Raw genomic sequence first — 57,671 nt, forward strand, 5'->3', positions numbered from 1 at the left:
TCCAAAAAGGACGGGCGGGACGCCCATCCCACAATAACAATTAAAATTGTAAGTTATTTAATTCGCGATCCTAAGTAGTTGAGCATTAATGCAGGGGCGGGCTAGAAGCCCAACCCCTACTCCCCACAAGAAAGTGTAAGTGTAGGTGTTCTTGTGGAACGGGCTTCTAGCCCGTTGCTCATCTTGGTCGAGAAGATTCATCTACTAGCTTAGCAAATTTTAGCAAAGTTGCAGCATAGCGATCGTCCGCCACATCCATCAAATCATTATGACCGGCCCCATCAACCCAAAAATTCAATTTCGGCTGCTTCGCCGCTGCAAACAACTGCTCTCCATGCCAAAAATGCACCACCTCATCAGCCTTACCATGAATCACCAAAACAGGCGATCGAACTTTGCCAATCTTATCAATATTCACAAACTTATCAAAGGGTAAAAGCGGAATCCGCGTCAACACCCGAAAAGCCGAAACAAAGGAACTTTCAACCACCAAACCGCCGACTTTTTGCCGCGAAGCCAAATCAATAGTCGGCCCACCGCCCACAGAACGCCCGTAAAGAATAACTTGCTTTGCAGGTACTCCCAACTGTTGGGTTAAATAATTGTAAGCAGCATCAATATCACGATAAGTATTATATTCAGAAGGATTTCCCTGACTCCTGCCGTAACCTTGATAATCATAGGCAAACACAGCAAACCCACTATCTCGAATCTCTCTGAGTACCCACAAAATCCCGGCCAAGTCTTCCGCATTCCCGTGACTGTAAAGTATGGTATATTTAGCTTGCGGGTTAGGAAAATGAACAGCAGAAATTTTCACGCCATTAGCTGAGCTAACTTTGATAACTTCCCTGCTATCACTTTGACTAGATGGGGGAGGTTGAAAAATTAGCCGTTCTGAAACAAAGAAACCGTAAAAACATAGAAATGCGTAAATAAAAATTATAGAGCGCATCAGTCGTTTGACAGAAAATTCTCCAAAAAGCAAGCGTTTAATATTTTTTCTGTTCCATTTAGTCATTACTAAAGGCTCATAGTTGAATAAGATTTAACTAATACTTTTTTATTGCGAGAAAAGACATGGCACTAACATACCCCGATGACCTGAAATACCTAGACACCCACGAATACATCCGATTAGAAGGCGAAATTGCCACCATCGGCATCAGTGCCTTTGCAGTTGACCAACTCGGCGATATCGTGTTTCTAGATTTGCCCGAAGTCGGTGCAGGGTTGGAAAAGGGCGAAGCTTTCGGTACAGTCGAGTCAGTGAAAGCAGTTGAAGACTTGAAAGCACCAGTTACGGGTACAGTCGTAGAACGCAATGATGACATTATAGAGGCTCCCGAAAATTTGGCCGACGACCCCTATGGCGCTGGATGGCTGCTGAAAGTGCGCGTTGACAATCCCAGCGAAGCAGACGAGGCTTTCTCGGCCCCGGAGTATCGCAAAATGGTCGAAGGGGAATAGGGCATAGGGCATGGGGCATGGGGCATAGGGCATAGGGCATAGGGCTCGTTGATAATTCCACAATCCGCCAGGGGTTGAAACCCCTGGCTAATAGCACAAGTCGTCTAAAGACGACTGAAATACCAAGCTGTTGCGGGGGGAGTTGCGATAAGTGCAGCTTAATCTACAGTCGTCTTCAGACGACTTTAGCTATGAGACAGGGGTTTCAACCCCTGTCGGACTGTCGGACTTTGATACACGCAAAAAATCTTCCTTAGTCGTCTTCAGACGACTTTAGCTATGAGACAGGGGTTTCAACCCCTGTCGGACTGTCGGACTGTCGGACTGTCGGACTGTCGGACTATCGGACTGTCGGACTATCGGACTGTCGGACTTTGATACACGCAAAAAATCTTCCTTAGTCGTCTTCAGACGACTTTAGCTATGAGACAGGGGTTTCAACCCCTGTCGGACTGTCGGACTGTCGGACTATCGGACTCTCGGACTTTGATAGACGCAGAAAATCTTCCTGGTTTTCTTAGCAAAATGTTACAAACAAAGAAGCAAAAGTCTATTCAGGAGAATCCGCCTTGGTACTCTACAGCCCTCAACTTGAACCCAACCAGCAGCAAAACCTTTCCTCCATCAATGGTTTTGCGGGCCGGCACATTGGCCCGACACCCAGCGAAATCCAGCAAATGCTCAATGTTTTGGGCATTTCCAGCCTCGATGTGTTGATTGACAAAACGGTTCCTGCGGCGATTCGTATTTCTCAACCCTTACAACTTCCCGAAGCGCGAAGCGAGTACAGCGCTTTGGCAGAATTGAAAGAAATTGCTGCAAAAAATCAGGTATTTCGATCGTACATCGGCACAGGATATCACGACTGCATAACTCCCCCGGTCATCCAGCGGAATATCCTAGAAAACCCCGGCTGGTATACAGCTTACACTCCCTACCAAGCCGAAATTGCTCAAGGGCGATTGGAAGCTTTGCTGAACTTCCAAACCATGATAATTGACCTTACGGGTTTGGAAATTGCCAACGCTTCCTTGCTGGATGAAGGGACTGCGGCGGCGGAAGCGATGGCGGTGAGTTACGGCGCCAGCAAAAATAAGGCAAAAGCGTTTTTTGTTTCCCAAGATTGCCACCCTCAAACTATTGAAGTGGTGCAAACTCGCGCTAAGCCGTTGGGAATTGAGGTAATTGTCGGCGACCATCAAAGCTTTGAGTTCGATCGTATAATCTTCGGCGCTCTCCTGCAATACCCCGCCACAGACGGCGCAATTTACGACTATACCGATTTTATTCGATCGGCACACGAAGTCGGCGCATTAGTCACAGTAGCCGCCGACATATTGAGCCTTTGCTTGCTCACACCCCCCGGCGAATTCGGCGCGGATATAGCCGTAGGAAGCACTCAGCGCTTCGGAGTGCCGATGGGATTCGGAGGGCCCCACGCAGCCTATTTCGCCACGCGAGAAGAGTTTAAACGGCAAGTTCCGGGGAGAATTGTCGGCGTTTCTAAAGATGCCAACGGCAAATCTGCTTTACGTTTAGCCTTGCAAACTCGCGAACAACACATCCGCCGCGAAAAAGCAACCAGCAATATTTGTACGGCTCAAGTTTTGCTGGCAGTGATGGCGAGTATGTATGCTGTTTATCACGGCCCTTCTGGACTGAAAGACATTGCTGAGAAAGTACGGACTTTAACAGCACTTTTGGCATCCGGTTTAAGAAGTTTCGGATACAAAATTGGTTCTCAACCTTTCTTCGATACTTTGCGGGTAGAATTGGGAGACAAACCGCTGTCAGAACTTCTAGAAGCTGCTAAAGTTCGCAAAATTAATCTCCGAGTTTTCGATGATTCGACAGTGGGAATCACTTTAGATGAAACTGTCACGGTTGAAGATGTGCAAGAGTTGTGGGAAATTTTTGCACAGGATAAAGATTATATCAGGGGTGACGGGCAGAATGCTCTCAACATTCCGCTGGATGCAGACGCATTGAATTCCTATTTGACCTTACCAGATTTTTGCGATCGCACCAGCAGCTATCTCGGTCATCCAGTTTTCAACAGCTACCATTCAGAAACTGAACTTTTGCGCTATTTGCACCGTTTAGAAGCCAAGGATTTATCGCTAAATACATCGATGATTCCGTTGGGTTCTTGCACAATGAAATTGAATGCAACAGCAGAGATGATGCCGGTGACTTGGGCGGAATTTGGCAAGATACATCCCTTTGCACCCCGCGATCAAAGTCGCGGCTATCAAATGATGTTCGTGCAACTAGAACAGTGGCTGGCAGAAATCACCGGTTTCGCGGGAATTTCTTTGCAGCCAAACGCCGGTTCCCAAGGCGAATACGCGGGTTTGTTAGTTATTCGCCAATACCACGAACACCGAGGCGAATCTCACCGAAATATCTGTTTGATTCCCCAGTCAGCCCACGGTACAAATCCGGCTAGCGCGGTGATGGCGGGGATGAAAGTAGTGGCTGTCGAGTGCGATTCTCAGGGCAATATTGATGTTGCGGATTTACATAAAAAAGCCGAGAAGCACAAAAATGAACTGGCGGCTTTGATGGTGACATATCCATCAACCCACGGCGTTTTTGAGGAAGAAATTAAAGAAATTTGCGAGATTGTCCACAACTGTGGCGGACAAGTTTATATGGACGGCGCAAATATGAATGCTCAAGTTGGTTTGTGCCGCCCCGGTGATTTTGGTGCTGATGTTTGTCACTTAAATTTGCACAAAACTTTCTGTATTCCCCACGGCGGCGGCGGGCCGGGAATGGGACCGATTGGGGTAATGTCTCATTTAGTAGAATTTTTGCCCACTACTTCTATTCTTAACAGTCAACAGTCAACAGTCAACAGTCAACAGTCAACAGTCAACAGTCAACAAAAATCAGTTGGTGCTGTTTCCGCAGCGCCTTGGGGAAGTGCTAGCATTTTGACTATTTCTTGGATGTACATTCGGATGATGGGAGGATTCGGTTTAACTGAGGCGACAAAAGTAGCAATTCTTAATGCTAATTACATGGCAAAACGGTTAGAATCTTATTATCCGGTTTTGTACAAAGGGAAAGCTGGTTTGGTGGCGCATGAGTGTATTCTAGATTTGCGACTTCTCAAAAAATCTGCGGCTATTGAAGTCGAAGATATCGCCAAACGCCTGATGGATTACGGCTATCACGCGCCGACGGTTTCTTGGCCGGTTGCTGGTACGGTAATGGTGGAACCGACGGAAAGCGAATCGAAGCAGGAATTAGACCGTTTTTGCGATGCCATGATTGCGATTCGAGGCGAAATTGCGGAGATTGAAAAAGGTAATGTTGACGCGCAAAATAATGTGTTAAAAAATGCGCCACACACCGCAGAATCTCTGATGGTTGATGAGTGGAATCGTCCTTATACTCGCGCGCAAGCGGCTTATCCGACATCTTGGACTCGCGAACATAAGTTTTGGCCGGCGGTGGGCCGGATAGATAATGCGTTTGGCGATCGTAATTTTGTCTGTTCTTGTTTGCCAATGGAGGCTTACAATTAACATTGTAATCCATGTAAATCTCGTTTATATCTGAGTCTAGATCCCCCTAAATCCCCCTTAAGAAGGGGAGTAGGGGTTGACTTTGAGAACGCTTCCAGTCCCCCCTTGTAGGGGCGGTGCCCCGTGCCCGCCCTCTTGGCTAGGGGGGATCTCCGGGTTTGATAGATGCCGAATATCTAGGTAAAAAAACCCGGTTTCTCAACCTCACCTCTCTCTTCTCTTCCTCTGTGCCCTCTGTGGCCTCTGCGGTTAAATCATTCCGAAACAACCGTAAACGAGATCATCCAAAGCCTCAACAAAAATTCCCCCATCTCAGCTACAATCAAAACCATCATCCCCACATCCTCACCACCCACCATGAGGCACTGGCCCCCCGGACAACAACTCCAAAACGGCAAATACATCATCGAAGAAATCCTGGGCTGCGGCGGATTCGGTGTCACCTACCGCGCCCAAAACCTCAAAGAAGGTAAAGCCGTCGCCATCAAAACCCTAAACGCCAACGTTCAAAGTAAACCAAACTTTCAGGAATTACAAACCAAATTTCTCAACGAAGCATTATCTTTAGCCCGATGCAGTCATCCCCACGTCGTCCAAGTTTACGAAGTGTTTCCCGAAATGGTAGGAAATATAGAATTGTGGTGCATGGTGATGGAATTAATCGATGGAATTGACTTAGCTAGCCATCTCGAAGATAACGGCATTTTGTCGGAAGAAAAAGCTTTGGCAATTATTAAGCAATTGGGAAGGGCCCTGAGTTTTGTTCACAAGCAAGGATTTACTCACCTGGATGTTAAACCCCAAAATACTATGCTCAGAAAGCAGGGTTTGAAAGCCGTTTTGATTGATTTTGGCTTAGCACGACAGATGACAGCACCGGGAAAATTGAGAACTAATAGCAATTCCGGGACTGAGTGTTACGCACCCATTGAATTATTAGAAAAACGTGCCGAACTAGGCGCTTATACAGATGTTTATTCCCTAGCAGCAACGCTTTATGTAATGTTGACGGGTGAGTTGCCGTTTTCGTCGCAAGTCAGAAAGCAAAATATTGCTTTAACTCCGCCAAAGCAATTCAATTCAGAGATTAGCGACAGAGTGAATGCCGCGATTGTGAAAGGGATGGAATTGGAACCGCAAAATCGCCCACAGTCGGTGCAGGAATGGTTGAATTTAGTGATGCCTAAAAAAGCTGAGGATGAGGTAGAGTTAATTTCAGCCGTGGGGATGGATTATATAAACTTGCGAAATTTATTAGCAGTAGGAAAGTGGCAAGAGGCGGATCGGGAAACGACGAGAGTGATGCTGAAGGTGGCGAGTACAGGTAGGGACGAACAAAGATCGCTGGATGTAGGAAGTATTAATTTTCCCTGCGAGGACTTGCGTACCATTGACCAACTTTGGGTGAAATACAGTAATGGGCGCTTCGGCTTTTCGGTGCAGAAGCGTATCTATCAAAGTCTGGGTGGAACCAGGGAATACGATCATAAAATATGGGAAGCGTTTGGCGATCGGGTAGGTTGGCGCGTGAATAGTGAATGGACGGAAAACTGGCAATATAACACCAAAGCACCAGAAGGAAACCTCCCGACACCTCCCGGCTGGGGTTGGTTGAGTTGGGCGGGCAGTTTTGATTGGTGTGGGGAGCTAATTCTAGTGGCGCTCTTCTCTCTTGTCGAGACTTGTAGACTCTAACATCTAAGCGTTACAGGATTTCAAAAAGATTTATAATAAAGGCTATGCCCAAGCTAGACATAATTCACTACGCTGTCAAAAACGCACTAATCAAAGACGGCTGGATAATTACTGACGATCCCTATGTAATTCAGTATCGTACAACAACGCTGTACGCCGATCTCGGTGCCCAACAACCTATTGCTGCTGAACGGTCGGGACAGAAACTTGTAGTTGAAGTGAAAAGCTTTATCGGTGCCTCAAAAATCCAAGATTTAAAAGAAGCTCTCGGTCAGTATGACATTTATCGTTACCTTTTAGAAGAAACAGCGCCCGATCGCAAACTTTACGTGGCTATTAGTACCATAGCATATAGAACCTTCTTCACTCAAGATGCGATTCAATTAATTGTAAACAGACATCAACTTCCCCTAATAGTCGTCAATACAGAAGTAGAGGAAATAGTACAATGGATAAACTAACCGAGTATCCCAAATTAATCGAGCGGATTTTAACCGAGTATATAGAATTGTGCCGCCGTCCTCAACCAGACATCGAAACCTTCTTAATTACCGATGCACAAAACGGTCATTATATGTGGATGAATCTGGGCTGGCAAAAGGGAGAACGCATTACCGGGATGACTGTCTACGTTAGGATTCGGGATGGCAAATTCTGGATTGAGGAAGACTGGACAGAAGATGGAATTGCAACAGATTTAGTGCGTGCAGGGGTTCCAAAGGAAGATATTGTATTAGCATTTCACGAGCCAGGAATGCGGCAGTACACGGATTTTGCAGTAGCTTCCTAGCGCTATCAAATATATTTTATAGGAGGAGACATGAATCCCCATAACTTAGAAGCACAATTTGTAGTTTGCATCAACAATCAAGACCATCCAGCGTCATTGGAAGTACGAAAAATCTATCAAATAATCCCGGATAATCGCGCTGAGGAACATCAATTGATCCGAGTTATTGATGAATCTGGCGAAGATTATTTGTATCCAGTTGCATATTTTGTACCCATCGCATTGCCGCAAGCTGTAGCCGCCGTATTTGCCTAGCATAACTTCATAATTATAACAGAAGTAGAGGAAATAGAAATTTTACCAACTATAATTGAATTAATCTAAAATCCAAAATCTAAGATCCAAAATCGATAGATGGCTTACAGTAACTTTTCCCTCAGTGACTTAATCAAACAATTCGGCTTCACTCTCACAGACAAAAACAACTTATTTGTCAATATCCCCGAAGTCGGATACAGCGAATATCTAGATTTCACCCTCAATTACAACCTCCGAATAGCCAGCGAAATCAACACAGAAAAAGCTCGTTCTGAAATGATTATCACCCCAATCTTACTAGAATTGAGGAGAATGCTAGACGATAAAATTAGCTTGTTTTCCGGTAAAGAATTTAACGTTGACATAGAAAAAGGGCTGAATGGTGCTTGTGATTTTTTAATCAGCCTGTCTGAGTCTCAAATTGTAATTATGGCACCAGTCATTGCGATTGTTGAAGCTAAGAAAGAAGACTTAATCGGCGGTTTGGGACAGTGTGCAGCCCAGATGTATGCAGCGCAATTGTTTAATCAACAAGAAGGCAATCAAATTCCCATAATTTATGGTGTGATGACATCGGGCACTGTGTGGAGATTTCTTAAGTTAGAAGGTAATGCTTTAGATGTTGATGTTGCTGAGTATTACATTAAAGATGTAGGAAAAATTTTAGGGATTTTATCAAGTTTGCTGAAAGGAATTGCTTGATTGATAATGAGAACCAGACTTACGCACTCCGACCAAAGAAACCGGGTTTTTATTGAATCTTTCGGCTGGAACCAAATATTGCCGTAAAAAACCCGGTTTCTGAACCCCCCTGCGTCCTGGACTATAGCTGTTTGTGTTATGATATATTGAAAAAGCATATTTTTACTGAGAGGTGAATCGATGCCAACATTAACATTCACATTAACCGATGATTGAGTAATTGAATTAGCTCAAGAATTACCCGATCGCAAAAAACATCAATTATTGAAAATATTGCTGATGCAGCCTTGGGAATCTTGGGCAAACTTAACCCATGATGGCCCAGAAAAAGCGCGACAGGCTGCTGCACAAAGGGGAAAAGACTGGGATGCAATGACAGAGGATGAACGGGAAGAATTCATCAATGAATTATTGCATGAAGACTAATTTAAGCAAGGAGACTTAGTAAATGGTATGCGATATTTGCGGAACAGAAGGTGTGCGAGTTCGCCGAATTCCCAGAACCTATGGTAAAGGCAAAGATTTGCTAGTTATAGAAAACATTCCCCTCATAAGCTGTCCTCACTGTGGTAGCAGTTACCTAACAGCCGAAACACTCCATGAAATCGACAGAATTAAACGCAAGCGTAAAAGTGTAGCGGTAGAACGTTCTGTAGAAGTAGCTAGTTTTGCTTAGCCAATTATCACCTTCACAATCATATATTGAAATGAGTTCAAAAGTCACTCTCACTTTTGTATGTGACGAGGGCGGGATTTTCCCCGCGCAATTTTGTGGGAGTAGACCCGTTTTGTGGGATTTTGAATAATGATGGGGGATGGGGTTCCTATTCGCGATCGCACTTCCTCGATTCCTCAACCGCTAGCCGCAGTTATCGATCGCGCTTTAATCGACAATCCTGAAATTTATTACAAAAGTGCAGTAGATTATAAACAAGCCCTATTAAATACTCTACCATAAATTAATGAATGCACGATTTTTGTGGCAGTTTCCCGAAAATAAACCTCGTTGGCTTGTCCTATTTTTGTTAGCTTTAATCGCCGCTTTGGCAATTGCCTCCACAACAGTTTACTTCAAAAACGGCATAGCCCAAACAGTCAATCCCACCTTATCTGTTGATGTGACAGCCGATCGACATTCCATCAGTCCTGACATCTATGGTATGAATGATTATGCCCTAGATCCCACAATCGCCAAAGAGTTACGAATTCCAGTAGAACGCTGGGGGGCCAATCACACCAGCCGCTACAACTGGTTAGTCGATTCTTCCAACAGCGGCGATGACTTCTTTTTCGTGGGTGGCGGCGACAAGAAAAATCCTGTTCCCGGTGATTCTATAGATAAAATTGTCAAAATCAACCGCCAAAACGGCAGCAAAAGCATCGTTACAATTCCGATGATTGGCTATGTAAATAAATTTAGCACTTGGAACTGCGGGTTTAGAGTATCCAAATACGGGCCACAAGAAAAAACAAATCCCTACATTTTTCCAGAAGGTGATAAATGCGGCAACGGTAAGCGTCCCGACGGCACTTTGATAACTGATAATAATCGCCTTGATGTCAGTATTATTAGCGACCCAGCATTTCAAAAAGCTTGGGTTCAACACTTAATTAAAACCCACGGTACTGCTGCTAAGGGCGGCGTGCAAATTTATCAAATGGACAATGAACCAAGCGGTTGGGGAAACACTCACCGCGATGTTCATCCAGAAGCGACGAGTTACGAGGAATTGCGCGATCGCACTTACCAATATGCCTCAATGGTAAAAGCTACAGATCCAACTGCTAAGGTACTCGGCCCGTCGGATTTTGGCTGGCCTGTCTATGTGGATTCGGGGGTTAAGGGCGATCGCGAAAAGCACGGCGGTGTCTGGTTTGCGCGGTGGTACTTGCAACAAATGCGCGCTTATGAAAAGCAAAAAGGTGTTCGGATTCTCGACTATTTCGACGAACACTACTATCCTTCGGCGGACGATACCTGTTTGGCCAATTGTCCCGCCGGCGATGCCAACACCCAAGCGCTGCGACTGCGATCGACTCGTTCTCTATGGGATGCTACCTATACTGATGAAAGTTGGATTGGTAAATACAATCCACCCCTAACAATTATCCCCCGGTTTCGAGAGTGGGTAAATCAAGATTATCCAGGTACAAAAGTCGCGATTACTGAATACAATTGGGGCGGTTTAGAGTCGATTAACGGCGCCTTAGCCCAAGCCGACGTACTGGGGATTTTTGGGCGGGAACAAGTGGATTTAGCGACGCTGTGGGGGCCTCCTAAGTCTTCGGAACCGGGGGCCTATGCTTTCCGAATGTACATGAATTATGACGGAAAAGGCGGTAAGTATGGCGATACTTGGGTGCGATCGGGTAGCACAGATCAAGGACTTTTGTCAATTTACGGAGCCGATCGCAGCAGTGATGGTACTCTGACGCTGGTAATTATTAATAAAACCAACAAAAATTTGACTAGCAACTTGAGTTTGAAAGGATTTAAATCGGCGGGTAAAGCTGAATTTTACACTTACAGCGAGGCCAATTTGCAGGCGATCGTCCGTCAGAGCGATTTAAATGTCAGTGATACTGGATTCCAGGCAACTTATCCCGCTAATTCTATGACTTTGGTGGCTATTCCCAAGGCTAATTCTTAGCGGACTTAACTTAAGCCACGGAATTCGCCCGCCAGAACCGGAATGATTAAACCGCAGAGGGCGCAGAGGACACTGAGGAAGAGAAGAGAGAGAGGAATAATTCTGACATTTTTAATCTGAAATTAGACCTGAAGCGTTCCTGCGATCGTCCTTAGCATCCGAGTGTGTTAGTGGACAAATGCAACTCTCCTGTCCCAGCCACTGCGATCCTACTTGATGCAGGGCTACCATCACCGGTTGAATTTGGCGACCCTTGGGCGTGAGGGAATATTCTACGCGGGGCGGAATCTCGGCATAAACACGGCGATCGACTAACCCTTGAGATTCCAACTCTCGTAGGCGTTGGGTGAGGGTTTTGGTGCTGATGCCAGGGAGTGCCGTGAGTAATTCGTGGGGACGCCTCGCGCCTCCAAACAGTTCGCGTAGAACCAAAATTGACCATTTATTGTCCAACAAGTCTAGCACAAATTGAATCGGACATTTAACCTCTACGCACTGACTCGCTTCCACCATAAACTCCCTGCACAGTTGCCTTCACGATAATTTCCATATTTCTTTAGAAATGGCTCAAGCGTCCTATTGGCTTCAATGCTTTACCTAAAGTAACTATAGGATACCACTGGTAACTGACTTGTGGGCGATCGCGGATTAAGGCAATGTGGTGCACAGTCATCAATTCCGAACAATCCACTCTCCACTCCTATGGTCAGTTCAATTAGTAAATCGGAGTCTGCTGGTCTCCCATCCAGCATTAAAGCACCTGTTCAAGAAACCCTGTTAACACCCCGCTTTTACACCACCAATTTTGATGCCGTTGCCGAAATGGATCTGTCCGGGCAACAAGCGGAATTAGAAGCAGTTGTAGCAGAATTGCGCGCGGACTATAACCGCCACCATTTTGTCCGAAATCAAGAGTTTGAGCAATGCTGGGACAACATTGATGGCGAAACGCGAAAGGCATTTATTGACTTTCTAGAGCGATCCTGTACCTCAGAATTTTCGGGTTTTCTGTTGTTCAAAGAACTCTCCCGCAAACTTAAGAATCGCCAACCGTTGTTATCGGAAGCCTTTAGCTTACTGGCACGGGATGAAGCGCGTCATGCCGGTTTCTTGAATAAGGCGATGGCAGATTTTGGGTTGTCTCTCGATCTGGGCTATTTAACAAAAAATCGTACCTACACATTCTTCCCTCCAGAATGGGTAATTTATACTGTTTATCTGTCGGAAAAAATTGGCTACTGGCGCTATATTTTGGTGTATCGCCATCTCGAACAACATCCAGAACATCAAATTTATCCCCTGTTTCGCTACTTCGAGAATTGGTGCCAAGACGAAAATCGGCATGGGGATTTCTTTAAGGCTTTGTTGCGATCGCAGCCTAAGCTTTGGAATAACTGGAAGGCAAGACTCTGGGCGCGCTTTTTCCTACTGACGGTGTTTGCCACCCATACAATGACGGTGTTGGAACGCTCCACATTTTATGACTCCATCGGCATCGACCCCGATGAATATAACAAGCAGGTGATTCATCACACCAATGAAACAGCAAAACGGGCGTTTCCCAGTATTTTAGATACCCACCATCCAGAATTCTTTCCCCGTTTGGATCGATGTGCGATCGCCAATCAGAAGCTAGCAGAAATCTCAACTAACCAGCGCCCTGCCGCCATCCAATTTTGCCAAAAATTACCCTGGATTGCTGCGATCGCGTGGCAGTTGTTGCGCCTTTATTTACTGCCTTCGATTAATGCTGAATCGTCCAGAACCGCTATTAATTAGGAGATATTGCCATGACTAATCTATCGACACGCCTCAGAGAAGGCACGATGCAATCCCACACCACAGCCGAAAATACGGCATTTATGAAATGCTTTATCAAAGGCATTGTGGAACGGGAACCTTTGCGTAAACTATTTGCCGATTTGTACTTTGTTTACAGCGCCTTAGAAACGGCTTTGCAGAACCATGTCAACCACCCGATTATCGGAACCCTCTATTTCCCGGAGTTAAATCGCACTGAGAATCTGGCTTGCGATCTAGCTTTTTATTACGGTGAAAATTGGCGGGAGGAAATTACGGCTTCGCCAGCGGGTTCTGTGTATCGCGATCGCATTCAAACCCTCTCAGCAACCGATCCAGTCCTGCTGATTGCCCATGCCTACACCCGCTACATGGGTGATTTATCCGGCGGACAAAGCTTGAAAAATGTGATTCGATCGGCGTTGTCTCTGCCGCCGGATCAGGGAACAAATTTCTATGAATTTTCCCAAATCTCGACACCAGAAGCAAGGCGAGTATTTAAGGAACGCTATCGCCAAACCTTTGATGAGTTTCCGGTGGATGCTGACACGATCGAGCGAATTGTCGCCGAAGCAAATACGGCATTTACCCTTAACCAGGATGTAATGCACGAACTCGAAGCCGATGTGAAAGCGGCGATTGGAGACCATACCTTTGATTTGCTGACTCGGCAAGATCGCCCCGGTAGCACAGAAGGCCGCAGCCCTCATGCCAAGCGAGAATCTGTCGCAAAATAACTCGCCCAAGGAAAACAAGATCGATCCTATCTCTAAAATATGCCGGGGTTCTGAATTTACACAACAACAGAAGGATACATTAGTTAATGAAACAGTTATCACAAACGGTTGAATTTGATGCTGCATTGTTGAATAAATACAACCAGCCTTTACCTCGCTATACCAGCTATCCACCCGCCACAGAATTAAGCACTGATTTCGATCGCCACGCATTTAAAACCGCGATCGCCGTCGGCAATCACAAACAAACCCCCTTATCGCTTTACTGCCACATCCCCTTTTGTGAAACGCCCTGTTATTTCTGCGGCTGCAATACCATCATTACCCAGCGCAAGGAGGTGGTAGAACCCTATTTAGGCTATCTCGATCGCCAAATTCGCCAAGTTGCCAGTTTGGTGGATGCCGATCGGCTGGTGCATCAGTTGCACTGGGGCGGCGGCACGCCCAACTATCTCGATCGCAGTCAGGTAGAGTGTCTCTGGAACCAGTTAAATCGATATTTTCGGTTCGATGACGCTGCAGAAATATCGATCGAAGTCAATCCTAGCTATATCGATCGCGAATATATTCTATTTTTGCGACAATTAGGATTCAATCGCATTAGCTTTGGCATTCAAGACTTTAATCCCATCGTGCAGGAAGCGATCAATCGGGTGCAGCCCGAAGCGATGTTGTTTGATGTGATGGATTGGATGCGGGAAGCTGGGTTTGAAAGTGTCAATGTGGATTTGATTTACGGCTTACCTTTCCAGACACAAGCAACATTCCAGGACACAGTAAAGAAGACCTTGCAATTAAATCCCGATCGCATTGCTGTCTTTAATTTTGCCTATGTTCCCTGGCTCAAACCGGTTCAGAAACGAATGCCAGAATCTGCTTTACCGACTGCGGGCGAAAAGCTGAAAATTCTGCAAAGTACGATCGACCAACTGACGCAAAATGGCTATGTGTTTATTGGTATGGATCACTTTGCTAAGCCTAATGATGAACTAGCTATCGCGCAACAAGCTGGACAACTACATCGTAATTTTCAGGGTTATACCACTAAGCCCGAATCGGATCTGTTGGGCTTTGGCATGACTTCCATCAGTATGTTGCAGGATGTGTATACCCAAAACCACAAGGGATTGAAAGATTTTTATCTGGCGATCGATGGGAAGGAATTGCCGATCGAAAAAGGTGTTAGACTTAATCAAGACGATCTGATTCGGCGCACAGTAATCATGGAATTAATGTGTCAATTCCAACTGTCGGTGCAGGATTTGGAAGAAAAATACCATCTCGGCTTCGATCTAGATTTTAATGACTATTTTGCTCAGGTTTTGCCACAACTTGATGCCTTAGAAGCTGATGGGTTAATCAAACGTTGGGGCGATGGCATTGAAGTAACCGCGCTCGGCCGCTTGCTAATTCGCAATATTGCATCCGTGTTTGATAGCTATCTCATCCGCCACTCAAGCAAACGGTTTTCCAAGTCCCTATGAATCGTCGTCAGATTTGTTAACTCTGAGATGTTGCACCCTTCTCAATTACTTGTTTAGGAACAGGCTTTTCGGCCTGTTCCACAACAAAATTCACTCTTTGTGGAACGGGCCGGAGAGCCCGTTATTGAGAATGCTACAAGATGTGAGTTAACTCAGATTTGTTAACATAGTCAGAGACGGATAAATACTTTCATAACCGAGTTGTTGCGTAAATTCTAACCAATTCAACAAGGAAAAATCAATGTTCTGTGAACAATGCGAACAAACAGCAAGCGGACAAGGATGCCATCAGTTTGGTGCTTGTGGGAAAAGTCCTCAAGTGAATGCTATCCAAGATTTGCTGATTTATTATCTGCGCGGGTTGGCTCCGATTGCCCTGAAAGCAAAGGAGTTAGGCATTGATACTCATGCAGTGGATGTCTTCACCTGCGAAACGATCTTTGCCACGATGACGAATGTCAACTTTTCCGAAAAGCGGTTTGTTGAGTATCTCCAGGAAGCGATCGCCCATCGCGCCAACCTCAAGGCTCAAGTGCAGCAAGCAACAGACACTCCACCCACGTGGGCTGCAATTTCCGACTTTGAACCCAACTTTGAGGAGAGCCTGGTTGAGCAGGGTGAGCAGATTTCCCTCCAGTTCCTCAGTCAGTCTGCCTCGAATGTGGATATTTTCTCACTCAAACTCACAGTGCTATATGGGGTGAAGGGTCTTGCCTCCTACACCTTCCACGCCTACGAAGTGGGCCAGGAAGACGAGCGGGTGTATCGTTTCATTTATGAGGCACTTGTCGCCCTCGATAACCAGACCTTGAGCTTGCAGGAGTGGGTGGATCTTGCTCTTGAGGTGGGAGCCATTAATCTGCGCTCTATGGAACTATTGGATGCCGGACATACCGGTACCTATGGGCATCCAATTCCCACGCCTGTTCCCCTCAATCCACGGCAAGGGAAGGCGATTCTGGTTTCAGGACATGACATCAAACAACTCGAAGGCTTACTCAAGCAAACAGCAGACACTGGAATTACTGTTTACACCCACGGCGAACTTCTACCAGCCCACGGCTATCCCAAACTAAAACAGCAGTACCCCCATCTATACGGTCACTACGGCACTGCTTGGCAGAACCAAACCAAGGATTTTGGCAAGTTCCCCGGTGCGATCGTGATTACGACCAACTGCTTAATGCCAACCCATTCCTATTATGAAAATAAACTCTTTAGCGTTGGCCCCGTCGGCTATCCGGGTCTGATTAACTTGAGTGAGATCGACAATGGCACACCCGATTTTACTCCCGTTATTGAGAAAGCACTGGCACTTCCCGGCTTTACCGAAGATGCACCCCCCAGGGAAGTCACAGTTGGTTTTGCTCACAATACAGTCCTAGGGGTGGCAGATAAAATCATTGAGGCTGTGAAACAGCGTAAAATCCGCCATTTCTTCCTGGTAGGGGGCTGTGATGGAGCCAAACCCGATCGCAACTACTACACCGAGTTCGTAGAAAAAGTGCCTGATGATTGTGTCGTGCTCACCCTAGCTTGCGGTAAGTTTCGCTTCTTCGATCGACAAATGGGCGACATTGACGGACTACCCCGCCTGATGGATGTTGGTCAGTGCAACGATGCCTACTCAGCGATTCAGATTGCTGTAGCCCTAGCCAATGCCTTTGAGGTAGGTGTCAACGATATACCCCTTTCCATGATTCTGTCGTGGTATGAACAAAAGGCAGTAGCCGTCTTGCTAACTCTCTTGCATTTGGGGATTAAAAACATTCGTCTAGGGCCGACATTACCGGCGTTTATTTCTCCCAATGTCTTCAAGCTTCTGTCGGAGAAATATAACTTGCAGGCCATTACCACCCCTGATGCCGATCTGGCAGCTTGCTTGAGCTGATTAGCAGTCATTCGCTAAGTCTATTCAGAGGGATTCATCTGCGTTAATCTGTGTTTATCTGCCCTCATCTGCGGTGAAAAAAAGAGAATTTATCGAGCCGCAGATGATAAGGGATTGACGCTGATTCACGCAGATGTCGAGAAGAGAGATAGGAATGGGCGAGCGATCGGATGGAGATTCATATTCTAAAAGATGGCAGTCGGATTTTCACAGGCTACCGAGGTCAAATGAATCTGGCTGGGTCGGAGTTATGAACCCGATCGCACTAAGCATCGAGCATCCAAGCAATACACTTTTGCATTTGATTGCTCATTGTTTGTCGATCGGCATTATACCTGCGGCCATGTCCCGGCAACACCCATTCAAACGAGTAATTAGCCAAATTCTGCATAGATTTGATTTGTTCCGGCCAAGAATACCAACAGACATCGTGAAAGCCAACTAGCTGCTGCAAACTTTCCGACCAAGCAAGATGATCGCCGGTGAACAAAAACTTGTTATTGTAAAGCAAAACTGTGTGACCTTTCGTGTGACCTGGCACCGATATAATCAACAAATCATCTGCTAGTTGATACGGTTCGGTGGGCGACAATTGCATTTCTACACGGCAAGTATCAGCGTTAATTTCGTCATAATGAATGATGCGATCGCACCCAAAATGATCGCGGTATTGTTGATGATCTGCGACATCATCGCGGTGAGTCAAGTACATATAGCGAATGCCGCCCATTGCTTCTATGTTTTTGACTAGCGGCGGCACAAAACGGGGAGAATCAACTAAAATGTTTCCTTCAGGGCGGACAATTAAATAGCTGGCTGCAGCGTAGGAATTCTCTGAGTGGTAGCCGCAGTGATAGACATTTTCTGCTACGAGTGCGGGTAACAGTTGCTGGGCTTCTTTGATCCTTTTGGGTTTTTCTACAGTCCCTATCGAACTTGTGGGACAAGACAAAAGAGCCGCGAGCGATCGCATTTCTTCAGTGTCATTAGTTGGCTGGTGGTAAACTGCCGACTGTTCTCCCGCTTGAGTAAATACTTCAGGTGCCATCCACCGACAAGTATCGCAGTCAATGCAGGTACTGTCCACTTGACACTCCCCTGGCTAAAGCCGAGGGGATTCTTGATTCGCAGAATCGACTTGCCGATGCAGAATTACTTCAACATCGGTAGCGGTCAACTCTCCACAAGCGTTCGGATCTAAGATCCAAGTTCCGACGTGCCCCGCCGTACTCAATCCCCGACTTAGGATATTTCTACCTGCGTTGTGATCGCGATCTAATACACATCCACACCGACAAGCGTGAGTTCGCGTTGATAGACTTTTCTTAACAATGGTTCCGCAGCTAGAACATTCTTGACTCGTCCCGTGGGCTGGCACGGCAATTGTAATCCTTCCGAATACTTTACCGAAATATTCCATCCACACTCGAAACATATACCAAGATGCGTCGTTAATCGATTTAGCTAAGCAGTGATTCTTCACCATGTTTTTGATTCTCAAATCTTCATAGACTACACAGTCGTTTGACTGGATGACGCATCTTGCTAATTTCACAGCAAAATCTTTACGCTGTCTACTTATTTTGAGGTGGCGTTTTCCTAGAATTACCCTAGCTTTTTTTCTATTTTCTGAACCTTTGACTCGCTTTGAAAGCCGCCTTTGGGCTTTCTTTAGTCGGCGCTCTCCTTTGCCCAGAAAACGCGGATTTTCGACTGTAACACCATTAGAGTCTGTGTAGAACTCTTTGAGCCCCACGTCTAATCCAATAGCATTACCTGTAACTTCAATCTTCTCGGAACGGTCAACTTGAACGCAAAACTGGATGTAGTATCCATCGGCTCGTTTGACTAAGCGCACTCGCTTAATTTGGCTAAGCTGATAGAAATGTAAGTCTCGCGTTCCTTTTAATTTGAGTTTCCCGATTCCATTCTTATCTGTAAAAGTGATAGATTTCCGGTCTGTCGCTAGACGCCACCCGGTCGTTTTGTATTCGACTGAGCGGTTGTCTTTCTGGAATTGCGGAAATCCCTTTTTCCCGGGAATTTTCTTTTTACAGTTGTCGTAGAAGCGGGCGATTGCCGACCACGCTCTTTCGGCGCTTGATTGTCGAGCCATGCTATTCAATTCATCGCAAAACGGAAACTCTTTAGCTAAAACAGCGCTGTACTTATTCAAGTCATATTTGTTGACTTTTTGGTTTTCCATCCAAAAGCGCAATGCTTTGTTACGGATGAACTGCACTGTTCTAATTGCTTCATCTACAGCATCGAATTGCTGCTTTTTACCGTATGCTTTGAATTCAAAAACTAGCATGACTTCGACCTCATCACGTTCTTCTTATGCTAACAGCACTAGCTTAATATCATCAAAGTGTTTACAAGACTTTACAGAGTTGTATCCTAAGTTGCAATCCTAATATCTAATGAAAGATACTGGGAAGCTAAAGCCTCCTTCTCCCTTTCATCCCCGGACTAAAGTCACGGGGTTTTCATGTTCGATTTCTATAAATTATGGTAACAATGAGTACCCCCCACATCCCGACGGGGGATTAAACCCCGTCTCACAGACCAAGCCGATTAAAACTCACCTCTTGCAGCATTCTCAAAAACGGGCAAGATGCCCGTTCCACAAGAGATTAATTTTCTTGTGGAACAGGCATCTTGCCTGTTCATAAAATGCTAATTGAGAATGGTGCAATATCTAAGTTTCAATCAACAATTCTACCGCTCCTGATCCGCTGGAAAAGCACCCGCTTTCACCGCCACAGTAACAGGTTGTCCGCCGCGGCTCAATTCAAGCTGCAGATCGCTGCCCACTGTACTTTTCTCGACAATTTGCTGTACGCTGCCAGCATCAGTTACTTCTTTACCGTTGATTTTCTTGATCACATCGGCAAGGCGAACTCCAGCTTGTGCCGCCGGAGAATTTTTCGCAACTCCCAAAACTAACACGCCTTTATCTTCAGTCAGCCTCAATTTGGTGTTGGGATTTTTATTGAATTCTGCCTTGACTTCGGGAGTAATGCTCAACATCCGAACGCCGAGATAAGGATGTTCGGCTTTTCCTACTGTTACTAATTGGTCGGCAATTTGTTGTGCTCGATCGATCGGAATAGCAAAACCCAATCCTTGAGCGCCTTGAATAATCGCCGTATTCATGCCGATAACTTGACCGCGCTGGTTCAGCAGCGGGCCGCCAGAATTGCCGGGATTGATCGCAGCGTCGGTTTGAATAAAGCTGACGCGCTTGTCGGGAACGCCGACATCGGCGCTAGAACGGCCTGTAGCGCTAATAATTCCCACAGTCACAGTATTGTCCAAACCGAGGGGATTGCCGATCGCGATCGCCCATTCTCCCGGCTGTAACTCTTCAGATTTGCCCAAACTCACCACAGGCAAATTGTTAGCTTCTATTTTAACAACAGCCACATCAGTAACTGTATCTACGCCTAAAACTTTACCGACAAATTCGCGGCCATCCTTCAGTTTTACCGTCACCGTATCCGCCCCGTTAACGACGTGAGCGTTAGTCAAAATGCGGCCATCAGAACCAAAAACAAAACCCGAACCGGAGCCCCTTTCTACCCGATTTCCCGGTTGAATGGGAGATTCCGAACCGAAGAAGCGGCGGAATTGCTCGGGGATCTCATCTGGAACTTGGTTCGTCACGGTGCGAGACGAATTGATCCGCACCACTGCCGGGCCGACTTCCTGCACAACTTTAGTGACAAAATTAGAGTCTTGAGATGGCAGTATATTTGCAGGCAATGCTGAGATTGGCGCTGCACTTGCCGGTTCAGCTTTGATGGCGTTAGAACTTCCAGGAACTTGAGAAGTTAGGGCGTTGCACCCAACAGTTGCGGTGGAACCGAGCAAAATGAGGGATAAAAAAGCAAGTTTTTTAGGGAAAGCAAAAGTGCGAGAACGCTGAGATGCAGGCATATTTTGGGTTGACATAGTATTGATTTGGTTGGAGTTAGAGCGAGAGTTATAATTATGGTTTTGCATTTTTAGCACCTACTGTAATTAAATTAGAACTAAAGGTTCTTTAATTTTTATTCAAGCATTGATGATATCTGCTTGACTGGTGGGGTTTACCCTACAAGCTGGGGTAGAAACCGGACCGTCGCAGGCAAATTGTTTGTGGATTCGAGCTTTTGAGTGCGATCGAACAGGGTCTGCACTGGCGAATTGCTGTCTGAGTGCGATAATACAAACTACGGTAGCCAGCCCGCATATTCCGCATTTTCCGCAAACTTTTCACAGGATTGATATCCGAAGTCATTCGATTTTAGATTTTAGATTTTAGATTTTGGATTGACTTGCGCGAGATAAATTCGGGGGCTTGAGGATTTTAGATTTGAGATTTTGGATTGATTCCACGGATAAATCACGTGGCGGGTACCACCTTTGAAATTCTTGGTCAAAAATAATCCTGGACTCAACAAAACCAGGTTTCTACGCAAAATCTTCGTTGGGAGCGATCGACGTTAACCTAGAAACGGAGTTTTTGACCCCGCCTGAATCCAGGAAGGATAGCAGCTAAAGCACCGGAAAGCTTCACCCTACAGCAGGAAGTAAAAAACCTGTAATATCGTTTCCGGTTGTATCGGAATGATTTAACCGCAGAGGGCGCAGAGAACGCAGAGGGAGAGAATACAGAGAGGAATAATTCCGATGCTACCGGATTTGATATAAAGCCTCAAGCTAAAGTACCAACTAAACCTACAGCATATTCGGTGGTTCATGAAGTACAGTATCCGCCTTAATTGTTGGTACATTGTTATGTAGGGTGCGTCGCTGCTCATGTTTAATGAAACTTGCAGATTGACTGGTGGCGACGCACCGATGCTTACGACAAGATTGTGTGTACCGCATATACATGGAATATGCTGTAAGTCAATCGATTGCGCGATTTTAGATTTTAGATTTTAGATTGACTTGCGCGAGATAAATTCGGGGGCTTGTATCCTGGATGCTCTCGGTCACAATAGCCTGCAAAAACTCTTTTCAAATCTAAAATTTGAACCTATGGAGGAATTTTATTGCTCCATAGGTTCAATGGAACTAACCGAATCGATTTCCCTCGACTTGTTCCTCGAACTTTCCAAAATATCAACAGTATTCTTAATAAAACCAGCCATCGGCACAGCAACTAACAAACCTGCTATTCCTGCCACCTTAACCCCCACCAGCAGCGCCACTAAAATCCACACAGGATTGAGACCGATAAAACCGCCTAATAACCGAGGAGCAACCCCACTTTCAATTATTTGCTCAATTACTGTAGCGACAGCTAAAACTGTGACGCCGAGCCAAAAGTTGCTTAATGTGATCAGCAAACTGACAATGCAAATACTGAAAGGTGCCCCGAAGGGAATCATAGTCATTACACCCACACCCAAACCGAACAGAAGTCCGAAGGGAACTCGCAAAATTAAAAAAGCAACAGTGATAGACAGTCCCATCAAACCCGCCAAAGTTGCTTGCCCGACGAAGTAGTTGTGGAAGCTTCGCGCCAGCAACTCTCGCAATTGAAGGCTATGCTTGGAGGGAAACCATTTAAACAATCCTTCCCATACGCGATCGCCATGCAAAAGCAAGTAAAATGTCACGACTATTGTGAGGAGGAAATTCAACAGACTGTCTGCAGCACCCAAGCCAAATTTGAGAATTTCGCCAGTGAGTGACTGCAATTGAGATGAAAGTCGCTCGCTCAATTGGGTAGTCAAACCGCTGACATCAATGCGGAGATTGCGATTTTCCGCCCACTTGTTGAACGCTTCAATCTGTTCTGTGCCAGAAACTATCCAAGTCGGCAGTCGGGTGGCGAGTTCAGTGATTTGGTTTAGCAGAATGGGTGCCAGAGTGATACCTAAAACCACCAATAGCAGTAAAGTCAAAAACAATACCGACAAAACTGCTCGATCGCGCTTCAAGCCGTATCTGTGCAGAAAGCGCACTGGATAATCTAGCAAAAAAGACAGCACTGTAGCCACTACCAAAACTGTAATCAGGGCGCGAAAATATTCAAAGACTAGGAGGGCTAACCAGCAGTTGAGTACCGCTAGGGGAAATACCAGTCCGTAAGTCCACCACTGCTGCAGTTGAGTGAAACGTCTCATCTAAGTTAACCGAGTTAAAATTTGAGATGCAAGATGTGAGATTGGCGCTGCTATTTGCCCTTCTCCGTTAACCATTTTATAGTGCATTTATTTATACCCGACTGCTGAAACTTCTCAGTTGCTCTGCCAGGGTAAATTGGGTTGCTGGCAGGCAGTGCCTGCCACAACTATGTTATATCGTTTCCGCTGGTATGGATATATTACCTGCGAAAATAATTTCTTTTCGGTTGGCACGGCAGCGGTTTGCAGCGCGCGATTCAGCCTTTTTCACCATGCCGTTCGAGAGCTAATTGAATTAAACGGTCTACTAATTCAGGGAAAGAAATGCCGTCCGCTGCCCACATTTGCGGATACATACTGGTAGCTGTAAAGCCGGGAAAAGTGTTGATTTCGTTAATCAAAACTTCTCCGGTTGATTCAATGTAGAAAAAGTCTACTCGCGCTAAACCTGCTGCGTCTACAGCCAAAAATGCTTGCACGGCCATTTCTTGGATTTGCGAGACGATCGCACCGCTGACTTTTGCCGGGATTGAGCAGTCGGCTTGTCCCTGGGTATATTTAGTTTCGTAGTCGTAGAAATCGCTTTGAAAACTAATTTCTCCCACCGTTGAAGCTTGGGGATTATCGTTACCTAAAACTGCACATTCTAATTCTCTAGCCACCACACCCGCTTCGACAATTATCCGCCTGTCGTAGCTGGCGGCGCTGTCGAGAGCTGATTCTAACTCAGCGCGCGATCGAGCTTTAGAAATTCCCACAGACGAGCCCAAATTGGCCGGTTTAACAAAGCAAGGATAGCTCAAATCTGCTTCAATTTTATCGCAGAGTTTGGGGAAAACGCAAGGATTAGACCAGATTTCCGAACGGTTGACAGCGATGTATTTTACCTGCGGCAAACCAGCCTGAGCAAAAGCCATTTTCATGGCAATTTTATCCATTCCCAGCGCCGAACCTAAAACCCCGGAACCGACAAAAGGAACTTGCATTAATTTCAGCAACCCTTGCACCGTACCATCTTCACCGTTTGGCCCGTGCAAAACAGGGAACCAAACATCTACAGCATTAAAATTAGGAAACTGTCCAGCGGGAGAGTCGTCTTCTCCTGTTTGTTCCTCTATTTCCAGAGGTTTTCCGGTGGCTAAGACTTGTTGAGGTAATGTTCCCGACAGCCAGCGGCCGTTTTTTTGGATATAAAAGGGCAGAACTTCGTATTTAGACGCATTTTCCTCCGCAGCCAAGGCGCCGGCGATCGCCCGCGCCGAACTAATTGAGACTTCGTGTTCGCCCGATCGCCCCCCGAACAATAGCCCGATCCGCATCATTGTCATTTTTCACTACTCCTAGGACTTTTCGACAAATATACACGCAGAGAGCGCAACTAAGGCACATACGAACCGCTTTAAGACTACTTATCTCCTCCCTTCCACTCTTCCTCTGTGTCCTCTGCGCCCTCTGCGGTAAAAAAAATTACATCTTCTTAGAAAAGTTCACCAGTAAGCCGTCCCCTATCTCATTCCGGTGCTATTTAAAGCATTTCCCCCGTCAAACTAAAAGCGCGAATATCTGTAATTTTAACCCGCACAATTTTACCCGCCAATTCAGCAATATCGCCCTTAAAAAATGTGAGACGATTGCCGCGAGTGCGCCCCATCACCTGAGTTGAATCTTTAAGATTCTGGACTTCCACCAAAACCTCTTCAGTGCGTCCGAAATAGCGCTGCGATCGTTCCATCGCCGTTGTTGTCACTACATGATTGATTCGTTGCAGGCGATCGGCTTTCACCTCCTCACTCAACTGATTTTCCCACAAAGCCGCCGGCGTCCCAGGGCGAGGCGAATAAGCCGCAGTATTCACCAAATCGAAACCAACCTCTTCGATCAACTTCAAAGTCTTCTCAAACTGCGCTTCCGTCTCCCCAGGAAAACCGACAATCGCATCCGCAGTAATCGAAGCATCCGGCATATAACGGCGAATTGTATCAATAATCCGGCGGTATTTTTCCTGAGTATAACCGCGCGACATCGCCTTCAAAATATCATTATCCCCGGACTGAAAAGGAATGTGAAAATGTTCGCAAACCTGCAGTAATTCAGCACAAGCCTTAATCAATCTTTCCGTAAAATAGCGCGGGTGGCTAGTAGCAAATCTGAGGCGATCGACACCAGGCACATCCTGCAAGAAATAAAGCAAATCCGTCAAAGTATGCTGGTTGCTGCCGCCCGGTTTTGTCCCCGGTAAATCGCGTCCGTAAGCATCAATATTTTGCCCCAATAAAGTTACCTCCTTGTAACCTTGACGGCCCAAATCTTCCATCTCAGCGCGAATAGCCTCCGGCATTCGCGACTGTTCAACCCCGCGAACATTGGGGACAACACAATAAGTGCAGCGTTCATTGCAGCCGTAAATTACATTCACCCAAGCAGTCACCTTGCTATCCCGGCGCGGCTTAGTAATATCCTCCATAATCTCAACAGCTTCAGTCGCCACAATTTGATTGCCCTCAAAAACTTGTTCCAGCAAATCTTCAAGTCGGTTAGCGTGTTGTGGCCCCATTACTAAGTCTAATTCCGGCACTCTCCGCAGCAGCGCTTCACCTTCCTGCTGCGCCACGCATCCAGCTACGATTAAAGTTAAACCCGGTTCTTGGCGCTTGCGATGAGCTTGCCTTCCGAGGTTAGAATAAACTCTTTGTTCGGCATTATCGCGAATTGTGCAAGTATTGTAGAGAATCAAGCTAGCTTCGTTCGGGTCTTCCGAGAACTCAAAGCCCATATTTTCGAGAATGCCGGCCATCCGTTCCGAGTCGGCTTTATTCATCTGGCATCCGAAAGTAGTGATGTGATAGCGGCGAGGTTTAACGGTCATGGCGAATTGCAGGCAAATAAAAAATATAGGTTTTCAACCTTAACCAACTATTATATAACAAGTCTAAACCCTTTGTGAACTTTTCTTTTTATCAGTCTTTTATTTTTCTCAGCACCCTCTGCTGTTTATGAGACTTATTGCATAAATCTTTGATGGATAGGGGAAACCGCAGATCAACGCAGATCAACGCAAATGCCTTTCAAGATAGTTTGCAAAGGCATACAATCTTGCCTCTTAAAAAAACCACTTTCACAAATCTGTAGGGTGTGTGAGGCGCGGCGATTAACTTGCGCTACCGACAATCAATCTTAAACCGCGCATCACGCACCAAAATCTCGTTGTTGCGGTGCGTGAGTGTTAAAAATATCACAGTTTGAATTCAAAAACTACTCGCCCTCACGCACCCTACACCCAAAGTCCTGATGCTAAGGAATGAGAATTAAATAACTTACAATGCGTGATGGTTCTTGTGGGATGGGCGTCCCGCCCGTCCAGAAAGGGCGGGCTATAAGCCCAACCCCTACTCCCCACAAACTTGTGTAAATTATTTAATACCAATTTAATGTGAAGTTGCACATATCTCGATCCCCCTAAATCCCCCTGATTGTTGGGGGACTTAGAGAAGAATCTTGTCCCCCCCTTTGTAGGGGCGGTGCGACCCCTACTCCCCGTGCCCGCCCTCTTGGCTAGGGGGGATCGGATTCTATGCAACCTCATGAAAAATTGGTATAATTCGCGATCCTAATGTTTATTTGTGCCTATTTCTCTATTTATTTTGTCTGTAAAAAATGTAAAATTGTTTTGGCAATACCTTGTGCAGCCAAATAAGGAACCCCATTGCCAACAGTTTTAAACATATTAGTCAACGTCATCTTTTCCGGCAGTGCAAAATCTTTTGGCAGTGACTGAATAGCCAGTGTTTCTGCAACAGAAAGCCGACGAAGTTTGTAAGGGTGCAAATGAACTTCGTTATTGCCGTAACAAGCTGTTGGCGAATAACGCCATCGGTGCAATCGCTTGAAAGATTTTTTTGAATCATCTCCTTCATCAACGGAAGCAAACCGCTTAATGCCTGCTTTGGGTTGGAAATAGTGTTTGGCATTAGGATGGTTGAGAACGTCATTTTTTTGGAACCAAAATTCTACCGTTAAATCTTGGGGAATGCCATCAGGACAAGGCACGAAATCATCATCTGCAAAGGCCGTTCTCTCTGGCCAAGGATGAGAAAAAATTTCTGATTTGGGATATAATACCTGACTTTGCCAAGGAAATAAACTTTCGGCTAACATTGGGCTTTTTTCCTCTAGGGAAATGCCCATATTTTTGACAAGGTTTTTTCTAAGCCCAATCAAAATAATTCTATCCCTATCTTGCGGAACCCCGTATTCTATCGCATTAATTAAACGTTCGGCAAAAACGTATCCCGAATCAGCCAACTGATGTTTTAGTTCGTCGTAAAAAGATTTATGTTTTTTGGTTCTCCACAAACCTTTGACATTTTCAAATAAAAAGAAATCTGGCTGCTGCTGACAAATCAATTCAATGTATGAAGCTGAAAGTTGACCTTTATCTCCTTCCCCACCCCGGTTTTTACCACCAATAGAAAAGTCAGGACAAGGCGGCCCCGCGATAAATCCCACAATATCGTGATGCTTGCGGGCATCCTGCATCAATTCCCGCAGGCGAAAAGCTGGTTCTCCCCCTACAAGTCGAGTTACATCTGCTTCCTCTCCTTCGCAATATCCGTATTCTGGTAGCGGCAAATTCATGCACTGCCGAGAATAGCGGTATGCTTGCATGAAAGGTGGGAAAAGTTCATTGACATACGCTACATTAAAGCCGATCGACTCAAAGCCCAAATCGAGCAAGCCAGAACCCGAAAAAAATGAGAAAATACAGGGGATGGGGAATTGGGAATTTGGCATGGGGAATTGGGAATTGGGAATTGGGAAACAGAAAAGATTAACTTAATGGAACTCATTTTATTCATGCGTATTCGCTTGACTCCAAATTAAAGTTGTTAAATCCAAAATATAATCGATTGAGTTATCAACGTATTTTTCGGCAACTTTTCCACCAGTAATTAATATTTTTGATGGCTCTTTGTAATGCGCCTTGTGACAACAAATCAACTGAGGCTTATCTCCTGTAGTTGTCAGCTTTTCTATTTTGAACGTGTCGAGGTGAAGTCGATAAACTGGCGTTTCATTATAGTTTCTGTCCTTAAGATAGCCTAAATTGCCAATAATGTAGATATACTCTCCAACTAAGGTTGCAGAATGAAAATCAGTGGGAGGGAAAACCTCTTTGGGATAGCCTAAAATCTTAAAATTGCCATGTCCGTCGTAAACAACCACATCGTTATAGATACAAAAGTCTGGATCGTAGTAATCTTCGTGTTCGCCAGCAATTTCAATGATTCTTCCATCTGGCAATTCTGTAATTGTTCTCCCAAATCTTTGATAGCACCATACAACAGGTCTATCGTAGTTATCCCCGCTAAACATTGAGTCCGCATCCCAAGCCCCACTACCACTCAGAATCATTGCCTTCCAAAAGTCCACTTCCATTACTTCTGGATTAGTTTTCCCAAATCGACGCTCTCTGCCAGACAAATACTGTTCTAGCGTTACTTCGAGATCGTAATTACCCACTCCAGTGAGATATGACCTCATATCATCGCTAATATCGCTTAAATCTTCGCCCACATCAACAAGCATTCGGACAATTTGTAGATTACTTGCCAATTTAATAGCATTATCAGAGCAATGATTTATTCGACTAGGATTTGCTCCATTCTCTAAGAGAATACGCACGCAATCAGTCGCGCCACATTCTGCCGCTAAAATTAAAGGAGTGCTATTAAAATCATCAGTAGCTTCGATATCAAATCCCTGCTCAATCAACCATTCTAAGACTTCGGTTTTATCGTTTTCGATGGGATACATCAATGGAGTCTGGCCACAGTGTCCACGATCGCTGCGATCTGCTCCTGCTGACAATAATAATTTGGCTGTTTCAAGCTTACCGACTTCCAAACTCAACAGCCAAGGAGTTCGACTCCAGCAGTCGCGCGCAGAAAGATCGGGATTTTGAGCGAGTAATACCTTTACATTTTCGACATCCTCACAGGCGATCGCTTGCATTAGTCCCGCCCATTGGTCACTAGCATCCGCACCTGCCTCTAGCAATAATTTGACAGCATCATAACGTCCCCTTTGTGCGGCGAAACTCACGGCGGACTTGCTGTAGATACTGACATTGCTAAGTTCTGCACCTCTTTCGATCAGCAAACTTAAAATTGATAAGAATTCTCGATCTGTTGAGATAGCGCATCCATTTATGGCATCGATTAAAACATGATAGCCATTTGGTCTCTGATAGTTTATGTTGGCTCCAGCATCCAAAATCAGTCGAACTTTATCGAGACTCCCTGACTGCACGGCTAAGCTGAGTACATTATTTTCATGCTCTCCACAAATCACTTCAATATCAGCTCCGTTGTCTAAAAGAAACTTAACCATATCGCTCGTTGCCTTTGAGCTAGATATCGCGCACATCAATGGTGTGTTTGAGTAAAAGTTATCTGTACTATCAATATCGACTCCACTAGCAATTTGGTGGGCTACACCTGGAATATTTCCTTGTTCGGCATCAATATGAATTTGCATTGCTTTGAGTTAAATTTACTAATCAAATATTCCTAAGATTTGTACCGCATTTTGGAATAGTGTTAAGGTTCCATTGCATTAGTTTCTCCAGCGAGGGGTGAATTCTCCATTATACACCCATCAGCTAATGCTGCTTTTGATTAGCATCGGTGCGGGTGTTGTGGTGTGGTTTCTGGTTTTTTCGATCGCCAAGTTCAAGAGCGTGTTGGCTAAATTCAAGAGAGGAAGATAATCAGGAAAGCCCAAGGGATAGTTTTGGCAAGGTGCTTGATGTGGATTATAAGATAGATTTGCCCGATCGCTCCCTGAACCAAACTATTGTTAGAACCATTGGCCGCCTCGGAAACGCCAGTAGGGAAACAAAATCCGCATTACTGTTTGCGATGCCAGATAAATAGCCAGCCATACAAAACTATAATGTAGAGCAAAAGCTCCTAAATCAAAGTCTAGCAGCGGTATCCCCGGTAAACCGATAGTTTTGATTAATAGCAAGACAAAAAGTGCTTCCCAAATCCCAGCGAGCAATTGAAATGCGCCGGGCCAATCTCGATCCCAGCGGTACTGCTGGATCGAGATATATAAGGCATCCCAGCCGATGCCAAAAATCGCTAGATACCCTAAAATCCCGAAAAATATCGAGCCTGATTTACCAGCGATTAAACCTAGAAAAAATGGCAGTGTTACTAAAACGCCGACTGTTGCAAATAATAAAATTCGAGTTTGCCATCGACCAAATAAGGTGGGAGTCATTCGATTTTAGATTTTAGATTTTGGATTTTAGATTGAATGCGAAAGGGTTTTGTTTTTAATCAATCTGGAGATTTATTGAAAATCCACTTAAACCACTGCACGAACGATCGCCAAACGCTCAATTTCCGCACACCAGCAACTCGGTTGGCGGCCAGACTTTCAACCGATCGCAAGGCGGCGTATTGCAAGCCCAAAAAACTATCTACCGGCGCGTAAGGCCCCCCCAAAGTAATCGCGCCGGCTGCATATACCCGGCCTTCTGTGTTGCTAGCAGAAGAATTCCGCAATTCGGGCACTTCAAAATCGTTGTTAACACTCAGCCGGCCCAAACCGTTGAGGGGAAGATTGTATTGAACTACCAAATCGTTTAACAGAGGACTGGTTTTTACCTTAGCGTCCAAACCCGTAGCATCAATAATAAAATCAGCCTCTAACTTAATTTGTCCCTTGAGTTCCTTCTCCTTAATGTACGTCACCGTGCGGTTTTGACTGTCGCGCTCGACTCGCTCGACTTCCCCGAAGGTAATTTGATACCATCCTTGACTTAAACCTTCTTTGACAATCCGCCGCCAGTCGCTGCGCTGGGCGGTGGTAGTGCCGCCCCAGTCTGTGAGCAACTGCGGCCGCAATTCCGGGGCGACTTTTTCCAAAAGTACGCGGAGTTCCCCGCCCCAGCAAGCTTTCGGCCAGTTGAAAGGTTGAAATTCGTAGTGATTTTCGACGCTGCGCTCAGCGAGTTTAAATTTGTTACCTTGAGGTTTGGGCGATCGCATCAAATGCAATACTTGAATATTACGGTTTCGCTGCCGCGCTTCGTAAATTCGCTGCACCACCCGCGAAGCCACAATTCCCCGGCCTCTAATTAACACGCTGCCGCCGCTGGCCTCCAATTTTTCGTAAACGCCGTCGTGGCTTTCGTAAGCGTTGACAACCGACTCAAAATCCTGGGTTTTTTCGCGGTAAGCTTGCAAGTCTGGCAGAAATTGAATGGCGGGATAGCCGGTGGCTAAGTGTACGTATTTGGCGATTAAAAAAGCGTGATCGCGGTGCTCGGCATTCGATCGAGAATAAGCGATCGCGTACCTGCCGTCATCTGTTTTGCGAATTCCCCGCACTCTACCGTAGCGAAACATCTGATTCCACCCAATTCGATCGACTTCCCTGTCAATTGAATCAAACACATTCCCCGCGCGAGGCGTATAAGTTTCGGCAAAAGTCGGTTCAGCAAACACCTGCCACATCAACTTCAGTGATACTCCCAAACGCCCTTTGAGCAATTCCCGCCAAGCTTCCCGCAAAGCATAGGGAGGCCACCCCCAAATGTTGTCTGGACAAGAGTCAGAATTCGATCTTAGGCGTTCCCGCAGCGGAATTTGAGAATTCAGGCACAGACGCAGATAGCGGGCGTAAGGCTGGTTTTCCATGCCCAAAACCGCAATTCGATCGATTTTCACGCCGCAAATTCTGAGCAAATCCACCCAAATAAAGCTGCCTAAACCGCCGCCAACGGCAGCCCAATCAACTTCTGTCATAGGCAGTCCCATAGATTGGAGCGATCGCATTGACACTTGAGAAGCGTGCAAAAATGCGATCGGCGGAAATTCTCCCCTACTAGGTGTTTGAGGAAGCTGCAACATTATTTGCTGGCCCAATGCCGGGTCTGGCCCATTTGTCTGTGGGTTAAAGAAAATGTGAGAATTGACCGACGGCGTTTCTGGGGAATTAACAGCAAAAGAAATGCCGATCGCGTAGGGCCCAACTTGCAGCATATCCCCGTTTGCCAGCACGCACCGGGTTTGGCGAATGCCGTTGACAAAAGTACCGTTGCGGCTACCCGTGTCAGTAAGTAAAATACTGTTACCTTCGGTGCCAATCACTGCATGAAAGCGAGAAACTTGACTGCTGCTGAGGGCAATTCGAGAAACTCGTTTCCCGTTGATAGTGGCGGGCATAGCTTCAAAAATTCGTCCCAAAGCGATGGGTAAGTCGAGTATCGGGGATCGACAATCCCCCGTAGCTGTATCTGTCCAAGTCAGTCGCAGGCGCAAGGGTTGAGAATTCATGATTATTTTTTAAACATCAGCCGTCGGCTTTGAGCTTTCTGCAAAAAAAGATTTTTGAAGTTGAGAGTGTTTAGCGAATACCCTGATTTTCCCTTTTTCTTAAATCTTGCACCATTGTCAATTAGCCTTTTATGAACAGGCAAGATGCCTGTTCCACAAGAAAATTCACTCTTTGTGGAACGGGCATCTTGCCCGTTCCTAAACAAGTAATTGAGAATGGTGCAACATCTCAGTTCTTCCAACTTTCACGGAGAGATCATCACACTCGCTGCCGCCGCCAAAGAAGTACCGCACCACGGACACCCCGCATTCAACTGCGCGTAAGGCGAAATTCGGCTGCATTTGGGACACTGCAAACCATATTTTGAAGGCCCCGTCGGCTGAAAGTTACCATGTGCGGGAGGCCCAGACAGCAAAACTGTCTGCGGCGCGGCTACTTGCACCTCCGTCACATTCACCACCTCAATTTGGACTTGGCCTAAATGGATATGGCTTCCCGAGTTCAATTTTGCTTCCCCTCGGGCGAGAATTTTTCCATCTACCAGCGGCGGATTGCTTTCGCGCAAATTCCGCACTGCATACTCCTGCAATTCCTGATTAAAAAATATTTCAACGTGCAGCCCCGATACGCTGGGATGCGAAAATACTATATCGCACTTCGCCGGATCGCGCCCTAGCCTCACGGTTCCGGGATTTTTGCTCGGCTGTCCGTTTTCAATTGTCTGAGTTTGGCGCACCCCAGCTTCTGTCCATGCTAAAGTGAGCTGGTTTGTCATGATTGTATAGTTTGCTGCTCAAAAATATAAAAAAATATTAGCTGATTTATTTTGAGGAGGGACTTCCTCACCAAAAAACTTAATTATAATTATTGACCAAGAATTTCAAAGGTGGTACCCGCCACGTGATTTATCCGTGGAGTCAATCCAAAATCTAAAATCTAAAATCCTCAAGCCCCCGAATTAATCTCGCGCAAGTCAATCCAAAATCTAAAATCTAAAATCTAAAATCGAATGACGCCGACTCGATCGCACTTCTAAAAATATTATGTGCAGCTATACAAAAAAGCCCTGAATTCGGGGCTTTTAGTGCTCGTATGGGCTTTTTTTGAGAGACTTAATCGCGCTTGTCAGCTTTTGTTTCCCGCAAAATTATTGACCCCAGTGCACCTTTGTTAAAAAATTGCTGTTCAAGATTTGCCAGGGATTGCTAAAAACTAATTCCTGTGGGGTTTTCACATTTGCGAAGCTTTGGTGCGCTAGTGACGAATTTTGGAGGTGGGACGATCGAACTACCTCGGTAACTTCGATCGCCCCACCTCCTCAAACGTTCACTGTCCTAGCAATTGCTCTCACGCTGCAACTGTGCCATCTTTCATTACAGGGCCAGCCTTAAGAGACTTAAGCTTCGCTCTTGCGGCTTTTCCGACCGCCTTCGCGACCAATTTGAGCCATGTGTTCGCGATTTCTGCTGACAGCTTCGCCGCCTTTTTGACCAGCTTGTCTGGCTTCTTCAGGGGTGAATTCGTGTGCAGTTCCTTTCTCGTGTGCAGCTTTTCCGCCTTTGCTAGCAATTGCGCGCTGTTTTTCTGCATCCATAGAAGCGAATCCGCGTTTGCTTTTCTCAGCCATGACTGTCTCCTTGTTTGTTTCTGATTTTTTAGCTCGATCGCGCCTTCGCCTCCCACTGTCGTGGTTACTCCCAGTCAGTGGTGAGATATCCGACGGTAAATTATGAAACCTCATCACACGAATCTAAGCTTTTGGTTTAACTCGCAGGATGAATCTTTCATAATTTACAAATGTGAACTAAAAATAGTTCACGCCCGGGCACTATAGTTAGAGCCGCCAATGTTTTAAGCTGGTTACTGTCTTTCAATCATTCTATAAACCCCCCCAACTTTTATACCTCTTTCTCAGGTATAGTCATTCTTTAGTTCGCTGGAAGGATGCTTTAGTTCGCAGGAAGGATGGAACCGAAAGCTGATTGGCAGTAGACTCAGAGGATTTTTCGACTCGGGCGGCGCCACCTCAAAAATTAAAAGTCCAAAGACGGATGCTTTTTTGGTCTTTTTACTTTTTTTTTGGGGCATTCCGCGCTTGCCAGTTATCCCGATGTTAGTTGGTCTGCCGATCGAGTGGTTTCTGGTAAGCGATATTTTGGGGCGCAGCGCAGGACGTACTCGATCGCACTGATCAAGTTTACCTTATGACCTATCGACACATACATCGGCTTTACCCCTGTTTGCGTCCTCAGCGCGGCTCCTACGGTTGATCCCTCCAACAGCAAGGGTTGCCAACTGCCCCGATCGAGTCCGACTTCTGAATGTTCTCCCATAAATCGATTTTTGGCAACTCCGATCGTGGGAATCCCTGTCAAAACCCCCAAATGGCACGCAAGACCGAATCGGCGGGGATGGGCTAGTCCTTGACCGTCGCACAATATCAAGTCTGGCCTCAAACTGATATTTTCTAAAGCTTCGAGAACTGCAGGCACTTCTCGAAAAGACAGGAAACCCGGAAGGTAAGGAAAAGTTGTAGGACTGCGAACCACAGCTTGCTGCTGCAATTGCAAGTCTGGAAAGCTCAGAACTGTTACAGCGGCCCGCGATACGTCGTTTGCACTGTCGTAGCCGACATCTACACCGGCGACGTACCGAACTGTGTCCAGTTGATTTTCGGTAATTACCTCTGACCGAAGCTGTTCTTGAATGGCGATCGCCTCTTCAATTGTCTGCGGCCAAGGGTGTCGCTGCAACATTTTGATTTCTCTTCAACCGTTCTCATCTAAGCTTAACTTATTTTCGGGCATTTTTAAACTCAGAGTTTTATCGTTTGTAGCGATAAATTCCCAACTTGCCCAAGCAGTCTTTTTTCTACTCAGGAGGGTTGAGCAAGGCGGGTGTCGGCTTATTCTACATATAAAGTCTGTACCTCGCAGAGGGAAATTCTATCTTTCGTGGCTTGCAGCAACCCGCAAAGGTTTTTGTGGCACGCACCTGCCATTTACCATTAAAATTTACCCAAAAATTAGCTGTTCAATTCTGATTTTTTCGCTTTCTAGAAAGCTTTCTCTTTCCGATCGCCCTTTTATCGCTTGTCAAAGAGCGATCGAGCTATCTATTTACTTCGGCTTTATCTAAAAAACTCCGCTTTGTCAAGATGATGGAAACATTTATTAATCAATAATCTCACCCAGCTACAAGTGCCATTATACATCCCCGCTCATCGAGCTAAGAGATTCCCAGACCCTCGCAAGTATATGACTTTTATGAAAAAGAATCAATTAATTTATGAGTTGTTGCACCCTTAACATGAAGTTATAATTTTAGATAATAGCGAAGATAAAACTAACATCAAGTAACACAACATAGGTGAATTAACATATGAAAACCCTGAAAAGTGTTCAGTACAACCTAGCTCTCTACATCGTCGGTGGCATCGTCTTCATCATCGCCGCCTTGATTTTAAGACCTTTTGCCCTCGTCGGCCCAGGGGAACGCGGCGTTATGATGCGCTTCGGGAAAGTTCAAAACACGATTTTAGATGAAGGCATTCACCCGATTTTCCCGATCGTCACCTCTGTAAAAACTCTCAGCGTGAGGGTACAAAAAACAGATTTGAAAGCAGATGCAGCATCCAAAGATTTGCAAAGCATTACGACCGATTTGGCAGTCAACTGGAATGTTGATCCCGCCAAAGTAAATCAAATTTACCAACAAATAGGAGAGGAAGAACAAATTGTTACCAGCATTTTGAGTCCGGCTATTTCGGAAGTTCTCAAAGCAGCAACTTCTAAAAAAACCGCAGAAGAAATTATCACTAAGCGCACCGAACTCAAAACAGAAATCGACAACAGCCTTAAAAAGCGCTTGGAACCTTACGGCGTCATTGTCAGAGATGTTTCGTTAATAAATTTTGGCTTTTCTCCCGAATTTAGCAAAGCCATCGAATCGAAACAAATAGCCGAACAAGAAGCTAAACAAGCAGAATTTACAGTTAAAAAAGCCACCCAAGATGCTCAAGCTGAAATTAACCGTGCTAAAGGTAAAGCTGAAGCTCAACGCTTGCAGCGGCAAACATTAACAGCCGAAATTTTGCAGCAGCAAGCAATTGAAAAATGGAACGGCCAGTTTCCGACAGTAATGGGAGGAGGCGGAACTTTGCCATTAATTAATATTGCGCCGCCGACTTCTCAACCTGCAACTCCTGCTAAATAAGCTGCGGCAGATCGTGATGGCCAGGGTGCGGGGAGAAGGGGGGAGGGGGAGAGAGTCTGAGGGGGGGAAGAATAGAGGGTTTTTCACTGCGGATGTGAAGATGTGCTTTTTTAAATGCCGAACAGCAAGCGTATAAAATACAACTAACAACTAAGGTTAAATCTCAGATGTTGCACCATTGTCAAGAACGGGCAAGATGCCCGTTCCACAAAGAATGAGTTTTCTTGTGGAACAGGCCGAAAAGCCTGTTCCTAAACAAGTAATTGAGAATGGTGCAAGATGTGAGTTAGATCCCACTTACTTAAATACCAAGATACAATTTACGTTGCGCGAGTCCTGAAAAACGTTAAAGTAAGAAGCAACTCGGAAATTGTAAAGGTTTGCTTGAAAGTTCGGCTGATGGGAGATCGGGAGAACCAGTCAATTTCTAATTTAGGTGAAGTGGGGAGTGCCGACGATCGCCATACAGCGTCAGAAGCCCTGTGGCTGCGCGATCGAGCCTTGGCCGCTAGTAGCTGCGGCATTGTCATTGCTGACGCCAATGCACCCGATTGTCCCATAATTTATTGCAATCCGGCCTTTGAACGGATGACAGGTTACTGCGCCAGTGAAATCTTGGGGCGTAATTGCCGATTTTTGCAAGGCCCGGATACCGATCGAACTACTGTAGCTAAGATCCGCGAGGCCTTGCGCCAAGGTCAAGAAATCCAGACACCAATCAAAAATTACCGCAAAGACGGCACTCCTTTTTGGAGCAAATTATCGCTATCTCCCGTGCGAGACGACAACGCTAATTTGACTCACTTTGTAGGAGTTCAGTCTGACTTGTCGGAACCAATATGTGAAGTGCAGCAAGCATTGCAGCAAGCTAACGACCAACTGCAAACGATTTTGGAAGCAGTTCCGGGCACAGTATCTTGGATTAGCTCGGATTTGCGCTATTTGGGGGTTAACCAGCACTTAGCCAAACTGCATGGTTTGCCGCCGTCGGCTTTTGTCGGTCAAGATATTGGTTTTCTGGCTGCTAGCTCGGATTTTAACTCTTTTGTGGTGGAGTTTTTTGCCGACGACGCTACGGAAGCGGTTAAAGAACTCAACGTTAAGGTACAAACCGATGGGGGAGAGTCGGAGGGATACTATTTGATTGTCGCTCAAAAGTACGATCGGGGCAAAGCAGCTTGTCTGGTAGGGATTGACATTACCGAGCGCAAGCTGGCAGAAGAAGCTCTGGTGCTGACTCGCAAGGCGGTGGAAAGTTCGAGTGACGCGATCGGCATCAGCGATGCGAACGGCACTCACATCTATCAAAATCAAGCGTTTTCTCAGCTATTTGAGTGGGACACCGCAGAGGAATTTAAGCTAGCCGGAGGTATATCGGCAGTTTTTGCTGACCCTGCAGTTGCTAGGGAGGTACTCGACACGATCGCCCAAGGTTATTCTTGGTTTGGTGAAATTACCAACTGCACTAAAAGCGGTGAAACTTTGCAAGTGTTGCTGCGGGCCGATGCTATTAAAGACGCTACAGGGAAAATTGTCGGTCAGATTTACATGAATACCGATATTACCGATCGCAAGCGCACCGAACAAGAGCTGCGGCAAAGCGAGAAGCGCTTTCGATCGTTGATTGAAAATGCTAGAGACATTATTGTAATTCTCGACGAGAAAGGCTTTTGCCGCTATGTCTCTCCTTCCCTAGAGCGGATTTTGGGCTACCCGACGGCGGAAGTTCTCGGCAGATCTATATTTGACTTGATTCACCCTGACGAATTGCTGATAGTGGATCAAGTGTTCAAAGGTGTCATGCAAACGCCGAAAGTTAGCCTGGGAATGGCGGAATACCGAGTGCAACACAAGGATGGTTCCTGGTGCGTGTTGGAAGCGGTGGCGACTAATTTGCTCAACGAACCTTCGGTGCGGGGAATTGTGGTCAACTGTCACGACGTGACTGAGCGCAAGCTGGCTGAAGAACAATTGTTGCACGATGCTTTGCACGATGCGCTGACGGAGTTGCCCAACCGTGCTTTGTTGACTGACCGGTTGGGGCAAGCTTTTGCCCGTGCCCAACGGCATCCAACCTATCAGTTTGCGGTGCTGTTTCTGGATTTGGACAGGTTTAAGGTGATTAATGACAGTCAGGGACACCGCACGGGCGATCGGCTGTTGGTGGCTGTGGCTCGCCGTCTCTTGACTTGTTTGCGGCCAGGGGATACGGTGGCTCGTCTGGGGGGAGATGAGTTTGTGATTTTGCTGGAAGAAATTCATGGTGTTGATGAGGCGATCGCCCAAGCAAAGGAAATTCTCAAAACGATCGAACGACCGCTGAATTTGGAAGGTAATAAAGTTTTAATTACTGCTAGCATCGGCATTGCTTTGAATACCGACAAATATCAGTGGCCGGGAGATATTTTGCGCGATGCTGATATTGCGATGTACCGGGCAAAAGCTCTCGGTAAAGCTCGCTACGAAGTTTTTACCAGTGCGATGCACGCTCGCGCTGTGGCTTTGATGCACTTGGAACACGATTTGCGGGAGTCGGTTGAAGAACTAAATTTGAAATATTCGATCGTGGATTTCGCTTGTGGGACGGCGGCGGAAAACTCGCCGATGAGTGAAATCGATCGCAGATTGGAGCGTCCGAAGTCGCAAGTGACCGCTTTAAAATTGGAATGTCCTTTTACTGTTTATTATCAGCCGATCGTTAGTTTGAAAACTGGCTCAGTTATCGGATTTGAGGCGCTGGTGCGCTGGCTGCACCCGGAACGGGGTTTAGTTTCCCCGATGGAATTTATTGCGATGGCGGAGGAAACTGGGTTAATTATGCCTTTGGGTTTGTGGGTTTTAAACGAAAGCTGCCGTCAAATTATTAAGTGGCAGAGTTTGAATTTACTTGGGGGAAATTCGCGGCTGACTGTAGCAGTAAATCTTTCCGGGAGGCAGTTTTCGGAACCGGAATCCATCCAGCAAATTAAGCAAGTTTTGCAGGAAACGGGTGTTGATGCTCGCTGTTTGAAGTTGGAGATTACTGAGACTGTGGTGATGGAAGATGGGGAAGCGGCGGCGGCGATGCTTTCGCAGTTGAGAGACTTGGGGATTGATTTGTGCATTGATGATTTTGGCACGGGTTATTCGTCTCTGAGTTATTTGCACAAGTTCCCGATTAATATTTTGAAGGTCGATCGCTCTTTTGTCAGTCGCATTGGGGAAATGGGCGAAAATTTGGAAATCGTGCGGGCGATCGTGATGCTGGCCCGCAGTTTGGGGATGGAGGTAGTGGCAGAAGGTGTCGAAACCGCCGTCCAATTGGCTCAAATGCGGTCGATCGGCTGCGAGTACGGTCAGGGGTACTTTTTCTCTAAACCTCTCGACAGTGAGGCAGCTACAGCCTTGTTGAGGCGATCGCCCAAATGGTAATCCGATCTACAATAGGAATTGTATCAAGATAAACTCATACCAAAACCTATGTCTCAATCAATCGCCCCAGCTTTAGAAGAAAAGCAAACAGATACTTCTCCAACTTTAACCTTTGAAGAATACAGAGTTTATCAAGGAGAACCTGATGTACAATACGAACTGTACAAAGGCCAATTAATACCAATGGCAACAGCGACAGCATTACACACAAGCATCTGTGAATATTTGGTTTACAAATTGCAGCGTTACCTAGCTGCTCACAATCTTGATTTAGTAGTAAAAACTTCTGTAGGAGTGAGAACAGAAAATGCTACATCTTGCATTCCCGATGTACTTGTCTGCACTCAAAGTTTGTGGGAACAAATACTTGCCCAGCCTGGTTCAGGCATCCTTGACTTAGGAGAAACACCGCTATTAGTAGTAGAGGTAGTGAGTGAAAATCGACGGGCAGATTACATAATTAAACGAGCACAGTATGAATTAGCGAATGTGCCAGAATATTGCATTGTTGACCCTAAATGTGGGAAGCAAAAAATCAGAATTTTAGCATTTATTGAAGGTGAAGATGGTTACACGCATACAGATTTCTTTCCAGGTGAAGAGATTGTATCTGTAGTATTTCCAGATTTCGTTTTATCGGTGGATGAAATACTAAATCCGCCATTGGTGGAGGAGTTAGTGAAGGCAGAACGAGCTGAGTTGCAGGAATCACAGCAACAAGCCGTAATCGAACGTCAACGCGCTGAGGAGGAGCGTCAACGCGCTGAGCAGCAAAGTCAACTCGCTGAGCAGCAAAGTCAACTCGCTGAGCAGCAGAGTCAACTCGCTGAAAAATTGGCGGCTAAGTTGCGGGAATTGGGAGTAGATCCTGATACTGTCGTTTAAATTTAAAATAATCAGAAATACTCGCTGAGGTGACAAAGATATGTCTCAATCAATTCCGCCAGTTTTAACAGAACAGCCAGTTGATAATTTACCCACACTAACCTTTGAAGAATACCGATTTTATGAAGGGGAACTTGATGTACAATATGAACTGTACAAAGGCAAATTAATTCCGATGCCAATAGCTACAGTTTTACACACCAAAATTTGCGAATATTTAGTTTACCAGTTGCGGCGTTACGTAGTCACCCACAATCTTGATTTAGTAGTAAAAAGAGGCTTAGGAGTGAGAACCGAAGAAAATTCGTCCCGTATTCCTGATGTAGTTGTCTGCACTCAAAGTCTTTTGGAACAAGCTGGTGCTAGACCCGGAGGAGGCAATCTTGGCTTTGATGAAACGCCGTTAGTAGTAATAGAAGTAGTCACCGAAAATCGGCGGGTTGATTATATAACTAAACGAGCGGAGTACAACTTAGCTGATGTGCCAGAATATGTAATTGTTGACCCCGCAGAAAACAGACAGCGGGTGCGAGTTATGGCATTTCTCGAAGGTGATGACATTTATACAGAGGTAAATTACTTGCCGGGTGATGAAATGGAATCTGTAGTATTTCCCAATCTGAGATTATCAGTCAATGAAATTTTAGATCCGCCATTGGTGGAATGGTTAATTAAGGCAGAACAAGCTCAATTGCAGAAAGCTGAAAGGTTGGCGGCGAGGTTACGGGAACTGGGCATAGATCCTGATGCTGTGTAGGAAATTGGATGGAGTACGTGAAGCGAAGTTATCCCGCAGGGAATCGCCCTTGACGTATCTCAATCATCTAGGGACAAGTCGCGCAGGAAATAAAAGCGATCGCTTTGCCAATTTTCTCCTTTAATTCGCCCTAAGTAACCAGTCAGCGGTGAAGAAAGTTCTATAGTCAAATCCTTTACTGATTCGTTTGTCAGCTTAGAATCAGTGGTGGCAAATCTAGCATTGTATTGAACTTTAATCTCAACAACCGTTGGAAAGTCGCTATCTGAGCAAAGTTGTTTCACTGCTTGTATGATTTGCGATCGCAGCCTAATTTCTCTTTCAACTTTCTGAATATAATCATTAATTCTGTCGTCAATTTGCCGGCCCATTTCTAGATAGGGCTTGAGTTCAACTAAGTTGACAGCACCTGGATATTTAGCTTTTAACTCAACTAGCTTCTGTAAAGTCATGGCATTGATAATACTAACTTTCCATTCTTGTGCTGCTTTCAACATATCCACCGAAGGATTGCCAGGGCCAATCACTAACTTGGTAGATTCTAAAAATTTATCCCGACTTAAGTGCATTCCTCCTAGTTTAATCAATTCCTCAGCAGTTCGACTAGGGATAAGCCTACCCGCTTTACACTCACCAACTAAGGGATAGGGTTGGGAGCAAAATAAATCTAAACCACCAGCACCGCCTTTGTAGGCATTCTCAATCTTGAATCCTAAGAATTCAAGGCTTTGACGTGTGATATTCTCAAAATCTGTGCCTGCTTGATAGTTGCTTTTTTTTTCTTCTAGTTCTATGCTGCGATTTCCCAAAGCTGCTATAGTCTTTATCCAAGATAAATCCGGTTTGATTGGTTTTACAGGCTTATCGCTACTCCAACCTAGAAACATTTTGATTTCTGCGTCTAGTTGTTTGGCTTTTGGGTTGGTGGTGGATAACTGCACTAATGCACTTTGCAACTCTTCCAATTCTGGATGTTCAGGAGGCTCTAGTTTTTCCAGCTTTTGACGGCGTTTAGCAAAGATAGACTCGCTCAACACAGGCGTTGAATCAGTAACATTTAGAGACTTTGGCAAAGGTACAAAATTGCCGCTGGGATGCACAGACATTTCTAGCGGCTGAGGTAGCAAATAAACCCGCAGGTAAGCTACAAAAATAAAAGGACGCTGCTGGAGAATTTGCTGTAATGCCTCTGTTTTCCAGATGGTTAATCGCGACAAAGCTTCTAATGATTCCGCCTCATTCACCATTTGGCACAATTCGCACTTAGCCCAAGCTTTGATCGAAACTTTATCTGAAACTACCAGTGGGAGTTCTAATTGCCCTGACTCTGGAAACAAGCTCATTTGCTTAGGTTTCATCAAGGGCATATTAGAATTATCGGCTGGATACAAAGCAAATGTCCGCCCCGGATTCAGAAACATCCGAGGCATAGCTGCAATCATTCGTCCTTGGATTAAAGCTTCAATATGTGGAACTGGTAAAGCCAGTGCTGTTTGAAGCAAAATTGATTGGTTCATACTTAACTAAATTGGTCGCTTAGATCGCCATCATCTGTATCATCACTGCTGGTAGGGTTGAAAATATCATCTAAAAGTTGGAGTTCATCTTCCTCATCAACCACAGGCATTTGATTCGACGGATCGCTCAAAATTTCTCGCAGTAAAAGATTGTCAAAAGTGAGCTTTTTCTGAGATATTAAATCAAAAACCTCGTCTTGGGTTAAATTATACTCTGTGCATTTTTCATAAACAGCACGGAGAGCAAATAACGGTTTTATTTGCTCTTCAATCAAGTACACCAACTCACCGCCTTTTTCTACTGATACGAGTTGTTCTAGTAGCTTGTATGCTGGAGAGTTTTTGCTCATTTTCTCTATTTTTGATTGGGAACGGACTAAACAACCGCGAGTCAAATCAAACTTTTGATAATCAATTAAGCGCTTTAATCCAGCAACTAAGTCAGATTGAGAAGTTTGAATGACTGCAACACCAATCTTGATTTTTTTCCCATTTTCGACACCAATTATCTTGAAATCAATCCAATTCGCATTTTGTAATTTGGGTTTAACCTCTGTCATAATGTTATTTATTTTTACATTATCCACAGTCTCATCTATCAGGGTTAAAAAGCCAAAGCAAATAGCATTAGCAATTGTGAAACTATCCTTTATATCCTCTCGGATGTCTTCCTCAAGTTCCTTGGTAAAAGCAAGATCAAACCGTTCAGCAGGATCTTCTGGAAGTTCAGGCGTTGGAGGCATAAAAACTTTAAAATTCTCGGCACACCATGTCAAAGCTTCGCGTACAGTTGGCTTACCTCGGCCATATTCTCTCAGTTGACTTTCCTCAAATGGGTAGACCGGATGAGGAGGATTTAAATTTCTGGTCTGATAAAAATCTTGCAACCATAGTTTGACTAAATCAACTAAAGAATCGCCATTCAAGTAGTTTAAATCGATTGGTTTTCGCTGCGTGTATGTTGAAATTCGATCGGGTATACTACCAGGCATCAGATTAACTTGTTGCCAAGTATCGGGTGCCATTACTGTGATAATAACTAAACCTTGACTGAGTTCTGATTGTTCGAGAGTATCGTACAAACGCTTAACTAGAATGGCAATTACCTGCACTATTGGTAATCCCTCACTGCTACACCAATCTCGATTTAGATCTATTTCATCAAAACAAATGATGATAGGACGGTAGTAACTCACCAAATTTAAAATTTTCTGGACATTGTTAAGAGATTCTACTTCTCTATCCTGATTAGTCTTGCCGGAATTAGTCGGCAATCCTAGTTCCTCAGCTTTAGCTTTATCTAACTCTTCACCAGACAACCATTTGATAGCAAAAGGTGTTTCAGTTTCTGATAATGTCCACAAAACAGCTCGAAGAATATAAGGGTCTACATTTGATCTTGTCTTAAGAAATTGCTTAGTTAGGGCTTTCATGTAATTTTTATTTTTAGTAACCCAACTAGCACATACTTGATCAAATTGATCTAGTAGTTTTTGAGGAGAAAGATTTGGTGTAGCAGGATTAATAGCTTTGAAACATTCGTTAGCCATTGCTGCTGCTATTTCCTGGCATTGCATGACACCTTGGCTACTTAGGCGACTTAAACTATTAACTAAAGTTTGCTGAAATTGGTAGTTGATAAAGTTTAAGTCTGTGTAATTACTAACACTCGCATAAACGAATAAAGCATTACCATTGCTTTCTAGCCTGTGGCGAGTACGATTCAAAATGTGGCTTTTTCCCACTCCCATTGAAGCAGTTAATACCAGTGAACTCACCTTTTCTTGACTAGATTGACTTGTCTTTACTTTTTCAACTGCCTGAAAAATTGCATCGGAAGCATGAGCATTTAGAGTAGGAAGATCGGGGAACCCTTTCCCCCAAATATCTTGCTCTTTGACAATGCCAGCTTTGCTAAATGGATTGTGATTTTGAATGGCAGCATTCAGGGCTTCTATCGGGGAAACTGGTATATTGTTCATGGTTATCGGGTGTGAGGTAACGAACTACAAAAAGATTGAGAACAATTTTATGGATTTAAGCGCTTGGCGTAGTAACGCAATGTACCACCAGGAATGATGATTGAGTCTTCACGTTTATCTGGGGTGATGTCTGGGGTTTCCCCTGCCATTAGCTGAAAAATATCAGTAGCCTGCATTTCCAACAGCCACTCATTGAACTCCGATCGCCCTACCCTTTCCCCGATCGCCCGACGCATCCGATAAATCGGCACTAAATCGTCTAAGTTATAATCCCGGTTCAAGCTGTCATACACATCGATCGCCACAGCCTTAAAATCGTCATAGGATGCGATCGCCCCTACATCCCCTTTCCCTTTCTCAACCCGAACACTTGCCGCACCATCCTGATGCCGAATCCACTTCAACAAAGAATTTCCCAGCCGAGTACCAATTTGAGAACCATCAAACTCAAACAGAGAATCCTTACTTTTCAAGCCTTCCGCTAAAACTTCTTTCCCCTTCGCGCTCAATTCCACCAGCGTCACCCGATTTACCAGCGAATACTCGATCGCCCCAGTCGCCTGCAACTCGCCGAGAACTCCCAGATATCTCTGACTCGTCTCATTAGTGCGAACAATCCGCTTAGTCAAATCCCCCTTTTTCACCTTCATCTTCCCGCCGCTCAAATCCCACAAATTCAGCAGTACCCGAACTTTCGCCTTCGCATCCCACACCGCTTGCTCTTCCGGTGTCAAAGTTATAGGCATCGCAACTTCACTTTTCTCAGACATATCCATACCTTTAAATACTTGTTTTTACTCTTAAATTTTACCAGAAACCTTGTTGATAATCATTTAAAACTTTTCCGCAAAAATCCGCGCGAGGCTACGCACAACTTATGCAAATTTCATTTAAAAATAATAGGTATTGACTAAAAGGTGATTGTTTGATAAAATATCGGATCGAAAGAGCGATCGCAATTCTAATTCTCTGCACCAAATGCGATCGAAACCATTTTAAGCACAGCCCGCTACACTCTAGCAACCTCAACTAAAGTAGCGATCCCAACCGCAGCTAACAACCCACAAACCAGCTTAACTGCGACTTTAGTTCAATGCCGGATTCTGCCTTTAGAAAGACGAATTCAATCTAAACATCTTGTTACATTGCAATGGCAATCAAAACATTGAACAACATTTTTCCCATGAAAACTATTCCCGACCAAATTTCCAACATCAAAGAAAAACTTCCCGACATTACTCCCACCCCTCCTGGTTTAAAAGCTCAAGCATCTAGCCACGACCTCAAAGCCCGTTTAGATTGGGGCGAACCCGGACTCACAATCATCGACGCTCGTGATTTTGAAAGCTTCACCAAAAGCCACATTACCGGCGCGGTAATGATGCCAATGGACGAATTAGTTGAGCGCGCACAATCGAGTTTAGAACCCATCCGTGACATCTACATCTACGGCGAAAACGACCAACAAACCGCCGAAGCTGCCAATCTTCTACGCACTGCCGGCTTTCAAAAAGTAGCCGAACTCAAAGGCGGAATTCCTGCTTGGAAAGCCATTGACGGCCCTATGGACGGCTCTGGCGAACACGATACTCCCGGCCCCGACGCATACAACGTTTTCTCTCGCTTGCAACACCACGCCGAAGCGCAGAAAGTCAACAAATAATCACACCGAATACCTAGATCCCCGACTTATTGAAGAAGTTGGGTATCTAACAAAATAATTTGTTTGTAGTAAGGAATCAAGCTCTCTCTTAAAGCTTGCAGTCACTAAGCACTAAAGTCCTTACTACAAACTTAATTGCGATCGTATAACCGGACTAGATATTAACATTCGCGGACGCAAAAGTGCTTTAACAGGCTACTTATAGCGTAAAGTGAATAATGCACCTTCTACATAAACAAGTGTGTGTATCCAAGACTGATTAACACTCCTTCCTCGCGTCCAAAAATGCTTTGACTTCCCTTAAAACTTGCCGATTCCCATCAAAAGTAATCAGCTTAACTGCATCCTCAAAGGAAGTCCAGGCCGAATTTTGAACTTCCTCTACTTGCAACTTAACCTCCATTGAATTTACAAAAGCCAAAAAGTAAGTAACAGTCTTTTCAATTGATTCTCCTTCCTTTGCAGAGGAATAATGTTCCACAGAACTAGGCTTCCCTTCCTTAACAAAGGAATAACGTTCCACAAAACTAGGCTCCTCAAGCACTTCACAATCGCGGATGCCAGTTTCCTCCTCAAACTCCCGCTTCGCCGTTTCTAGCGCAGATTCTCCCTGATTCGCGTGACCTTTAGGAAACGCCCAATGTCCCGCTTGATGTTGAATCAATAAAAACAAACTATCAGTTTCAGTCGCAAAAACTGGTACAATGCCAAAAGCTTCATCTTTCATCTTTTTACTGACACGATTTTACATATCAAAACTAATATTACCACCCCAACCGAGTCGGCTGTTCATAAACCCGCTTCAAAGTATTAACATCCCTCGCTGAAATAGGCGGAGGATTTCTCACATGAGAAAAATAAAGCACATCAGTTTCCATCAAACTGTGGCCCCAAATTCCCAAAGCGTGACCCAACTCGTGCCGCGCCGTCGCCGCCGTCGCCGGAACATACTTACCCACTTGAGTCGGATTCAAATAAACCGAAAACCGATGAGATAACACAGTTTTATCCCCATCCCTACGGTCGTACAATTCATAGGTAGCCTCTCCAGAACGCGATCGCAAAACCCCTTGACGCAAAGGCGGAGCCCGACGTAAAATCCTAATATCAGCCACCTCCGAACTATCCACCACTTCCAAAGGCAAATAAACCCCCCATTCTCGCACCACATCCAACACAGCCGCCATCCATTCTTCAGACTTATTAGCATCAACTGGACGCTCAACATAAACCTGAATCGGAAACTTAGACCACAACAAATGACCAAATTTCGGTGGCTTAACCTGGTCAAAATAATCACCGCTATCGGTGGAATCTTGCCAATTGGCCAGCGTGGGCGGCAAAGGGTGAACCTGTGGAGGCGGAAAACTATTCGGGAGAGAAGAAAGACTCGTTGCCGGAGTATTAACCTGAGTAAAAACTATCAGGCTAAAACAACATAAAGCCAATCCCAAACCAGCCAGCAATCGAGGTTTTAATGTCACTTTCCCCAACCGCATTTTTGCAACCGCACTTAAATTTCATCTTTAGGGCGGGCTAGAAGCCCAACCCCTACACCCCACAATATTTATTTATGTGGCACGGGCGTCTCGCCCGTGAGCTAATGTGGCACGGGCGTCTCGCCCGTGAGCTAATGTGGCACGGGCGTCTCGCCCGTGAACTCATGTGGCACGGGCGTCTCGCCCGTGAGCTAATGTGGCACGGGCGTCTCGCCCGTGAACTAATGTGGCACGGGCGTCCCGCCCGTGAGCTAATGTGGTTACAAATCCAAATTTTATAACTTAGGCGTCAACCAACCAGCACTCAAAATCACAGTCAAACCCATAAAAACAATAGACAGACCCCAAGTAATGCGGTTCAGACTCGTTTCTGCACTCTTGGCGCTGGTAAACAATTGAGCTTGTCCGCCAATCCCTCCAATACCATCGCCTTTAGGACTGTGCAGCAACACAAAAATCACAAGTCCTAAAGCAGACAAAGACCAGATAACTTGTAACACAGAAACAATATCCATAATCGGGGGTAATTGGTAATTAGTAATCGGTAATTTATTATCATATCAAATTCGGTCGATCGCACACAATCTCCTCCGGGACACAGCATCGTACCCATTGTTGTCAAATTAAGCTGTTAGTCCGCCAGTCCGCCAGGGAATGAATTCCCTGTCTCAAAGCGAAAGTCCTCTTAAGAGGACTGAAAAGAAGAATTTTTGGTGCTGCTGAATCCAAGTTTGATTTTGCCTGATGGGGTAATTCTAAGTGCTTACGCTGTCAGCAGTGGGGCAACCACGGGGGGATTGCCCCTACAAATTTCATACCCCAATTCAGCAACGCCGAATTTTTAAACTCATTAGTCCTCTTGAGAGGACTTTCGCTATTAGACAGGGAATTCATTCCCTGGCGGACTACCGGATGGGCGGGAGGACTGGGCGGATGACAGCTTAAGTTGACACCAATGCACGACGCCTTTGTCCCTACTGCTGCTGCGTCCCTACTACAATCGGACTCGCACCGGAGTGCGATTGGCGCGAACTTCAAAATTAGCGGGTTCAATCATAGAACGTCCCGTCATCTCCGGGGGCTGAGGCAACCTCAACAGCTCCAGAATCGTCGGCGCAATATCCGCCAAAGAACCATCAGTCCTCAGAGGAACATCCGTTCCGTGACCCGGAATCTTCAGACCTTCACCTTCTACCAGAATAAACGGCACGGGGTTAGTAGTGTGAGCCGTCCAGGGATTCCCGTCATCGTCAAACATCTGCTCAGCATTTCCGTGGTCAGCAATAATAATTGCCGTTCCCCCAGCTTTACTAATCGCGCTCAACAGCCGCCCCAAACATTTATCCACAGTTTCGATCGCAATTATCGTCGCATCCATCATCCCCGTATGACCAACCATATCCGGGTTAGCGTAGTTAATCACCATCAACGAATAGATGCCTTTTTCCAAAGCCGTCACCACCCCATCCGTCACCAAATCCGCCGACATCTGGGGCGCCTCATCGTAAGTCCCCACCATCGGACTCTGCACCAACTCCCGGTGTTCTCCGATAAAAGGCTCTTCCAGACCCCCATTAAAAAAATAAGTCACATGAGCGTACTTTTCAGTTTCCGCCGTCCGCAACTGCTGCAAACCGTGCTTAGAAATCACCTCGCCCAGAATATTGTTCAAATTCTGCGGTTCAAAAGCCACCATTACTGACGACAACTTCGGGTCGTACTGAGTAAAACTCCCAAACGTCAGCGGCTCAATTAACTGCCGTTGAAACCCCTTAAAATCGGGAGATACAAAAGCCTGAGTCAATTCTCTAGCCCTGTCCGGGCGAAAATTGAAGAAAATTAGCCCATCCCCCGATGCCACAGCCCCCGGAGCAATCCGAGTCGGAACTGCAAACTCGTCGGTCACTCCTTCAGCATAAGAGGCCTGCAACACATCAACCGCCGATCGACCGTCAGGCGCACCCTCAGTCGTCATCACCTCGTAAGCCCGCTGCACCCGATCCCAGCGCTTGTCCCTGTCCATCGCGTAGTAGCGGCCGCTAATGGTCGCAATCCGACCGACCCCTACCTCTGCGATATAACTTTCAATCTTGCCTAGAGCTTCGACACCCTCTTTCGGAGTAGTATCGCGACCGTCAGTAATCGCGTGAATGCAAACATCAGAAATTCCCTGTGCCTTTGCTAATTGCAGCAAACCCTTAATATGACTGAGATGGGAATGAACCCCACCTTCAGAACAAAGACCAGTCAGGTGCAACTTGCCGCCCGTGGCGCGGACTTTCTCGCAAAGCCCAACCAGCGCTTTATTGTTGAGCAAAGAACCATCTTCCACTGCATCCGAGATCCGCACCAACTCTTGAGGAACCACGCGGCCCGCACCCAGATTCAAGTGACCAACCTCTGAGTTACCCATTTGCCCGTCTGGCAGCCCTACCGCCCGACCCGATGTTTTAATCAGAGTTCTGGGATAAGCGGCCCAGAGACTGTCCATCACGGGTGTTTTCGCAGTGGCGATCGCATTTCCGTCTTTTTCTTCACGATAACCCCAGCCGTCTAGAATAATCAGCACTACAGGAGATACAGACGCTTGTGCCATGTGAATACCTTATTTACAATAATTAATTTCTCGATTTTCATGATTTCCGATTTTGCGGAACATCTGCCGCTAATCAGTTTACATATTTTTTAGGCTCCGGCTGAACAAAGCCCACCCAAATTCCCTTAGCCACAGTATTGTGGGAACTAATCTCGACCTGCTTTGGGAATTGTTTAATTGATTGCCTTGGGCTGTACTGTGAATGCACAGTCGGAGGCTGTTACCTATCTCACCAACAGCGACCCTGCTTTTGCGGCCGCATTTTCACGAATTGTTTAACGGTAGGTTGCTATTTAAACACTAAAAAGAATACCACAGATGGCGGACTTTTACTACTGCCTCAAGGAATAGATTAAACAGCTTTGACTGGGCTGGGAATAACTTTAAACCAGTTGAGCAAAAATCCGTTTCCGAATCGGCTCACTTTCAGCGGACATAAAATTCTACAACATCTTTTTTAATTTTGACATCGTAATTGCCAAAGAAATCGTGACCGAGCAGACCTATTGGCATTTGTTTGGCGATCGCCACTTCGACATTTTGGATCGCAGCACCCCCAACCCGAATCGATCGCACTACGCCGATGGGGAACTCGACAAAGCTACCGTCAGCGATCCCCGCTCTGATGGTACGCACCGGCCTCACTCCCAGTGCAGTAGCCATCCGCTGAGAAATCAAAGTGCCACTGGCGCCGGTATCGAGAATCATCTCAAAAGTCTGGTTGCCGTTAAATACCACATCAATCACCGGCGTCCCGCCTGCGCGACGCTTGATTTTAGCTTGAAATACCTGTGGATTCCCCGGAGGCTTCGCCCGTTGATTTGCTGGGGGTTTGGCACCACCATTTGACGGGTTCCAAAACTGAGAGTACAATTTGCCAGTTGTCAATCCCGATCCCGTTATAGTGCGATTCCCTACCCTTCGGGAACCCCTGCGGGGAACGGGATAGCTGCGCCGCGCGTGCTGCTGGGAACTCACATCGGGCATCAATGTCATCACCTGGGTTTCTGGCTGATGTGAATCAGAATGCACCTGGCCGCCCCCCACCGATCCCACACCCACCAAAACGGTCGCAAAAACAAAGCCCGATCGCCAAATCCGCTTGAGAATCACTTTTGCCATGATCTAAATACCTTGATTGCTTCAATATTTCCCACAACGACCGCCATTGATATCCTAACTTGCTCCACAAAACCCAGCGGCCGAAGAGTCCGATCGGATCGTGAGGAAAACTTGGCAATTTTCAAGCGATCGCATAACATCGAACACAGATAAACTGATAAACGGCAACAGGCTGTAATTGCAGAGCCTTGTTGGATATCTTGAAATTAAGCATTTGGGGACGATCGGCAATGCACAAACTTTTATATTTTGCAACTATAGGACTACTAGCTTTCTCGATCGCAGGCTGTGGTGGCGAGGGCAGCAACACAGCCAGCCCCAGCCCCAGCCCCAGTGCAGCCTCTCCATCTCCGGCAGCCTCTGCCAGCCCCACCCCAGGAACTCAGACATTCCAGTCTCCAGTAGTAGCGGCCCAGCCTCCAGGGTTAATTCGATCGACCAACCCAGACGAACGAGCGAGACAGGCTCAAACAGGCATCGGCAACAACAAAAACAGGAATCCAACGCTTCCGCTTCAGCCGGTGCCCCAAGGCCCTGTGACACCGAATCCTTCTCAGTTAGACCCCTTTGGGCCGCTGCCACCGATCGCAGTTCAAAACCCTCCCGGAGTTGGCGATATCCCCGGCGGAGTCCCAGCAGGGCCCATGACAGCCAATCCGTTGCCCAAACTGCCACAGCGACAGGTGGCAATGATACCTAAACTGCCAGAACTATCCCGCCCAGTCCAAATTGGAGGAACTAAGCTCAGAGGCCCGGCCGCTCCCCAAATCAATCTCAGCCCGACAGCAAGACGCGTTGTCAACGAATTCAGGACGCTTCAGGCTTTGCTAGACGAGACCACACAAAACTCTGAGTACGATAGGGATGTGGGTACATTGGTCGACACTATTTACGGAACATTGAGAGAGGATAATGTTGGTGTAGTCAGACGAGAGTTACTACTAACTAACCGACCATTATTCAGAAGAATAGAAAAGGCCCTGGATGAATATCGGACAGCCTCAAACTTGTGGGACATTTATGGAGAAAGATCACCTGCTGATGCTCTCCGATGTTCCATCGTGCCGGAAATTGCCGAGGCAATTGAGGTATATCGACCGCCGACAGTAAGAAGGGGGGAACTTTCTTGCGTGACGCGAGGAAATTTGCTGCAAGCAGTTTGGCGACAGGGTAAGAATAGACTTGATGCAGCCCTCCGCGATCAAGACTATGAGGCGCGAACAATCGCAAAAGCTCCTCTTCTGCCAGTTCTATCCGAAAGTCCGACAAATCGTCAGCCCGAAGGCGAGAGGGCCCTGGGTCGGGAATTAGCCCGGTTGCCAGAAGTGCCTGGGCTAAACCCCCCGCCAGTAGGGCGTCGCCCAGCGGGATCACCGTTAATAGCAGCGGGCCCCGGAGATCCTTCTCTGCCGGGAGGCGAAGGCGTGGAAGTTGGCTCCCCGCGCCAAGTTCCGGGACTTAATGCGCCTCAATTGGGCAGTCGCCCCGGACAGCCAGGTTTTCCCGGAGGCGAAGGCGCGCAAATAGGCTCGCCGCGCCAAGTTCCGGGACTCAATACGCCTCAATTGGGCAGTCGCCCCGGAGATCCTTCTCTGCCGGGAGGCGATGGATCGGAAATTGGCTCGCCGCGCCAAGTTCCGGGACTCAATACGCCTCAATTGGGCGGCCGTCCAACTTCATCACCAACTACCGGTAGGAATCCGCGCCGTCCTGCACCCCCGCGCCCGCCCCAGCCCATTGCAGCTAGACCCATAGGAGTGCCGGATCTGCCGGAACTGCCAGTAGACAAGCGCCCGCCCCAGTGGAGAGACCCCAATCCCCCACCTCCTCCCCAGATACCCGTAGTTCCTGCAGCACCGCCACCGCCTTCTACTGACCTCGCTACAGGCACTGAAGTCAGTGGGGTGGTAAAAGTCGGGAACGAGACGCAAGTGATTGTCAAAGTACCGAATGAACCAACCAGCCGATATGTCAAAGTCGGGCAGCGGTTGTCTAACGGGCAAGTGTTGGTGAAGCGGGTGGATATCAAGCCCGGAGGAGATCCCGTCGTAATTCTAGAGGAAAACGGCGTTGAGGTAGCCAAAGGTGTTGGCGAAAAACCTGCAAGTCGCGAACAAAAACCCGCCAATGCAGTTATTAGCCGTCGGCCAAATCCGAATAGCTCAACGCGGCGCTGAAAATTGACATTAAAGCATGAAAAATGCTAAGGGCAAAAACTCTAATTTTTGCCCTTAGGGTTTATGGCTGATATCGAATCTGAAGGTAAAATTAATATAGAGTGAGTTAGTCGCTTCTGGGAAGAAACATTAGGGATTAAAAAATAGAAGACTTTTCAGCGAGTCTTAGCTTCTATAAAATCCCTATTAGTAATGGAAGTCAAAGGAGATTTCTCATGCTCGGTTCAATTCAAAAATTAGGGATGGTGATATTAGTTGCTTCTTGTATAGGCAGCGCCACTAATCTCTTGAATCCCCAGCCATCAATGGCTCAACCAACACCACAGCCAACACCAGAGGCAAAACCCGAAGAAGAAAAACGCTCTCCCTTCTGCCAAGGAAATCCTCCGACGGGAAGAGTGAAATGCAATTACGAGACAGGCGATAATTACGAGGGAAACTTCGTTAACGGCCTCCCCGACGGCAGTGGAGTCTACGTTTACGCTAATGGCGATCGCTACGAAGGACAATTTCGGAAGGGAGTGCCCAATGGTAGAGGGACATTCATTTTTAAAGATGATGCCCGCTACATAGGCGTGTTCCAAGACGGCACGATGAGATCTGGGACGGTGGTTTTCCCCAACGGTGAGCGCTACGTGGGAGACTTCGGAGTCGTCCAGAACCTTCAGACTAATGTTATTAGCAGCCAACCAGCAGGGCGGGGTCAATTTTTTTACTCCAACGGCGATCGCTACGAAGGACAATTCTTTGCAGGTTCGCCCTTTGGCCCAGGGGTATTAGTACGCAAAGACGGCACTCGCTGTTCCGGCAGATTTTTTAATCAAGAACTAGATGCTAGTGTCACCTGCACTTTCCCCAACGGTACGCGCTATGAAGGAGAATTGCGAAAGGGAGTGCCTCACGGTGTCGGAACGATGATCGATGCTAGCGGCAGGCGCTTTCCGGGGGTATTTCGCAACGGCAAACGCGGAGTTTCGTAAAGCATAAATTGAGGTTTTCAGGCCACTTTTGACCAGAAATCGGACAAAAGACAAATGACGAAGCAAAATAATATCCAGAAGCGTATAGGAGAGACTTTGTTAATGATTTCCCGTTTTAAAACCAGTGGAATCGCTCTATTAGTTACATCAGTGTTGGGAATTGGTAGTTACGCGACTTATCCCTTGCCATCAATGGCGCAAGTAGGGGTAGGAGCTCCGAGTGGTCGTTGCGTCCCAGCTATCGCTACAGGTAGAGTTAGGTGCGACTATGACGGCGGTGATAGCTACATCGGACAGTTCGTTAACGGTTTGCCGAGTGGCACTGGGGTATACGTATATTCCAACGGCGATCGCTATGAGGGGCAGTTCCGTCAAGGCCAGCCAAACGGTCGAGGACAATTTATATTTAAGGACGACGCCCGCGTCGAGGGCATATTCCGAGATGGCAGAATCAGCTCCGGGACAGCTATTTTTACTAATGGCGATCGCTATATAGGCCCGTTTTCTCTGGATTGGAAAGTGGGTACGCCGACAGGACAGGGGCAATTCATTTTTGCTAACGGCGATCGCTTTGTCGGTCAATTTTTAGGGGGCAAGCCTTTGGGTACGGGGGTGTTCACCCGCGCTGACGGTACCCGGTGTTCGGGACAGTTCTATAATCAAGAACTCGATGCTAGGGGTAGCTGCGCGTTTGCTAATGGTATCCGCTATCAGGGAGAGTTCCGCAAGGGATTGCCTCACGGCAAAGGGACAATTATCGATACCAGTGGCCGGCGGTTTCCGGGAGTGTTCCGCGACGGCCAGCGGCTCGAACGATAAACTGGAAATAAGTGCGCTCTATTAGTAAGGGCAGGTTGAGGGCTAATAATTTTTGCACAAAACCTGCCCTTGCTAGGTTTTAAAGTCACAACTATTGATAATTTACGATCGGCTTTTTCTCAACCGAATTGCTAATCTTAAATATCCACTTAATGGAGTTAATGGAGGCGTTTTGATATGACAACTACTGCTTCTGCTTCCGGCCACACCGGCCAGTTTCCCTTCGACTTTGCCCCGCAGCGGACTCAAGATGCTGATTTGTTGCGACAACTCAATTTTGTGCCCGGTTTGAAGGAAGTCTTGACTTTGCGCCAAGTTCATGCTTTGGAACACGCTACTGTTTGGGTACTAAGCCAATCCTTTGGTGCGACGACAGGAAGAACCGATAATGAGTTATTGGGCGGAATGTCCACAGACCAAGGGTTTTATCTTTATGGTCACGTTAACATTGCACAGTTGCGTCAGGCAGTGCGCGAGGCTTTGCAGCGGATTGCCAGCGGAGAGTGGGATTTAGCTGTACATCCCCGCTGTGGCACGAATTTGTCGGTGGCAATGCTGCTAACGGCAGGACTTGCTGTTGGCATCAATTTAGCCCTGCCTCGCGGGCCGATTCTACAACTTTTAGGTTTGGGTGCAGCGGCTGCGGCTGCGGCTCAGTTAGCCCCTGATGTGGGAGCTCTGGCTCAGCGGTACGTCACCACTGCTATTCCGTTTAATTTGAGTGTTGTTGATATTACTGTAAGTCACGACTTCTGGGGACGCGAAGCTCATTTTGTGCGGGTGCGTTGGGTTGAATAGCTGCACAGTATCAAGCCCACCTCAAACAACAGAATACCCAGATCCCCGACTTTTTTAAGAATTCGGGGATCTGACAGAAACCTCCTAAATGCGATCGGGATCTACTCCTAATTCTCGCAACCTCGCCGCCAATCTTTCCGCCCGTTGGCGCTGCTCATCAGCTTGCTGCTCAAGTTCCTGGAACCGAGCTTGTTCTGCTTTAATCAACCCTTCAACTAATGGCGGAGACAGTATTTCATTCACTGATAATGTCAGATTAGGAAATACTACAGACACTATTTGTTGCCCCGCCCTAAAATCAGTCTGCGTATAGATGTCTTCCCCTTCAGGAAAGGCTAAAACTCGCACCAATTCCTTGTTAGGTGTAGGGTCAACAATTACATATTCAGGTACGTTAGCTAGTTCGTACTCAGCTCGTTTAATCACATAATCTGCGCGCCGATTTTGACTCACTACTTCTATGACTAACAGGGGCTTTTCCTCAAAATCGAGGATACCAGAACCTGGTCTAGCACCAGCTTGTTCCAAAAGACTTTGAGTGCAAACAACTACATCAGGAATCCGAGATGTATCTTCTTCTGTTCTTACTCCCAGACCTGTTTTTGCTACTAAGTCAAGATTGTGTTCAGCTAGGTAACGCTGCAATTTGTAAACTAAATATTCGCAAATTTTGATATGTAAAACTGTGGCGGTTGGCATCGGAATTAATTTGCCTTTGTACAGTTCATATTGTAGATCGGAATCAGTTTGATAAAATCGG

The 57,671-nt window shown here is 46.1% G+C and carries 48 protein-coding genes (1 of these 48 running past the window's edge); 24 read left to right on the forward strand and 24 right to left on the reverse strand.

The genetic code is table 11. The annotated features are described in order from the left end of the window. Nucleotides 1-178 precede the first annotated feature (178 nt). Nucleotides 179-1,021: an alpha/beta hydrolase gene (locus QUB12_RS14700; protein WP_333146203.1), complete on the reverse strand. Its 843-nt coding sequence runs from the start codon at nucleotides 1,019-1,021 to the stop codon at nucleotides 179-181. Nucleotides 1,022-1,080: 59 nt separating this feature from the next. Here QUB12_RS14700 and gcvH point away from each other — a divergent pair, with 59 nt between their 5' ends. The 11 genes from gcvH to QUB12_RS14755 all read left to right on the forward strand — a co-directional run bounded on the left by gcvH (nucleotide 1,081) and on the right by QUB12_RS14755 (nucleotide 11,102). Next, a complete protein-coding gene (gcvH, locus tag QUB12_RS14705; protein WP_333307282.1) occupies nucleotides 1,081-1,470 on the forward strand; it encodes a glycine cleavage system protein GcvH in 390 nt (129 codons plus the stop codon). A 569-nt stretch (nucleotides 1,471-2,039) separates the two neighbouring features. Continuing rightward, nucleotides 2,040-5,006: an aminomethyl-transferring glycine dehydrogenase gene (gene gcvP, locus QUB12_RS14710; RefSeq protein ID WP_333307284.1), complete on the forward strand. Its 2,967-nt coding sequence runs from the start codon at nucleotides 2,040-2,042 to the stop codon at nucleotides 5,004-5,006. A 357-nt stretch (nucleotides 5,007-5,363) separates the two neighbouring features. Continuing rightward, the gene (locus QUB12_RS14715) at nucleotides 5,364-6,701 is read left to right on the forward strand and encodes a serine/threonine-protein kinase (RefSeq protein WP_333307285.1); all 1,338 of its coding nucleotides are present in this window, start codon (nucleotides 5,364-5,366) and stop codon (nucleotides 6,699-6,701) included. A 44-nt stretch (nucleotides 6,702-6,745) separates the two neighbouring features. Further along, the gene (locus QUB12_RS14720; protein ID WP_333307287.1) at nucleotides 6,746-7,162 is read left to right on the forward strand and encodes an element excision factor XisH family protein; all 417 of its coding nucleotides are present in this window, start codon (nucleotides 6,746-6,748) and stop codon (nucleotides 7,160-7,162) included. Continuing rightward, nucleotides 7,150-7,491, forward strand: coding sequence for a XisI protein (locus QUB12_RS14725; protein WP_333307289.1), 342 nt, complete (start codon nucleotides 7,150-7,152; stop codon nucleotides 7,489-7,491). The genes QUB12_RS14720 and QUB12_RS14725 overlap by 13 nt, the downstream gene beginning before the upstream one ends. 30 nt (nucleotides 7,492-7,521) lie before the next feature. Beyond that, nucleotides 7,522-7,746, forward strand: a complete 225-nt coding sequence (locus tag QUB12_RS14730; protein ID WP_333307291.1) for a hypothetical protein — start codon at nucleotides 7,522-7,524, stop codon at nucleotides 7,744-7,746. Between the two features lie 99 nt (nucleotides 7,747-7,845). Further along, complete coding sequence (locus QUB12_RS14735; RefSeq protein ID WP_333307292.1) at nucleotides 7,846-8,451, forward strand: hypothetical protein; 606 nt, start codon at nucleotides 7,846-7,848, stop codon at nucleotides 8,449-8,451. Nucleotides 8,452-8,730: 279 nt separating this feature from the next. Beyond that, nucleotides 8,731-8,877 carry a hypothetical protein gene (locus QUB12_RS14740; protein ID WP_333106837.1) on the forward strand — a complete coding sequence of 49 codons (147 nt, stop codon included), beginning with the start codon at nucleotides 8,731-8,733 and terminating at the stop codon, nucleotides 8,875-8,877. A gap of 22 nt (nucleotides 8,878-8,899) precedes the next feature. Continuing rightward, on the forward strand, nucleotides 8,900-9,127 hold the full coding sequence (locus QUB12_RS14745) for a type II toxin-antitoxin system MqsA family antitoxin (RefSeq protein ID WP_333307294.1): 228 nt from the start codon (nucleotides 8,900-8,902) through the stop codon (nucleotides 9,125-9,127). A gap of 129 nt (nucleotides 9,128-9,256) precedes the next feature. After that, the gene (locus QUB12_RS14750) at nucleotides 9,257-9,409 is read left to right on the forward strand and encodes a hypothetical protein (protein ID WP_333307296.1); all 153 of its coding nucleotides are present in this window, start codon (nucleotides 9,257-9,259) and stop codon (nucleotides 9,407-9,409) included. Nucleotides 9,410-9,413: 4 nt separating this feature from the next. Further along, nucleotides 9,414-11,102 carry a glycoside hydrolase family 44 protein gene (locus QUB12_RS14755; protein WP_333143294.1) on the forward strand — a complete coding sequence of 563 codons (1,689 nt, stop codon included), beginning with the start codon at nucleotides 9,414-9,416 and terminating at the stop codon, nucleotides 11,100-11,102. A 111-nt stretch (nucleotides 11,103-11,213) separates the two neighbouring features. Here QUB12_RS14755 and QUB12_RS14760 read toward each other — a convergent pair whose 3' ends face one another. Next, complete coding sequence (locus tag QUB12_RS14760) at nucleotides 11,214-11,615, reverse strand: helix-turn-helix domain-containing protein (protein ID WP_333143295.1); 402 nt, start codon at nucleotides 11,613-11,615, stop codon at nucleotides 11,214-11,216. Nucleotides 11,616-11,804: 189 nt separating this feature from the next. On the opposite strand from QUB12_RS14760, the gene acsF reads away from it, so the two are divergent. The 4 genes from acsF (at nucleotide 11,805) to hcp (ending at nucleotide 17,014) form a co-directional block, all read left to right on the forward strand. Further along, nucleotides 11,805-12,881, forward strand: coding sequence for a magnesium-protoporphyrin IX monomethyl ester (oxidative) cyclase (gene acsF / locus QUB12_RS14765; RefSeq protein WP_333143297.1), 1,077 nt, complete (start codon nucleotides 11,805-11,807; stop codon nucleotides 12,879-12,881). 11 nt (nucleotides 12,882-12,892) lie between these two features. Continuing rightward, nucleotides 12,893-13,639, forward strand: a complete 747-nt coding sequence (locus QUB12_RS14770; protein WP_333143298.1) for a heme oxygenase (biliverdin-producing) — start codon at nucleotides 12,893-12,895, stop codon at nucleotides 13,637-13,639. 86 nt (nucleotides 13,640-13,725) lie between these two features. Further along, entirely contained in the window at nucleotides 13,726-15,123 is a 1,398-nt protein-coding gene (gene hemN / locus QUB12_RS14775) for an oxygen-independent coproporphyrinogen III oxidase (RefSeq protein ID WP_333307298.1), read from the forward strand. 241 nt (nucleotides 15,124-15,364) lie between these two features. Then, nucleotides 15,365-17,014: a hydroxylamine reductase gene (gene hcp, locus QUB12_RS14780; protein WP_333143300.1), complete on the forward strand. Its 1,650-nt coding sequence runs from the start codon at nucleotides 15,365-15,367 to the stop codon at nucleotides 17,012-17,014. A 265-nt stretch (nucleotides 17,015-17,279) separates the two neighbouring features. Here the strand turns inward: hcp and QUB12_RS14785 are convergent, their stop codons facing one another. The 13 genes from QUB12_RS14785 to nfi all read right to left on the reverse strand — a co-directional run bounded on the left by QUB12_RS14785 (nucleotide 17,280) and on the right by nfi (nucleotide 35,246). Next, complete coding sequence (locus tag QUB12_RS14785; protein ID WP_333143301.1) at nucleotides 17,280-18,101, reverse strand: MBL fold metallo-hydrolase; 822 nt, start codon at nucleotides 18,099-18,101, stop codon at nucleotides 17,280-17,282. A 15-nt stretch (nucleotides 18,102-18,116) separates the two neighbouring features. After that, nucleotides 18,117-19,328: a transposase gene (locus QUB12_RS14790; RefSeq protein ID WP_333143302.1), complete on the reverse strand. Its 1,212-nt coding sequence runs from the start codon at nucleotides 19,326-19,328 to the stop codon at nucleotides 18,117-18,119. A gap of 407 nt (nucleotides 19,329-19,735) precedes the next feature. Then, nucleotides 19,736-20,971: an HhoA/HhoB/HtrA family serine endopeptidase gene (locus QUB12_RS14795; RefSeq protein WP_333307300.1), complete on the reverse strand. Its 1,236-nt coding sequence runs from the start codon at nucleotides 20,969-20,971 to the stop codon at nucleotides 19,736-19,738. A gap of 1,085 nt (nucleotides 20,972-22,056) precedes the next feature. Continuing rightward, nucleotides 22,057-23,139 (reverse strand): AI-2E family transporter, encoded by a 1,083-nt coding sequence (locus QUB12_RS14800; RefSeq protein ID WP_333307302.1) that lies wholly within the window; start codon nucleotides 23,137-23,139, stop codon nucleotides 22,057-22,059. Between the two features lie 257 nt (nucleotides 23,140-23,396). Next, nucleotides 23,397-24,467 (reverse strand): D-alanine--D-alanine ligase family protein, encoded by a 1,071-nt coding sequence (locus QUB12_RS14805; protein ID WP_333307304.1) that lies wholly within the window; start codon nucleotides 24,465-24,467, stop codon nucleotides 23,397-23,399. Nucleotides 24,468-24,664: 197 nt separating this feature from the next. Next, nucleotides 24,665-26,005 carry a tRNA (N6-isopentenyl adenosine(37)-C2)-methylthiotransferase MiaB gene (gene miaB / locus QUB12_RS14810; RefSeq protein ID WP_333143307.1) on the reverse strand — a complete coding sequence of 447 codons (1,341 nt, stop codon included), beginning with the start codon at nucleotides 26,003-26,005 and terminating at the stop codon, nucleotides 24,665-24,667. Nucleotides 26,006-26,775: 770 nt separating this feature from the next. Further along, nucleotides 26,776-27,930, reverse strand: coding sequence for a DNA cytosine methyltransferase (locus QUB12_RS14815; protein ID WP_333143308.1), 1,155 nt, complete (start codon nucleotides 27,928-27,930; stop codon nucleotides 26,776-26,778). Nucleotides 27,931-27,987: 57 nt separating this feature from the next. Beyond that, entirely contained in the window at nucleotides 27,988-29,676 is a 1,689-nt protein-coding gene (locus QUB12_RS14820; RefSeq protein ID WP_333143309.1) for an ankyrin repeat domain-containing protein, read from the reverse strand. Between the two features lie 321 nt (nucleotides 29,677-29,997). Further along, entirely contained in the window at nucleotides 29,998-30,426 is a 429-nt protein-coding gene (locus tag QUB12_RS14825; protein ID WP_333143310.1) for a hypothetical protein, read from the reverse strand. Nucleotides 30,427-30,485: 59 nt separating this feature from the next. Beyond that, complete coding sequence (locus QUB12_RS14830) at nucleotides 30,486-32,489, reverse strand: FHA domain-containing protein (RefSeq protein WP_333307306.1); 2,004 nt, start codon at nucleotides 32,487-32,489, stop codon at nucleotides 30,486-30,488. Between the two features lie 245 nt (nucleotides 32,490-32,734). Further along, on the reverse strand, nucleotides 32,735-33,265 hold the full coding sequence (locus tag QUB12_RS14835) for an FHA domain-containing protein (protein WP_333307308.1): 531 nt from the start codon (nucleotides 33,263-33,265) through the stop codon (nucleotides 32,735-32,737). Between the two features lie 621 nt (nucleotides 33,266-33,886). Further along, entirely contained in the window at nucleotides 33,887-34,117 is a 231-nt protein-coding gene (locus QUB12_RS14840) for a KGG domain-containing protein (RefSeq protein ID WP_006631632.1), read from the reverse strand. A 475-nt stretch (nucleotides 34,118-34,592) separates the two neighbouring features. Beyond that, the gene (gene nfi / locus QUB12_RS14845) at nucleotides 34,593-35,246 is read right to left on the reverse strand and encodes a deoxyribonuclease V (RefSeq protein ID WP_333307310.1); all 654 of its coding nucleotides are present in this window, start codon (nucleotides 35,244-35,246) and stop codon (nucleotides 34,593-34,595) included. A gap of 625 nt (nucleotides 35,247-35,871) precedes the next feature. On the opposite strand from nfi, the gene QUB12_RS14850 reads away from it, so the two are divergent. The 4 genes from QUB12_RS14850 (at nucleotide 35,872) to QUB12_RS14865 (ending at nucleotide 41,758) form a co-directional block, all read left to right on the forward strand. Then, on the forward strand, nucleotides 35,872-36,705 hold the full coding sequence (locus tag QUB12_RS14850) for a prohibitin family protein (protein WP_333307312.1): 834 nt from the start codon (nucleotides 35,872-35,874) through the stop codon (nucleotides 36,703-36,705). A 399-nt stretch (nucleotides 36,706-37,104) separates the two neighbouring features. Next, entirely contained in the window at nucleotides 37,105-40,116 is a 3,012-nt protein-coding gene (locus tag QUB12_RS14855) for an EAL domain-containing protein (RefSeq protein WP_333307315.1), read from the forward strand. A gap of 48 nt (nucleotides 40,117-40,164) precedes the next feature. After that, on the forward strand, nucleotides 40,165-41,001 hold the full coding sequence (locus tag QUB12_RS14860) for a Uma2 family endonuclease (protein ID WP_333307318.1): 837 nt from the start codon (nucleotides 40,165-40,167) through the stop codon (nucleotides 40,999-41,001). Between the two features lie 40 nt (nucleotides 41,002-41,041). Continuing rightward, nucleotides 41,042-41,758, forward strand: coding sequence for a Uma2 family endonuclease (locus QUB12_RS14865; RefSeq protein WP_333307321.1), 717 nt, complete (start codon nucleotides 41,042-41,044; stop codon nucleotides 41,756-41,758). Between the two features lie 59 nt (nucleotides 41,759-41,817). On the opposite strand, the gene QUB12_RS14870 is transcribed toward QUB12_RS14865, so the two are convergent. The 3 genes from QUB12_RS14870 to QUB12_RS14880 are packed head-to-tail and all read right to left on the reverse strand — an operon-like array spanning nucleotide 41,818 to nucleotide 46,027. Continuing rightward, entirely contained in the window at nucleotides 41,818-43,275 is a 1,458-nt protein-coding gene (locus QUB12_RS14870; protein ID WP_333307323.1) for a DUF1802 family protein, read from the reverse strand. Between the two features lie 2 nt (nucleotides 43,276-43,277). Then, the gene (locus QUB12_RS14875; RefSeq protein ID WP_333307326.1) at nucleotides 43,278-45,257 is read right to left on the reverse strand and encodes a P-loop NTPase fold protein; all 1,980 of its coding nucleotides are present in this window, start codon (nucleotides 45,255-45,257) and stop codon (nucleotides 43,278-43,280) included. Between the two features lie 47 nt (nucleotides 45,258-45,304). Continuing rightward, entirely contained in the window at nucleotides 45,305-46,027 is a 723-nt protein-coding gene (locus QUB12_RS14880; RefSeq protein WP_333307329.1) for a hypothetical protein, read from the reverse strand. Nucleotides 46,028-46,407: 380 nt separating this feature from the next. Here QUB12_RS14880 and QUB12_RS14885 point away from each other — a divergent pair, with 380 nt between their 5' ends. Further along, nucleotides 46,408-46,920 carry a rhodanese-like domain-containing protein gene (locus tag QUB12_RS14885; protein WP_333307332.1) on the forward strand — a complete coding sequence of 171 codons (513 nt, stop codon included), beginning with the start codon at nucleotides 46,408-46,410 and terminating at the stop codon, nucleotides 46,918-46,920. Between the two features lie 259 nt (nucleotides 46,921-47,179). On the opposite strand, the gene QUB12_RS14890 is transcribed toward QUB12_RS14885, so the two are convergent. The 5 genes from QUB12_RS14890 to QUB12_RS14910 form a co-directional block, all read right to left on the reverse strand. Beyond that, nucleotides 47,180-47,647, reverse strand: a complete 468-nt coding sequence (locus QUB12_RS14890; protein WP_333307335.1) for an NUDIX domain-containing protein — start codon at nucleotides 47,645-47,647, stop codon at nucleotides 47,180-47,182. Nucleotides 47,648-47,684: 37 nt separating this feature from the next. Then, complete coding sequence (locus QUB12_RS14895; RefSeq protein WP_333307338.1) at nucleotides 47,685-48,419, reverse strand: peptidase; 735 nt, start codon at nucleotides 48,417-48,419, stop codon at nucleotides 47,685-47,687. Between the two features lie 275 nt (nucleotides 48,420-48,694). Beyond that, entirely contained in the window at nucleotides 48,695-48,934 is a 240-nt protein-coding gene (secG, locus tag QUB12_RS14900) for a preprotein translocase subunit SecG (RefSeq protein ID WP_333103648.1), read from the reverse strand. 479 nt (nucleotides 48,935-49,413) lie between these two features. Next, nucleotides 49,414-51,015, reverse strand: a complete 1,602-nt coding sequence (gpmI, locus tag QUB12_RS14905; RefSeq protein WP_333307341.1) for a 2,3-bisphosphoglycerate-independent phosphoglycerate mutase — start codon at nucleotides 51,013-51,015, stop codon at nucleotides 49,414-49,416. A 426-nt stretch (nucleotides 51,016-51,441) separates the two neighbouring features. Next, complete coding sequence (locus QUB12_RS14910; RefSeq protein WP_333143328.1) at nucleotides 51,442-52,137, reverse strand: retropepsin-like aspartic protease; 696 nt, start codon at nucleotides 52,135-52,137, stop codon at nucleotides 51,442-51,444. A gap of 230 nt (nucleotides 52,138-52,367) precedes the next feature. Here QUB12_RS14910 and QUB12_RS14915 point away from each other — a divergent pair, with 230 nt between their 5' ends. The 4 genes from QUB12_RS14915 (at nucleotide 52,368) to QUB12_RS14930 (ending at nucleotide 56,911) form a co-directional block, all read left to right on the forward strand. After that, complete coding sequence (locus QUB12_RS14915) at nucleotides 52,368-54,314, forward strand: hypothetical protein (protein WP_333300628.1); 1,947 nt, start codon at nucleotides 52,368-52,370, stop codon at nucleotides 54,312-54,314. A gap of 215 nt (nucleotides 54,315-54,529) precedes the next feature. Then, complete coding sequence (locus tag QUB12_RS14920) at nucleotides 54,530-55,294, forward strand: MORN motif-containing protein (RefSeq protein WP_333307345.1); 765 nt, start codon at nucleotides 54,530-54,532, stop codon at nucleotides 55,292-55,294. Nucleotides 55,295-55,396: 102 nt separating this feature from the next. After that, nucleotides 55,397-56,113 carry an MORN motif-containing protein gene (locus tag QUB12_RS14925; protein ID WP_333143345.1) on the forward strand — a complete coding sequence of 239 codons (717 nt, stop codon included), beginning with the start codon at nucleotides 55,397-55,399 and terminating at the stop codon, nucleotides 56,111-56,113. A 177-nt stretch (nucleotides 56,114-56,290) separates the two neighbouring features. Continuing rightward, on the forward strand, nucleotides 56,291-56,911 hold the full coding sequence (locus tag QUB12_RS14930; protein WP_333307348.1) for a DUF6391 domain-containing protein: 621 nt from the start codon (nucleotides 56,291-56,293) through the stop codon (nucleotides 56,909-56,911). An 84-nt stretch (nucleotides 56,912-56,995) separates the two neighbouring features. Here the strand turns inward: QUB12_RS14930 and QUB12_RS14935 are convergent, their stop codons facing one another. Beyond that, a protein-coding gene (locus tag QUB12_RS14935; protein WP_333143332.1) for a Uma2 family endonuclease crosses the window boundary here: on the reverse strand, nucleotides 56,996-57,671 show its 3' portion. Its footprint extends 74 nt past the window's final position; the window shows 676 of its 750 coding nt (coding positions 75-750); its start codon lies off the right edge, out of view — the gene reads right to left on this strand; it ends in the stop codon at nucleotides 56,996-56,998.

It is taken from the genome of Microcoleus sp. B7-D4 (genome assembly GCF_036705125.1).
GTDB lineage: Bacteria > Cyanobacteriota > Cyanobacteriia > Cyanobacteriales > Microcoleaceae > Microcoleus.

What these genes read in the sequence shown, in the direction of transcription:
- hemN (WP_333307298.1), top strand. Translation starts at nt 13,726, where the DNA reads ATGAAACAGTTATCACAAACGGTTGAATTTGATGCTGCATTGTTGAAT.
- QUB12_RS14750 (WP_333307296.1), top strand. Translation starts at nt 9,257, where the DNA reads ATGATGGGGGATGGGGTTCCTATTCGCGATCGCACTTCCTCGATTCCT.
- secG (WP_333103648.1), bottom strand. Translation starts at nt 48,934, where the DNA reads ATGGATATTGTTTCTGTGTTACAAGTTATCTGGTCTTTGTCTGCTTTA.
- QUB12_RS14730 (WP_333307291.1), top strand. Translation starts at nt 7,522, where the DNA reads ATGAATCCCCATAACTTAGAAGCACAATTTGTAGTTTGCATCAACAAT.
- QUB12_RS14855 (WP_333307315.1), top strand. Translation starts at nt 37,105, where the DNA reads ATGGGAGATCGGGAGAACCAGTCAATTTCTAATTTAGGTGAAGTGGGG.
- QUB12_RS14835 (WP_333307308.1), bottom strand. Translation starts at nt 33,265, where the DNA reads ATGACAAACCAGCTCACTTTAGCATGGACAGAAGCTGGGGTGCGCCAA.
- QUB12_RS14920 (WP_333307345.1), top strand. Translation starts at nt 54,530, where the DNA reads ATGCTCGGTTCAATTCAAAAATTAGGGATGGTGATATTAGTTGCTTCT.
- QUB12_RS14860 (WP_333307318.1), top strand. Translation starts at nt 40,165, where the DNA reads ATGTCTCAATCAATCGCCCCAGCTTTAGAAGAAAAGCAAACAGATACT.
- QUB12_RS14740 (WP_333106837.1), top strand. Translation starts at nt 8,731, where the DNA reads ATGCAGCCTTGGGAATCTTGGGCAAACTTAACCCATGATGGCCCAGAA.
- nfi (WP_333307310.1), bottom strand. Translation starts at nt 35,246, where the DNA reads ATGTTGCAGCGACACCCTTGGCCGCAGACAATTGAAGAGGCGATCGCC.
- QUB12_RS14915 (WP_333300628.1), top strand. Translation starts at nt 52,368, where the DNA reads ATGCACAAACTTTTATATTTTGCAACTATAGGACTACTAGCTTTCTCG.
- QUB12_RS14800 (WP_333307302.1), bottom strand. Translation starts at nt 23,139, where the DNA reads ATGAGACGTTTCACTCAACTGCAGCAGTGGTGGACTTACGGACTGGTA.
- QUB12_RS14895 (WP_333307338.1), bottom strand. Translation starts at nt 48,419, where the DNA reads ATGCGGTTGGGGAAAGTGACATTAAAACCTCGATTGCTGGCTGGTTTG.
- QUB12_RS14735 (WP_333307292.1), top strand. Translation starts at nt 7,846, where the DNA reads ATGGCTTACAGTAACTTTTCCCTCAGTGACTTAATCAAACAATTCGGC.
- gcvH (WP_333307282.1), top strand. Translation starts at nt 1,081, where the DNA reads ATGGCACTAACATACCCCGATGACCTGAAATACCTAGACACCCACGAA.
- hcp (WP_333143300.1), top strand. Translation starts at nt 15,365, where the DNA reads ATGTTCTGTGAACAATGCGAACAAACAGCAAGCGGACAAGGATGCCAT.
- QUB12_RS14805 (WP_333307304.1), bottom strand. Translation starts at nt 24,467, where the DNA reads ATGACAATGATGCGGATCGGGCTATTGTTCGGGGGGCGATCGGGCGAA.
- QUB12_RS14790 (WP_333143302.1), bottom strand. Translation starts at nt 19,328, where the DNA reads ATGCTAGTTTTTGAATTCAAAGCATACGGTAAAAAGCAGCAATTCGAT.
- QUB12_RS14815 (WP_333143308.1), bottom strand. Translation starts at nt 27,930, where the DNA reads ATGCCAAATTCCCAATTCCCCATCCCCTGTATTTTCTCATTTTTTTCG.
- QUB12_RS14890 (WP_333307335.1), bottom strand. Translation starts at nt 47,647, where the DNA reads ATGAAAGATGAAGCTTTTGGCATTGTACCAGTTTTTGCGACTGAAACT.
- QUB12_RS14840 (WP_006631632.1), bottom strand. Translation starts at nt 34,117, where the DNA reads ATGGCTGAGAAAAGCAAACGCGGATTCGCTTCTATGGATGCAGAAAAA.
- QUB12_RS14885 (WP_333307332.1), top strand. Translation starts at nt 46,408, where the DNA reads ATGGCAATCAAAACATTGAACAACATTTTTCCCATGAAAACTATTCCC.
- QUB12_RS14820 (WP_333143309.1), bottom strand. Translation starts at nt 29,676, where the DNA reads ATGCAAATTCATATTGATGCCGAACAAGGAAATATTCCAGGTGTAGCC.
- miaB (WP_333143307.1), bottom strand. Translation starts at nt 26,005, where the DNA reads ATGACCGTTAAACCTCGCCGCTATCACATCACTACTTTCGGATGCCAG.
- QUB12_RS14910 (WP_333143328.1), bottom strand. Translation starts at nt 52,137, where the DNA reads ATGGCAAAAGTGATTCTCAAGCGGATTTGGCGATCGGGCTTTGTTTTT.
- QUB12_RS14700 (WP_333146203.1), bottom strand. Translation starts at nt 1,021, where the DNA reads ATGACTAAATGGAACAGAAAAAATATTAAACGCTTGCTTTTTGGAGAA.
- QUB12_RS14930 (WP_333307348.1), top strand. Translation starts at nt 56,291, where the DNA reads ATGACAACTACTGCTTCTGCTTCCGGCCACACCGGCCAGTTTCCCTTC.
- QUB12_RS14825 (WP_333143310.1), bottom strand. Translation starts at nt 30,426, where the DNA reads ATGACTCCCACCTTATTTGGTCGATGGCAAACTCGAATTTTATTATTT.
- QUB12_RS14770 (WP_333143298.1), top strand. Translation starts at nt 12,893, where the DNA reads ATGACTAATCTATCGACACGCCTCAGAGAAGGCACGATGCAATCCCAC.
- QUB12_RS14880 (WP_333307329.1), bottom strand. Translation starts at nt 46,027, where the DNA reads ATGTCTGAGAAAAGTGAAGTTGCGATGCCTATAACTTTGACACCGGAA.
- QUB12_RS14875 (WP_333307326.1), bottom strand. Translation starts at nt 45,257, where the DNA reads ATGAACAATATACCAGTTTCCCCGATAGAAGCCCTGAATGCTGCCATT.
- gpmI (WP_333307341.1), bottom strand. Translation starts at nt 51,015, where the DNA reads ATGGCACAAGCGTCTGTATCTCCTGTAGTGCTGATTATTCTAGACGGC.
- QUB12_RS14755 (WP_333143294.1), top strand. Translation starts at nt 9,414, where the DNA reads ATGAATGCACGATTTTTGTGGCAGTTTCCCGAAAATAAACCTCGTTGG.
- QUB12_RS14870 (WP_333307323.1), bottom strand. Translation starts at nt 43,275, where the DNA reads ATGAACCAATCAATTTTGCTTCAAACAGCACTGGCTTTACCAGTTCCA.
- QUB12_RS14795 (WP_333307300.1), bottom strand. Translation starts at nt 20,971, where the DNA reads ATGTCAACCCAAAATATGCCTGCATCTCAGCGTTCTCGCACTTTTGCT.
- QUB12_RS14715 (WP_333307285.1), top strand. Translation starts at nt 5,364, where the DNA reads ATGAGGCACTGGCCCCCCGGACAACAACTCCAAAACGGCAAATACATC.
- QUB12_RS14720 (WP_333307287.1), top strand. Translation starts at nt 6,746, where the DNA reads ATGCCCAAGCTAGACATAATTCACTACGCTGTCAAAAACGCACTAATC.
- QUB12_RS14760 (WP_333143295.1), bottom strand. Translation starts at nt 11,615, where the DNA reads ATGGTGGAAGCGAGTCAGTGCGTAGAGGTTAAATGTCCGATTCAATTT.
- QUB12_RS14865 (WP_333307321.1), top strand. Translation starts at nt 41,042, where the DNA reads ATGTCTCAATCAATTCCGCCAGTTTTAACAGAACAGCCAGTTGATAAT.
- QUB12_RS14725 (WP_333307289.1), top strand. Translation starts at nt 7,150, where the DNA reads ATGGATAAACTAACCGAGTATCCCAAATTAATCGAGCGGATTTTAACC.
- QUB12_RS14830 (WP_333307306.1), bottom strand. Translation starts at nt 32,489, where the DNA reads ATGAATTCTCAACCCTTGCGCCTGCGACTGACTTGGACAGATACAGCT.
- QUB12_RS14925 (WP_333143345.1), top strand. Translation starts at nt 55,397, where the DNA reads ATGATTTCCCGTTTTAAAACCAGTGGAATCGCTCTATTAGTTACATCA.
- QUB12_RS14850 (WP_333307312.1), top strand. Translation starts at nt 35,872, where the DNA reads ATGAAAACCCTGAAAAGTGTTCAGTACAACCTAGCTCTCTACATCGTC.
- acsF (WP_333143297.1), top strand. Translation starts at nt 11,805, where the DNA reads ATGGTCAGTTCAATTAGTAAATCGGAGTCTGCTGGTCTCCCATCCAGC.
- QUB12_RS14745 (WP_333307294.1), top strand. Translation starts at nt 8,900, where the DNA reads ATGGTATGCGATATTTGCGGAACAGAAGGTGTGCGAGTTCGCCGAATT.